General features: G+C 70.3%; 63 protein-coding genes and 3 pseudogenes (1 of these 66 only partly in view). 8 read left to right on the top strand and 58 right to left on the bottom strand.

Annotation, left to right across the window (positions count from 1 at the left end; translation table 11 throughout):
• Positions 1-1,778: the 3' portion of a glycoside hydrolase family 3 N-terminal domain-containing protein gene (locus ACFVZH_RS21110; RefSeq protein WP_384899045.1), read on the top strand. Its footprint begins 1,315 nt before the window's first position; only the last 1,778 of its 3,093 coding nucleotides appear in the window; the start codon falls outside the window, past its left edge; its stop codon occupies positions 1,776-1,778.
• 216 nt (positions 1,779-1,994) lie between these two features.
• Here ACFVZH_RS21110 and ACFVZH_RS21105 read toward each other — a convergent pair whose 3' ends face one another.
• On the bottom strand, positions 1,995-3,047 hold the full coding sequence (locus ACFVZH_RS21105) for a helix-turn-helix domain-containing protein (protein ID WP_384899162.1): 1,053 nt from the start codon (positions 3,045-3,047) through the stop codon (positions 1,995-1,997).
• Positions 3,048-3,321: 274 nt separating this feature from the next.
• Between ACFVZH_RS21105 and ACFVZH_RS21100 the strand changes: the two genes are divergently transcribed.
• Positions 3,322-7,002: a S8 family peptidase gene (locus ACFVZH_RS21100; protein ID WP_384899044.1), complete on the top strand. Its 3,681-nt coding sequence runs from the start codon at positions 3,322-3,324 to the stop codon at positions 7,000-7,002.
• Between the two features lie 164 nt (positions 7,003-7,166).
• Here ACFVZH_RS21100 and ACFVZH_RS21095 read toward each other — a convergent pair whose 3' ends face one another.
• The gene (locus tag ACFVZH_RS21095) at positions 7,167-8,318 is read right to left on the bottom strand and encodes a Rieske 2Fe-2S domain-containing protein (protein ID WP_384899042.1); all 1,152 of its coding nucleotides are present in this window, start codon (positions 8,316-8,318) and stop codon (positions 7,167-7,169) included.
• 136 nt (positions 8,319-8,454) lie between these two features.
• Positions 8,455-9,342: a LysR family transcriptional regulator gene (locus tag ACFVZH_RS21090; RefSeq protein ID WP_384899040.1), complete on the bottom strand. Its 888-nt coding sequence runs from the start codon at positions 9,340-9,342 to the stop codon at positions 8,455-8,457.
• A gap of 139 nt (positions 9,343-9,481) precedes the next feature.
• On the opposite strand from ACFVZH_RS21090, the gene mgrA reads away from it, so the two are divergent.
• A complete protein-coding gene (gene mgrA, locus ACFVZH_RS21085; protein ID WP_384899038.1) occupies positions 9,482-10,474 on the top strand; it encodes an L-glyceraldehyde 3-phosphate reductase in 993 nt (330 codons plus the stop codon).
• Positions 10,475-10,724: 250 nt separating this feature from the next.
• Here mgrA and ACFVZH_RS21080 read toward each other — a convergent pair whose 3' ends face one another.
• From ACFVZH_RS21080 to ACFVZH_RS21070, 3 genes are all read right to left on the bottom strand, one after another.
• On the bottom strand, positions 10,725-11,486 hold the full coding sequence (locus ACFVZH_RS21080) for a hypothetical protein (RefSeq protein ID WP_384899036.1): 762 nt from the start codon (positions 11,484-11,486) through the stop codon (positions 10,725-10,727).
• A 111-nt stretch (positions 11,487-11,597) separates the two neighbouring features.
• On the bottom strand, positions 11,598-11,978 hold the full coding sequence (locus tag ACFVZH_RS21075; protein ID WP_384899034.1) for an FKBP-type peptidyl-prolyl cis-trans isomerase: 381 nt from the start codon (positions 11,976-11,978) through the stop codon (positions 11,598-11,600).
• A gap of 199 nt (positions 11,979-12,177) precedes the next feature.
• A complete protein-coding gene (locus tag ACFVZH_RS21070; RefSeq protein WP_384899160.1) occupies positions 12,178-13,293 on the bottom strand; it encodes a serine hydrolase domain-containing protein in 1,116 nt (371 codons plus the stop codon).
• A gap of 162 nt (positions 13,294-13,455) precedes the next feature.
• On the opposite strand from ACFVZH_RS21070, the gene ACFVZH_RS21065 reads away from it, so the two are divergent.
• Complete coding sequence (locus ACFVZH_RS21065; protein WP_384899032.1) at positions 13,456-14,337, top strand: GyrI-like domain-containing protein; 882 nt, start codon at positions 13,456-13,458, stop codon at positions 14,335-14,337.
• A 329-nt stretch (positions 14,338-14,666) separates the two neighbouring features.
• Here the strand turns inward: ACFVZH_RS21065 and ACFVZH_RS21060 are convergent, their stop codons facing one another.
• From ACFVZH_RS21060 to ACFVZH_RS21040, 5 genes and pseudogenes are all read right to left on the bottom strand, one after another.
• Complete coding sequence (locus ACFVZH_RS21060; protein ID WP_384899158.1) at positions 14,667-15,902, bottom strand: cation:proton antiporter; 1,236 nt, start codon at positions 15,900-15,902, stop codon at positions 14,667-14,669.
• Between the two features lie 111 nt (positions 15,903-16,013).
• Positions 16,014-16,770 (bottom strand): annotated as a pseudogene (locus ACFVZH_RS21055) (nucleotidyltransferase); the annotation flags it as partial.
• Between the two features lie 200 nt (positions 16,771-16,970).
• A pseudogene (locus ACFVZH_RS21050) lies at positions 16,971-17,075 on the bottom strand (AAA family ATPase); the annotation flags it as partial.
• Positions 17,076-17,172: 97 nt separating this feature from the next.
• Entirely contained in the window at positions 17,173-18,405 is a 1,233-nt protein-coding gene (locus ACFVZH_RS21045; RefSeq protein ID WP_384899156.1) for a ThuA domain-containing protein, read from the bottom strand.
• A 41-nt stretch (positions 18,406-18,446) separates the two neighbouring features.
• A pseudogene (locus ACFVZH_RS21040) lies at positions 18,447-18,776 on the bottom strand (coagulation factor 5/8 type domain-containing protein); the annotation flags it as partial.
• Between the two features lie 509 nt (positions 18,777-19,285).
• Here ACFVZH_RS21040 and ACFVZH_RS21035 point away from each other — a divergent pair.
• Entirely contained in the window at positions 19,286-19,909 is a 624-nt protein-coding gene (locus tag ACFVZH_RS21035; RefSeq protein ID WP_384899030.1) for a GntR family transcriptional regulator, read from the top strand.
• A 183-nt stretch (positions 19,910-20,092) separates the two neighbouring features.
• Positions 20,093-20,281, top strand: a complete 189-nt coding sequence (locus ACFVZH_RS21030) for a hypothetical protein (protein ID WP_384899028.1) — start codon at positions 20,093-20,095, stop codon at positions 20,279-20,281.
• Here the strand turns inward: ACFVZH_RS21030 and ACFVZH_RS21025 are convergent, their stop codons facing one another.
• The 11 genes from ACFVZH_RS21025 to ACFVZH_RS20975 form a co-directional block, all read right to left on the bottom strand.
• A complete protein-coding gene (locus tag ACFVZH_RS21025) occupies positions 20,282-20,662 on the bottom strand; it encodes a DUF6221 family protein (protein ID WP_384899026.1) in 381 nt (126 codons plus the stop codon). It lies immediately after the preceding gene.
• Between the two features lie 456 nt (positions 20,663-21,118).
• Positions 21,119-21,265: a hypothetical protein gene (locus ACFVZH_RS21020; RefSeq protein ID WP_384899025.1), complete on the bottom strand. Its 147-nt coding sequence runs from the start codon at positions 21,263-21,265 to the stop codon at positions 21,119-21,121.
• A gap of 11 nt (positions 21,266-21,276) precedes the next feature.
• A complete protein-coding gene (locus tag ACFVZH_RS21015) occupies positions 21,277-21,495 on the bottom strand; it encodes a hypothetical protein (protein ID WP_384892146.1) in 219 nt (72 codons plus the stop codon).
• Positions 21,496-21,639: 144 nt separating this feature from the next.
• Positions 21,640-22,062 carry a hypothetical protein gene (locus tag ACFVZH_RS21010; protein WP_384899024.1) on the bottom strand — a complete coding sequence of 141 codons (423 nt, stop codon included), beginning with the start codon at positions 22,060-22,062 and terminating at the stop codon, positions 21,640-21,642.
• A complete protein-coding gene (locus ACFVZH_RS21005) occupies positions 22,063-22,446 on the bottom strand; it encodes a hypothetical protein (RefSeq protein ID WP_384899022.1) in 384 nt (127 codons plus the stop codon).
• Between the two features lie 13 nt (positions 22,447-22,459).
• Complete coding sequence (locus tag ACFVZH_RS21000) at positions 22,460-23,305, bottom strand: N-acetylmuramoyl-L-alanine amidase (RefSeq protein WP_384899021.1); 846 nt, start codon at positions 23,303-23,305, stop codon at positions 22,460-22,462.
• A 20-nt stretch (positions 23,306-23,325) separates the two neighbouring features.
• Positions 23,326-24,060, bottom strand: a complete 735-nt coding sequence (locus tag ACFVZH_RS20995; RefSeq protein ID WP_384899019.1) for a hypothetical protein — start codon at positions 24,058-24,060, stop codon at positions 23,326-23,328.
• Positions 24,060-25,187 (bottom strand): hypothetical protein, encoded by a 1,128-nt coding sequence (locus ACFVZH_RS20990; RefSeq protein ID WP_384899017.1) that lies wholly within the window; start codon positions 25,185-25,187, stop codon positions 24,060-24,062. The genes ACFVZH_RS20995 and ACFVZH_RS20990 overlap by 1 nt, the downstream gene beginning before the upstream one ends.
• Positions 25,184-26,353 (bottom strand): hypothetical protein, encoded by a 1,170-nt coding sequence (locus tag ACFVZH_RS20985; protein ID WP_384899015.1) that lies wholly within the window; start codon positions 26,351-26,353, stop codon positions 25,184-25,186. The genes ACFVZH_RS20990 and ACFVZH_RS20985 overlap by 4 nt, the downstream gene beginning before the upstream one ends.
• Positions 26,354-26,368: 15 nt before the next feature.
• The gene (locus tag ACFVZH_RS20980; protein WP_384899013.1) at positions 26,369-27,238 is read right to left on the bottom strand and encodes a phage distal tail protein; all 870 of its coding nucleotides are present in this window, start codon (positions 27,236-27,238) and stop codon (positions 26,369-26,371) included.
• Between the two features lie 16 nt (positions 27,239-27,254).
• Positions 27,255-31,268: a phage tail tape measure protein gene (locus ACFVZH_RS20975; protein ID WP_384899012.1), complete on the bottom strand. Its 4,014-nt coding sequence runs from the start codon at positions 31,266-31,268 to the stop codon at positions 27,255-27,257.
• Here ACFVZH_RS20975 and ACFVZH_RS20970 point away from each other — a divergent pair.
• Complete coding sequence (locus ACFVZH_RS20970) at positions 31,267-31,566, top strand: hypothetical protein (protein ID WP_384899010.1); 300 nt, start codon at positions 31,267-31,269, stop codon at positions 31,564-31,566. The genes ACFVZH_RS20975 and ACFVZH_RS20970 overlap by 2 nt on opposite strands.
• Before the next feature lie 122 nt (positions 31,567-31,688).
• On the opposite strand, the gene ACFVZH_RS20965 is transcribed toward ACFVZH_RS20970, so the two are convergent.
• The 16 genes from ACFVZH_RS20965 to ACFVZH_RS20890 form a co-directional block, all read right to left on the bottom strand.
• Complete coding sequence (locus ACFVZH_RS20965) at positions 31,689-31,973, bottom strand: hypothetical protein (protein WP_384899008.1); 285 nt, start codon at positions 31,971-31,973, stop codon at positions 31,689-31,691.
• Positions 31,974-31,993: 20 nt separating this feature from the next.
• Positions 31,994-32,512, bottom strand: coding sequence for a hypothetical protein (locus tag ACFVZH_RS20960; RefSeq protein WP_384899007.1), 519 nt, complete (start codon positions 32,510-32,512; stop codon positions 31,994-31,996).
• Entirely contained in the window at positions 32,512-32,991 is a 480-nt protein-coding gene (locus ACFVZH_RS20955; RefSeq protein ID WP_384899006.1) for a hypothetical protein, read from the bottom strand. The genes ACFVZH_RS20960 and ACFVZH_RS20955 overlap by 1 nt, the downstream gene beginning before the upstream one ends.
• Before the next feature lie 67 nt (positions 32,992-33,058).
• Positions 33,059-33,388 (bottom strand): hypothetical protein, encoded by a 330-nt coding sequence (locus ACFVZH_RS20950; protein ID WP_384899004.1) that lies wholly within the window; start codon positions 33,386-33,388, stop codon positions 33,059-33,061.
• Positions 33,389-33,397: 9 nt separating this feature from the next.
• Positions 33,398-33,805 carry a hypothetical protein gene (locus ACFVZH_RS20945; RefSeq protein ID WP_384899003.1) on the bottom strand — a complete coding sequence of 136 codons (408 nt, stop codon included), beginning with the start codon at positions 33,803-33,805 and terminating at the stop codon, positions 33,398-33,400.
• Positions 33,805-34,194 (bottom strand): hypothetical protein, encoded by a 390-nt coding sequence (locus ACFVZH_RS20940; RefSeq protein ID WP_384899001.1) that lies wholly within the window; start codon positions 34,192-34,194, stop codon positions 33,805-33,807. The genes ACFVZH_RS20945 and ACFVZH_RS20940 overlap by 1 nt, the downstream gene beginning before the upstream one ends.
• Positions 34,191-34,598, bottom strand: a complete 408-nt coding sequence (locus ACFVZH_RS20935) for a DUF6093 family protein (protein WP_384898999.1) — start codon at positions 34,596-34,598, stop codon at positions 34,191-34,193. Before ACFVZH_RS20935 ends, ACFVZH_RS20940 begins: the two co-directional genes overlap by 4 nt.
• Positions 34,595-35,230 carry a hypothetical protein gene (locus tag ACFVZH_RS20930; RefSeq protein ID WP_384898998.1) on the bottom strand — a complete coding sequence of 212 codons (636 nt, stop codon included), beginning with the start codon at positions 35,228-35,230 and terminating at the stop codon, positions 34,595-34,597. Before ACFVZH_RS20930 ends, ACFVZH_RS20935 begins: the two co-directional genes overlap by 4 nt.
• Positions 35,231-35,242: 12 nt before the next feature.
• Positions 35,243-35,635 carry a hypothetical protein gene (locus tag ACFVZH_RS20925; protein WP_384898996.1) on the bottom strand — a complete coding sequence of 131 codons (393 nt, stop codon included), beginning with the start codon at positions 35,633-35,635 and terminating at the stop codon, positions 35,243-35,245.
• A 55-nt stretch (positions 35,636-35,690) separates the two neighbouring features.
• Positions 35,691-36,995 (bottom strand): hypothetical protein, encoded by a 1,305-nt coding sequence (locus ACFVZH_RS20920; RefSeq protein ID WP_384898994.1) that lies wholly within the window; start codon positions 36,993-36,995, stop codon positions 35,691-35,693.
• Positions 36,996-36,997: 2 nt separating this feature from the next.
• A complete protein-coding gene (locus ACFVZH_RS20915; RefSeq protein ID WP_384898992.1) occupies positions 36,998-37,186 on the bottom strand; it encodes a ribosomal-processing cysteine protease Prp in 189 nt (62 codons plus the stop codon).
• Positions 37,183-37,872: a hypothetical protein gene (locus tag ACFVZH_RS20910; protein ID WP_384898990.1), complete on the bottom strand. Its 690-nt coding sequence runs from the start codon at positions 37,870-37,872 to the stop codon at positions 37,183-37,185. The genes ACFVZH_RS20915 and ACFVZH_RS20910 overlap by 4 nt, the downstream gene beginning before the upstream one ends.
• 59 nt (positions 37,873-37,931) lie before the next feature.
• Positions 37,932-38,957 (bottom strand): hypothetical protein, encoded by a 1,026-nt coding sequence (locus tag ACFVZH_RS20905; RefSeq protein WP_384898988.1) that lies wholly within the window; start codon positions 38,955-38,957, stop codon positions 37,932-37,934.
• On the bottom strand, positions 38,957-40,363 hold the full coding sequence (locus ACFVZH_RS20900; protein ID WP_384898986.1) for a phage portal protein: 1,407 nt from the start codon (positions 40,361-40,363) through the stop codon (positions 38,957-38,959). The genes ACFVZH_RS20905 and ACFVZH_RS20900 overlap by 1 nt, the downstream gene beginning before the upstream one ends.
• Positions 40,364-40,371: 8 nt before the next feature.
• Entirely contained in the window at positions 40,372-41,988 is a 1,617-nt protein-coding gene (locus ACFVZH_RS20895; RefSeq protein WP_384898985.1) for a hypothetical protein, read from the bottom strand.
• Entirely contained in the window at positions 41,978-42,448 is a 471-nt protein-coding gene (locus ACFVZH_RS20890) for a hypothetical protein (protein ID WP_384898983.1), read from the bottom strand. The genes ACFVZH_RS20895 and ACFVZH_RS20890 overlap by 11 nt, the downstream gene beginning before the upstream one ends.
• 662 nt (positions 42,449-43,110) lie before the next feature.
• Here ACFVZH_RS20890 and ACFVZH_RS20885 point away from each other — a divergent pair.
• Positions 43,111-43,326, top strand: coding sequence for a hypothetical protein (locus ACFVZH_RS20885; RefSeq protein ID WP_384898981.1), 216 nt, complete (start codon positions 43,111-43,113; stop codon positions 43,324-43,326).
• A gap of 8 nt (positions 43,327-43,334) precedes the next feature.
• On the opposite strand, the gene ACFVZH_RS20880 is transcribed toward ACFVZH_RS20885, so the two are convergent.
• The 20 genes from ACFVZH_RS20880 to ACFVZH_RS20785 all read right to left on the bottom strand — a co-directional run bounded on the left by ACFVZH_RS20880 (position 43,335) and on the right by ACFVZH_RS20785 (position 53,626).
• Positions 43,335-43,619 (bottom strand): hypothetical protein, encoded by a 285-nt coding sequence (locus ACFVZH_RS20880; RefSeq protein WP_384898979.1) that lies wholly within the window; start codon positions 43,617-43,619, stop codon positions 43,335-43,337.
• A 9-nt stretch (positions 43,620-43,628) separates the two neighbouring features.
• Positions 43,629-44,612: a hypothetical protein gene (locus ACFVZH_RS20875; protein ID WP_384898977.1), complete on the bottom strand. Its 984-nt coding sequence runs from the start codon at positions 44,610-44,612 to the stop codon at positions 43,629-43,631.
• 36 nt (positions 44,613-44,648) lie between these two features.
• On the bottom strand, positions 44,649-45,095 hold the full coding sequence (locus ACFVZH_RS20870) for a hypothetical protein (protein WP_384898975.1): 447 nt from the start codon (positions 45,093-45,095) through the stop codon (positions 44,649-44,651).
• A gap of 21 nt (positions 45,096-45,116) precedes the next feature.
• A complete protein-coding gene (locus ACFVZH_RS20865) occupies positions 45,117-45,341 on the bottom strand; it encodes a helix-turn-helix domain-containing protein (protein WP_384898973.1) in 225 nt (74 codons plus the stop codon).
• 142 nt (positions 45,342-45,483) lie between these two features.
• The gene (locus ACFVZH_RS20860; RefSeq protein ID WP_384898971.1) at positions 45,484-45,717 is read right to left on the bottom strand and encodes a hypothetical protein; all 234 of its coding nucleotides are present in this window, start codon (positions 45,715-45,717) and stop codon (positions 45,484-45,486) included.
• 19 nt (positions 45,718-45,736) lie between these two features.
• On the bottom strand, positions 45,737-46,306 hold the full coding sequence (locus tag ACFVZH_RS20855) for a hypothetical protein (protein WP_384898969.1): 570 nt from the start codon (positions 46,304-46,306) through the stop codon (positions 45,737-45,739).
• A gap of 30 nt (positions 46,307-46,336) precedes the next feature.
• Positions 46,337-46,717 (bottom strand): hypothetical protein, encoded by a 381-nt coding sequence (locus tag ACFVZH_RS20850; protein WP_384898968.1) that lies wholly within the window; start codon positions 46,715-46,717, stop codon positions 46,337-46,339.
• 17 nt (positions 46,718-46,734) lie between these two features.
• Positions 46,735-46,983, bottom strand: a complete 249-nt coding sequence (locus ACFVZH_RS20845; protein WP_384898966.1) for a hypothetical protein — start codon at positions 46,981-46,983, stop codon at positions 46,735-46,737.
• 210 nt (positions 46,984-47,193) lie between these two features.
• Positions 47,194-49,224 carry a hypothetical protein gene (locus tag ACFVZH_RS20840; protein WP_384898964.1) on the bottom strand — a complete coding sequence of 677 codons (2,031 nt, stop codon included), beginning with the start codon at positions 49,222-49,224 and terminating at the stop codon, positions 47,194-47,196.
• 8 nt (positions 49,225-49,232) lie between these two features.
• On the bottom strand, positions 49,233-50,687 hold the full coding sequence (locus tag ACFVZH_RS20835) for a hypothetical protein (RefSeq protein WP_384898962.1): 1,455 nt from the start codon (positions 50,685-50,687) through the stop codon (positions 49,233-49,235).
• 21 nt (positions 50,688-50,708) lie between these two features.
• On the bottom strand, positions 50,709-50,936 hold the full coding sequence (locus ACFVZH_RS20830; RefSeq protein ID WP_384898961.1) for a hypothetical protein: 228 nt from the start codon (positions 50,934-50,936) through the stop codon (positions 50,709-50,711).
• The gene (locus ACFVZH_RS20825) at positions 50,933-51,484 is read right to left on the bottom strand and encodes a DUF6919 domain-containing protein (RefSeq protein WP_384898959.1); all 552 of its coding nucleotides are present in this window, start codon (positions 51,482-51,484) and stop codon (positions 50,933-50,935) included. Before ACFVZH_RS20825 ends, ACFVZH_RS20830 begins: the two co-directional genes overlap by 4 nt.
• On the bottom strand, positions 51,484-51,795 hold the full coding sequence (locus ACFVZH_RS20820) for a hypothetical protein (protein WP_384898957.1): 312 nt from the start codon (positions 51,793-51,795) through the stop codon (positions 51,484-51,486). The genes ACFVZH_RS20825 and ACFVZH_RS20820 overlap by 1 nt, the downstream gene beginning before the upstream one ends.
• 17 nt (positions 51,796-51,812) lie before the next feature.
• Complete coding sequence (locus ACFVZH_RS20815) at positions 51,813-52,331, bottom strand: hypothetical protein (RefSeq protein WP_384898955.1); 519 nt, start codon at positions 52,329-52,331, stop codon at positions 51,813-51,815.
• Positions 52,331-52,498, bottom strand: coding sequence for a hypothetical protein (locus ACFVZH_RS20810; RefSeq protein WP_384898954.1), 168 nt, complete (start codon positions 52,496-52,498; stop codon positions 52,331-52,333). Before ACFVZH_RS20810 ends, ACFVZH_RS20815 begins: the two co-directional genes overlap by 1 nt.
• On the bottom strand, positions 52,495-52,686 hold the full coding sequence (locus ACFVZH_RS20805) for a hypothetical protein (protein ID WP_384898952.1): 192 nt from the start codon (positions 52,684-52,686) through the stop codon (positions 52,495-52,497). The genes ACFVZH_RS20810 and ACFVZH_RS20805 overlap by 4 nt, the downstream gene beginning before the upstream one ends.
• An 11-nt stretch (positions 52,687-52,697) precedes the next feature.
• Positions 52,698-52,919: a hypothetical protein gene (locus ACFVZH_RS20800; RefSeq protein WP_384898950.1), complete on the bottom strand. Its 222-nt coding sequence runs from the start codon at positions 52,917-52,919 to the stop codon at positions 52,698-52,700.
• 97 nt (positions 52,920-53,016) lie between these two features.
• The gene (locus ACFVZH_RS20795; RefSeq protein ID WP_384898949.1) at positions 53,017-53,145 is read right to left on the bottom strand and encodes a hypothetical protein; all 129 of its coding nucleotides are present in this window, start codon (positions 53,143-53,145) and stop codon (positions 53,017-53,019) included.
• Between the two features lie 5 nt (positions 53,146-53,150).
• Complete coding sequence (locus ACFVZH_RS20790; RefSeq protein WP_384898947.1) at positions 53,151-53,312, bottom strand: hypothetical protein; 162 nt, start codon at positions 53,310-53,312, stop codon at positions 53,151-53,153.
• On the bottom strand, positions 53,309-53,626 hold the full coding sequence (locus ACFVZH_RS20785) for a hypothetical protein (protein ID WP_384898945.1): 318 nt from the start codon (positions 53,624-53,626) through the stop codon (positions 53,309-53,311). The genes ACFVZH_RS20790 and ACFVZH_RS20785 overlap by 4 nt, the downstream gene beginning before the upstream one ends.
• Positions 53,627-53,777 lie beyond the last annotated feature (151 nt).

The raw sequence follows: 53,777 nt of genomic DNA, 5'->3' as shown, positions 1-53,777 counted from the left end.
TGGACGCCGTCCACGGGCACAACAACGTCGTCGGTTCGACGATCATGCCGCACAACATCGGCATCGGCGCCGGACGCGACCCCGGCCTCGCCGCCCGGACCGGCGCCGTCACCGCGAAGGAGGTCCGGGCCACCGGCGTCCCCTGGGACTTCGCCCCCTGCCTGTGCGTGACCCGGGACGAACGCTGGGGCCGCTCGTACGAGGCATTCGGCGAGGACCCGGCGCTCGTCAACGCCATGGAGACCGTGATCGACGGGATGCAGGGCGCGCGTGACGGACGGGACCTCGACCGGAACGACAAGGTACTCGCCACCGCCAAGCACTTCGTGGGCGACGGCGGCACCGCCTTCGGCTCGTCGACGACCGGCTCGTACACGATCGACCAGGGCGTCACCCGCGTCACCCGCGAGGAGCTGGAAGCCGTCCACCTCGCGCCGTTCGCCGAAGCCGTGAAGCACGGGGTGGGCACGGTCATGCCCTCGTACTCCTCGCTCGACGTCCTCGGCGACGAGCAGGGACCCGTGAAGATGCACGCGAACGCCGAGATGATCAACGGGGTCCTGAAGGACCGGATGGGCTTCGAAGGCTTCGTCATCAGCGACTGGCAGGCCATCGACCAGATCCCCGGCGACTACCCGAGCGACGTCCGGACCTCGGTCAACGCCGGCCTGGACATGATCATGGTGCCGACGAACTACCAGGACTTCACACGGACACTGGTCGCCGAGACGGAAGCGGGCCGCATCCCCACCGCACGGATCGACGACGCCGTCGCCCGCATCCTCACCCAGAAGTTCCGCCTCGGCCTCTTCGAGAAGCCGTACGCGGACACCACCCACCTGGCGTCCGTCGGTTCGCCGGAGCACCGCGCGGTGGCACGGGAAGCCGCGGCCGCCTCGCAGGTACTGCTGAAGAACGACGGCGGGGTGCTGCCCCTCAAGCCGACGCAGAACGTGTACGTGGCCGGCTCCAACGCGGACGACCTCGGCAACCAGGCCGGCGGATGGACCGTCACCTGGCAGGGCGCATCCGGCCGGACGACGACGGGCACCACGATCCTGGAGGCCATGCGGAAGTCCGCCGAACCCGGCACCACGCTCACCTACTCCAAGGACGCCTCCGCGCCCACCACGGGACACGACGTCGGCGTCGTCGTGGTGGGGGAGAAGCCGTACGCCGAAGGCATCGGCGACGTCGGCAACGGGCACGACCTGGAACTCGGCGAGGCCGACAAGGCCGCCGTCGACCGGGTCTGCGCCGCGATGCCCTGCGCGGTCCTCGTCGTCTCGGGCCGTCCCCAGCTCATCGGCGACCGGCTGCCCGCGATCGACGCCCTCGTGGCGTCGTGGCTGCCCGGCACCGAGGGCGACGGCGTGGCCGACGTCCTGTACGGACGACGGCCCTTCACCGGACAACTCCCCGTGAGCTGGCCGAAGTCGGAAAGCCAGCTGCCGCTGAACGTGGGCGACACACGCTACGACCCGCAGTTCCCGTACGGCTGGGGCCTCACCACCCTCCGCGGCACCCCGCAGGGCGGCGAGCCGGCACTCCGGGCCATCGGGCTCGCCGCCCGCGGCCTCCAGGCGGCCGGTCTCGGGAACACCGCCGCGGCCCGGCAGCTCGTCGGCCGAGCCCGGCTGATCGTCCAGCATCGCATCGGGCAGAACCTCTCGGAGCCGGTGGCGAAGCCGTTCGCCGAGGCGGACCACCTGCTCCTCAGCGGTGATCCGGCGGGCGCCGTCGCCAAGCTGACCGTGGCCTTCCGCGCGGCGGGCTGACCGACGGACACGGTCCCGCCGGTCGCAGGGGCGGCGGGACCGTGAAGGGCCGGGGGGGAGGGGAGTGGCCGGGGCGGGGCCAGGTTCCGGGTCCGCTTGCCGGATACCCCGGTCTCGCCCCGTGCATCGCGCCTCGCCCCGTCACCGCGCCTCGCCCCGTGCACCTCGTCTCGCGCCGGCGGCGCGCGCGAGGCACCGGGGCGGGCCGCGTCGTCCCTACGCCAGCCAGCCCCGCTGCGCGGCCTGCCACACCAGTTGGGTCCTGGTCAGGGCCCCGGCGCGCTGCATCAGGACCTGGATGCGGCGCTGTACCGTGCGCTGACTCACCCACAGCTGGGAGGCGATGGCCTTGTCGGCGACCCCGGCGACGATCAGGGAGAGCAGGTACCGCTCGTCGTCGGCGAGGTGGACCGCCGGGCGCGGGCTGCCGTCGAAGTCGGCCAGTTCGCCGGAGTCCGTGACGTGCAGCGGGGTCGCCGCCACCCACTGGCTCTCGAAGAGGGCGATCAGCGCGTCGAGCAGACTGCTGCTGTGGACCACGGCGGCCGTCGGCTCGCCCACCCGGTCGGCCGGGCCCGTCGCCCTCCCCTCGTCGTCGCGGCCCTCTCCGCTGTCGTACACGAGGGGGCAGATGGCCGTCGAGTTGTCGGCGATCACCAACCGCACCGGCAGTGTTCCGACGGCCCGTGCCTGCTCGCCCGCGCGGATGCTCCGGGCAACGTTGTCGACCATCCCGGGCCCTTCCAGGAGCTCGCGCTCGTAGATGGTCTTGTACCGCACCCCCCGGGCGAGCAGCTCCCACTCCTCGTCGTTCTCCGCCGCCGCCAGGGCGACCGGACGGGCTTTGCAGAGCCAGCGCATCTCTCCGGCCGCGTACGCCATGTGCCGCAGCCGCTGCCGGATCACGCTCGCCCCGGTGATCACCTCGACGAGCTGTCCGGCGTCGTGCCGGCGCCCGCCCGCCCGGTACTCCTCGGCGAGTTGTTCCACGCCCCGCCGTGCCCATTCGAGCGCTTCGTGCCCGCGCAGCAGCAGAGGGCGGAGGGCCGCGTCGGGAGCCATCGGCACATACCGCTCGGGGCCGCCCTCAGGGGGCTCGGCGGCCCGCCCCACCAGGCCCTTGTCGTGGAGGGACGCCAGCAGCCGCTCGGCCCGGGGGACATCGAAGCCCAACTGCGCGGCGATTCCTGCGGCGTCGGCCTCCCGCACCCCGACGAGGAAGCGGTACACCCGCTCCTCCGCGGCCCCGACCCCCGCCGCCTCCAGCATGTGCCTCTCACCCACGACGCCTTCACCCCAACCCTGTTGACGTGCCGCCCCCGCCCTCGGCGTGATCATGATCAAACCACAACAGGTCCGTGGGAAACGAGGGTTGCATTACCATGCGGCCCTCTCCTCGGGCACGTGCCAGGCGCAAGGTGGCGGCGAGTGGACATGTCGCTTCCTCGTCAGCCGCGACCCGTAGCGAAAGTGATCGTTCCTGTTGACTCTTGTTTCCGCCGGACACGGATCCCCTTCCGCCGGCGGAAGGAGTGCCTTCAGCATGCGCAGCAGACGGAGAACCGCACTGCTCGGCCTCGCCCTGGCAGTCACGATGACCGCCGGCGGCCTGGCGTACGCCGCCCCCGTCCCGACCACCGGACAGGACGCGGTGACGGCCTCGCCCCGGGACGCCGTCCGCACCGCGACGGTCACCCTGGTGACCGGCGACAAGGTGACGGTGGCCACCCGGGCGGGCAGGACCCTCGCCGTCGACGTCACCCCGTACCGGGGCACCGCCGCAGGACTGCGGACGTACACCGTCGGCACCGACGTGTACGTGATCCCCCGGGACGCCGAGGCGCTGATCCACAACGGCCAGGTCGACAAACGCCTGTTCAACGTCACACAGCTCGTCGCCCAGGGCTTCGACGACGCCCACCGCGCGACGACCCCGCTGATCGTGCGCTACGACTCCGCCGGCACCACCGCCCCCGGCGGGGCCCGCCTCTCCCGCAAGCTCCCCGGCGTACGCGGCGCGGCCGTCACCGCCGACAAGGCCAAGGGCGACACCTTCTGGGAGGCCGTCGACGACGACAGCGCCCGCGCCGGAACCCCCAAGGCCCGCCTGTCCGGCGGCGTCCAGCGCCTCTGGCTGGACGGCAGGGTCAAGGCGCTCCTGGAGAAGAGCGTCCCGCAGATCGGCGCCCCGGAGGCATGGGCCGCCGGATACGACGGCACCGGCGTCAAGGTCGCGGTGCTCGACACCGGCGTCGACGCCACGCACCCCGACCTCGCCGACCGCATCGTCGAGAGCCGCAGCTTCGTCCCCGGCGAGACCGCGCGCGACGGCCACGGCCACGGCACCCACGTCGCCTCCACGATCCTCGGCAGCGGCGCCGGCTCCGACGGCAGGTACCGGGGCGTGGCCCCCGGCGCCAAGCTGATCGTGGGCAAGGTCCTCGACGACGGCGGCTCCGGCTCGGAGTCCGGCATCATCGAGGGCATGGACTGGGCCGCGCACTCCGGCGCGAAGGTCGTCTCCATGAGCCTGGGCGGCCAGGAGGGCGCCGACGGCACCGACCCCATGTCGCTCGCGGTCAACGAACTCACCGCGAAGACGGGCGTCCTGTTCACCATCGCCGCGGGCAACAGCGGCCCCGGCGACAAGACGGTCGGCTCGCCCGGCGCCGCCGCAGCCGCCCTGACGGTCGGCGCCGTGGACTCCGCCGACACCATCGCCAGCTTCTCCAGCCGGGGCCCGCGCGGCGACGGCGGCCTCAAGCCGGAGATCACCGCACCGGGCGTCCGGATCGTCGCGGCCCGCGCGGCCGGCACGACGATGGGCACGCCCGTCGGCGACCTCTACACCACCGCGAGCGGAACCTCCATGGCGACGCCGCACGTGGCGGGCGCGGCGGCGATCCTCGCCCAGCGCCACCCCGACTGGTCGCCCGCCCGCCTGAAGAGCGGGCTCATCAGCACCGCGAAGACCACCGCCGACACCTCCGTGTACGCCCAGGGCGCCGGCCGAGTCGACGTGGCGCGCGCGGTCCGCCAGCCGGTGTCGGCCGGCGGCACGGTCGACTTCGGGCTGCGTGGCTGGGACGACTCGGCCACGGTGGAGAAGAAGGTCGAGTACGTCAACGACGGCGACACCCCGGTCACCCTGGCGCTCTCGCTGGAGAACGCGGGCGAGACGCTGCCGGCCGGCACGCTCGCCCTGGGCGCCGACTCGGTGACCGTCCCCGCGCACGGCACCGCAGAGGTCGCCGTCACCCTCGACAGCCGCAGCGTCACCACCGGCTCGCACGGCGCGCACGTCACCGCGCGTGCCACCGACGGGACGACGGTGGTGACCGCGATCGGCTTCGGCCGGGACGTCCAGCGCTTCGACGTCACGCTGAAGGTCCTGGACCGCGACGGCAAGCCGACCGGCGGCATCGCCGCGGTCACCGACACCACCCTGGACAAGGCGGTGCTCCCGGAGACCTACCCGGTCGGCGAGGACGGGACCGTCGTGGTGCGGGTGCCGCGCGGTGAGCACTCCTTCATCGCGGAGATCTTCCACTACAGCCCCGACTGGAGCCTGCTCCACGAGTACACGTACGCCGCCCAGCCCGGCACGCTCGTCGACTCCGACCGGACTCTCACCTTCGACGGCTCCAAGGCGAGCCGGGTCAGCATGACCACGCCCCGTCCGTCGGAGACGAACCGCCTCCGGGTCGGCATAGCCTCCCGTCCGTCCTCGCAGGTCCTCGTCCACGACCGCGAGACCTGGCTGGGCGGGGAGACCGCGGTCTACTCCGTGCCGTCGGCCACCACCGACGCCGCCCTCTTCGAGTCGCGCGTCGCCTGGGCGCTCGGGGCCCCGGCGCTCTCGGCCCGGCTCGCCGGACACGGCAGCCGTGCCGTGGACGTCTCCTACTTCCAGGGCTGGACGGGCTCCGCACGCTTCGACGGCACCCGGACCCTGCGGGTGGCCAAGCCCGGTGAGGACGTCAGGGGCAAGCTCGCGCTGGTCAAGCGGGACTCCGGCACCACCACGTACGCGCAGGTCGACGCGGCGGCCGACGCCGGAGCGCTGGCCGTACTCGTCTACAACGACACCCCCGGCGGCTGGCTGGCGGGCAACTGGAGCCCGAAGGAGACCCGCATCCCCGCGATGACGGCCTCCGGCACCGAGGGCGAGCGCCTGCTGGCCCTGCCCGGCGCCCGGATCACCTTCACCGGCACGGCGGTCAGCCCGTACGCCTACGAGCTGCTCAAGTACCACAACGGCGGCATCCCCGCCGACCAGCGCTACCGCGTCCGAGCCGGTGAACTGGCCACGGTCGACTCCCGGTTCCACGGCACGACCGCCGGAGCCGAGGCCGGATACAGCCGGCTGATGCACTCGCCGATGCAGCCGGTGGCGAACTTCTCCTTCGGGCGGATGACGCTCCAGCGGACCCTGACCGAGTACGTCACCCCGGGCCTGCGGACCTACGAGGCCATGAAGCTCGGCCCCGTGTGGACGGCGGGCGGCTCCTGGCAGTTGACGGCCGCCACGAAGTTCACCCCCGGCCAGCAGGTCCGCCGCGACTGGAACAAGGCCGTCGTCCGCACCGCGCTGCCGAGCGGCCTGGACGGCGCGGCCATCCGTGAGGGCGGCGTCGGCGTGGTCACCGCCGCAGGGCTGCTCGACAGCGGCTTCGGGCAGTGGGCCGTCCTGCGCAACGGCACCGACAAGGAGCTGACCACGGTCTACCGGGACGGCGTGCTGCTGGGCACCGCGCCCGCCGTCGCCGTCGCCTTCCCGGTGGTCCCGGAGCGCGCCGAGTACCGCGTGGTCACCGACGTACAGCGGCCGGAGGCCGGCTGGAACACGTCCACCCAGGTGCGCACCGACTGGCGCTTCCACTCCGCGCAGGGCGAAGGGCGGACGCTGCTGCCCGTCCTGTCGGTCGACTACCACCTCGGTACCGACCTGGCCAACAGCGCCCGGACCACGTCCAGGACGACCGTCGGCCTCGGCGTACGGCACCCCAAGGGCCTCTCCGGCCCGGCGATCACGAGTGTCAAGCTGTGGGCCTCGTACGACGACGGCGCCACCTGGAGGCAGGTCCGCCTGGACGGCCGCCTGAACGGCGCCATCGACAACCCGGCGACCGCGGGCTTCGTCTCCCTGCGGGTCACCGCCACCGACGCCGACGGCAACTCCGTCGACCAGACGGTGACGCGGGCCTACCAGGTCCGCCGCTGACGGAGCTGTAGACCAAGGGCCGGGGCACCCGCGTGCGGGTGTCCCGGCCTTCCGCGTCCGCCGGACGGATCACGGTCCCCATCAGCGGAGCCGGACCGGTGTCGGCTCGGGCAACCTGATCCAGGTACCCGTCCACGTCCCGGTCAACGCCTGCGGCAACACCGTCAGCGGTCGTCGGCGCACAGGTCCGCGTCCGGGCAGCTCGCCGAGGCGGCCGGGTGGGGGAGTGGGGTGCCGTTGGCGCGCAGCACCTTCCGCACGTCGAGGATGAGCGGGAACACCTCCTGGTTCCAGTCCGCCCCCTGCTCGTCCCAGGCCCGCTGCTCGGCCTCGACGGCCATCCTGTCCTGGGCGAACACGCGCTCGGTGAAGCGCCGGATGAGGGGCCAGGCCAGGTGGAGGGCGCCGGGGATCGGCGGCTTCGCGATCATGAGCAGCCCGAAGACACGGCTGACGCGCTGCTCGATGTCCTCCGGCACATAGGCGACCCACAGGGAGAAGGCGGCCGTCTCCGATGACTCGGGGACCGTCTGCAGGGTCTGGTACGGGTACTCGGTGCGAATGGTGACGACGTCGGGAGTGGAAGCGCCCCCCACGCCCTCGGCGGACAGCAGGCCCGCTCCCCGGTCCTTCCGGCCGCCGGAGGGGACGAAGAGATACCTGGCCTCCACGGAGCGCGGGCCCGTGTCGAACCCCAGCAGCTCCGGCTGGATCCGGCCCAGGACGCCCCTGTGCAGGAACTGGTGGTTCATGTCGAGCAGGTTCTCGTGCAGGAACGAGTAGTGGCAGCGGACCGTACGCGTGAACATCATGGTCCGGTGCCGGGCCGAGTCCGCCTCGGGGAGCACGGGCAGGGGCCTGTCCTCCGCTCTGGCCGGGTCGCCCGGGAAGACGAAGACGAGTCCGTACTTCTCCCGCACGGGGTAGGAGCGCACCCCGCGGGGCGGCCGCGGTGCGCCCTTGGGCAGGTACGGGATCTGCGAGATGCGCCCGTTCCCCCGGTAGGCCCACGCGTGGTAGCAGCAACGCAGGATCTCGCCCTCCACCACCCCGAGGCTGAGCGGCACCTGCCGGTGGGCGCAGCGGTCCTCCAGGGCGTAGACGGTCCCGCTGCCACCCCGGTAGAGCGCGATGGGCCGACCCGCGAAGGAAGCCGCCCGGACCTTGCCCCTGCGTACGGCCGTGGACCGGGCCACGGGGTACCAGAAGTCCGGATCGATCCCCACGCGCCGCAGATCGCCCTCGCGAGTCCCGCGGTCGTCGCCCTCCGGACCGTACCGGCCCCCAGCGTCTGTGGCCTGAACCTCCTCGGACATGCGCATCCCTCTCGCTCAGGGCGTTTCGTCCCACGGGCAAACCAGGACCAGCCCAACATGGTCCGCCCGAGTACGCGATTCGTCGGCCGCCTCGCCGCTCCCGTACGCCTCACCCGGACGGCCCCGTGTGCCCGGATCAGAGGGCGGTTCCGCGCTCCAGCAGGTTCATCAGCGCGCGGGCCGCCGGACTGGTGGCCTGCGGTGGTGGCAGCAGGGCCACCGTCTCGTAGACCGCCTCGCCGGTGCCCGCGAGAGGGATGGCGTGCAGCGAGTTCCGCTTGTGCCGGAAATGCCGGGGCACGGCGGCGACACCGAGGTCCTCCTCCACCAAATCCAGGAGGCTGTGCACGTCGTTCACCTCCAGGCTCACGGTGCGCGGCACGCCCGCGGAGGCGAAGGTCGCGTCCGTCGCCCGGCGCGGTCCCCAGCCGGGGTGGAAGTCGACGAACACCTCCCCGGCGAGGTCCCGAAGCGCGAGGGCCGGCCCGGCCGCGGCGAGCGGATGCCCGGGGTGGCACAGAAGCGTCATCGGCTCGGCTGCCAGCGGCACCGAGCGCAGTTGGTCGGAGTCCGCCCGAGTGCGGTAGGCGAACGCCAGGTCGAGGCGCCCGGCGGCGACGTCCTCGGCCAGGGCGAGCCCACCTTCCTGACGGAGCCGTATCTCCACGTCCGGGTGCCGCCGCCTGAACGCGGCCAGCAGCCCCGCCACGTGCACCCCCGCGACGCACTGCTCGGTCCCCAGGGAGAGCGTGCCGCGCACCACGCCCTGCACGGCCGCCACCGCCTCGTGCGCGGCCCGTACTTGCGCCAGGATGCGCTCCGCCTCCACCAGCAGCGCCCGCCCGGCCTCCGTCAGCGTCACCCGGCGGGTACTCCGTACGAACAGCGGCGCCCGCAGATCCCGCTCCAGGGCCCGGATCGACGCCGAGAGACCTGACTGGGAGACCATCAGCCGCTCCGCGGCCCGCGTGAAGTGCCGGTCCTCGGCGACGGCGACGAAGTGCTGAAGATGCCGCAGTTCCATGATTCAGAACCCTACGCGCTGAATCCCATCGGATTCTCCTGTTGGATTCATGCCCACAGGCCAGGGGAGATTGGTCACGGCACGACAACCCCCGCCCCACCCCGACCCTCGGGTGCCGTCCCCACGCCATGGAGTCGCGTTGTACACCGCACATTCCGATCGTTATGCCGACATGCCCTACCGGCGCACCGGGCGCAGCGGCCTGAAGCTTCCCGCCCTCTCCCTGGGGCTGTGGCACAACTTCGGCCCGGACCGTCCCGCGGAGACCCAGCGCGCCATCCTGCGCCGCGCCTTCGACCTCGGAATCACCCACTTCGACCTGGCGAACAACTACGGCCCGCCGCCCGGCGCGGCGGAGTCCGCCCTCGGCGACTTCCTGCGGACGGACTTCGCGCCCTACCGCGACGAACTGGTCGTCTCCACCAAGGCCGGATACCTGATGTGGCCCGGGCCGTACGGCGAGTGGGGCTCCCGCAAGTCCCTGCTGTCGTCGCTCGACGCCTCCCTGAAGCGGATGGGCCTCGACCACGTCGACATCTTCTACTCGCACCGCTTCGACCCGGACACGCCCCTGGAGGAGACCATGGGCGCCCTGCACTCCGCGGTCCAGCAGGGCAAGGCGCTCTACGTCGGCGTCTCCAACTACTCGGCCGAGCAGACCCGCGAGGCCGCCCGCATCCTCGGCGAGCTCGGCACACCGCTCACCATCCACCAGCCGCGCTACTCGATGCTCGACCGACGCCCCGAGGACGAGGGCCTGCTCGACGCCCTCGACGACCTCCAGGTCGGTTCCATCGCCTACTCCCCGCTGGAACAGGGCCTGCTCACCGGACGCTACCTCGACGGCATCCCCGAGGACTCCCGGGCCGCCGGCGACAGCCCCTTCCTCAACCGCGACGCCGTCACCGAGGACCTGGTGACCCGGTTGCGCGCCCTGAACGACCTCGCCGCGTCCCGTGGCCAGACCCTGGCCCAGCTCGCCCTCGCCTGGGTACTGCGCGGCGGCCGCGTCACCTCCGCCCTGGTCGGGGCGAGCAGCGCACGACAGATCGAGGACAGCGTGTCCGCCCTCCGCAACCTCGACTTCGACAAGGAGGAACTGACCCTCGTCGACGCGCTCGCCCGCCCCTGAGCCGCGAGAGCCGTCCCGCAACCGCGTCGGACCGACCGGCGTCCGTTACGCGGGCGAGACCACGGGCGTCCGTGACGCGTGTGCAGCCACGGGCGCCTGTGACTCGTGCGACGCCACCGCCGTCCGTGACACGTGGGTAGTCACCGGCGCCTGTGACACCACGCCCCCGTCCCGGGGTGCCCCAAGGCCGGCCGCACGCGTTGCGGGCTGTTCCCGGGACGGCAGGCGGTGTTGGCGGTGCCGGCGGTGCTCAGATTCCGGCCGTGACTGCTTCCACAGGCTCTGCGGCCGCCGCCCCCGGGGCAGTGGCGGCAGAGGCATCGGGGACGGGCCAGGTGTAGAGGACGACGCCCTGCCGGCTGTCCTTCTCGAGGCCGTCCTTCGCCACCAGCTTCTCCAGGGCATTGCGGACCACCTGCTGCGAGGTGGCGCGCTCGGGACGGGCGGCCTCCAGCTCGGCGTAGATCTCGCTGACCTTCTTCGGCTCACCGGGCTGCCGGGCAAGAAGCCCAACGAGGAGCTCGCCGAGCGTCGGAACCGTAAGCTTCACGGACTCCACCCCGCCCGTCGCGCTCTTCTTCGCCCCGCCTGCCGAGGTCTTCCGGTCAGTCGTCTTCGGACCCGCCGGCTGCTGAACCGTGGTCTTCTTCACCCCGGCCGCAGCGGTCTTCCCGCCCGTCTTCTCCGGGGCCGTCTTCCCCGACCGCCTGGCCGCCGTCTTCCTGACCGCCGCCTTCTTCGCGGGCAGCAATCCCCGGGCCTCACGCGGCTGCGGCACCGCCGCCTCCACCGCCTCCCGCGCCGACGCGCCGGTGTTCACCGGCCCGGCGTCCTTCTCCGGCGCGATCACCGGCATGGACTCCAGCGTCGCCGTGAGCCACTTCTCCTCCGCCTTCAGCCGTTCCAGACGGGCGACGACCTCCGCCTGCTCGGCGCGGTTGACCGCGAGATCGGCGGCCAGCTGTTCCGCGTACTTCGTCTGGATAGGGGTAGTGACCGGCTCGTTGCCCATGACAGTCCACGCTCCTTATGGGGGACGGACGTTGTGGCCGGATGCTACTTGCCACAGTCCTGAATCCGCCGCTGGTTCCCCACTCCACCACCCGGCGGGGGTATGCCCGCCTCAGGCTGCGACGGAGAGCAGGTCGACCACGAAGACCAGCGTCGACCCCGCCGGGATGGCCGGCGAGGGCGACTGATTGCCGTAGCCGAGTCGCGGAGGAACGATGATCTCCCGCCGACCACCGACCCTCATCCCCCTGATCCCACGGTCCCAGCCCTTGATGACCCGGCCACCCCCCACGGCGAACTTGAACGGCTCACCTCGGTCCCAAGAAGCATCGAACTCCCTCCCGGATTCGAAGGTGACCCCGACGTAATGAACCCGGACGACGTTGCCCGGTTTCGCCTCGGCCCCGTCGCCGACGACGAGGTCCCGGACAGTCAGCTCGGTAGGAGCGTCACCCTCCGGCCGGTCGATCTCGGGCTTCGTCAGTTCACTCATCGCAACCTCGTCACTCTCCGTCGGACGGCCTCGCACGGACCGCCCGGGCGCATGGTCACTCCATGCCGCAGATGATCACGCTACCGAGAATGCCGATCTCCCGGAGTGCGCGAAACCCGACGGTGCGCGGCGCTCGGCCAGCGGAACCGAGAGCGGGAGCGGGGCAGCCCGTGCGGGCCCGGACCGCCTATGACCGCTGTCAGCGCAGTCCGCTGTAGGCGGCCATCACGATCTCCAGGCCGCGGTTGTCCTCCTGCCGGTCCCGGTCGATCATCCGGTTCATGACGTAGGCCACCGTCATGCGTGAGTCGGGATCGCTCGCAACCAGCGAACCGCCCCAGCCGCCCCAGCCGAAGGTGTTGCCGAACCTGCCGTAGCCCACCGTCCAGGACATCGGCGTCCGCAGGACGCGATCGTCGCCGCGGAACACCTCCTGCCAAGCGGGCTCGCAACCCTCGGGGGACAGCAGCCGTACGCCGCCGACCGAGCCCCGGTTGGACAGTACCGACTGGACGCGGGCGACAGACCGGGCGTTCCCGAAGCCGTTCACGGCAGGGATCTGCGCCCGACGCCAGGCCACGGAGTTGGTGTCCTTGACCCGGATCGCGGCACCGGCGTTCTCCCGGCGAACACCATCCGGTCCGAGCGGCGCGTCGGCGGCGTACTCGTCAGTCAGTGACGGCGGCGGGATCAGCGGTGCGACGCGGTGGTCATGCGCGGCGGAGAGCCCGATGTGGAAGTCCGCGCCCAGCGGGTGGGCCACCTCATCGGCGAAGAACTCGCCGAGGCTGCGGCCGGTGATACGGCGGACGATCTCGCCAACAAGGAACCCGAAGGTCAGCGCGTGATAGCCGGCGGCCGTTCCCGGTTCCCATTCGGGTGCCTGTGCAGCCAGCCCCGCCGTCACGCTCTCCCAGTCGTAGAGCTCCTCGACCGCCGTCAGCCCCGACAGGTCAGGCAGTCCCGCGGTGTGCGAGAGCACGTGCCGTACCCGTACGCGCTCCTTGCCTGCCGCGGCGAACTCGGGCCAGTAGTCGGCGACCGGCGCGGACAGATCGAGCCGGCCCCGGTCGGCGAGGATCAACGCACACAAGGCGGTCATGTTCTTGGTCGTCGAGTTCACGCCGACGAGGGTGTCGCGGTCCCAGGGGACGGAACGGTCCGCATCGGCATACCCGCCCCAGATGTCGACCACCGGCTCGCCCTCCACATAGACGGTCGCCGAGGCGCCCACGTCGTCCTTGTCGAGCGAAGCCGCAAGCACCTCACGGACGGCGGCAAACCGTGGCTCGCAAAAGCCCCTGATATCAGTCATACACATAAGCCTCAGGTAGCGCCCGGGCTCCCGCCCGACAAAACCAGTGCGGGAATTGTCGGGCGGGACTGTGGCTGGGGCTCGGTGTCGACCGCTGCGGCTGGCTGGCAGGGTGAACGTTCCCGCCACGGAGGCGCAGGAGAACAGGAAGGAAGGATACGCGTGCTGGAACGGATGAATCAGGCGTTGGACCACCTGGAGGGATGCCTCGACCGGGAGATCGACATGGCCGAGGTGGCCGGGATCGCCGCGGTGTCGGAGTACCACTTCAGGCGGTTGTTCTCGGCGCTCGCCGGAATGCCGCTCCCGGTCTACGTGCGGCGACGGCGGATGACGCTCGCCGGGGCCGAGGTGCTGGCCGGGGAGCTGACACTGCTCGATGTCGCGGTGCGGTACGGGTACGGATCGGGCGAGGCGTTCGCCCGGGCATTCCGGTCGGTGCACGGCATCGGGCCGGGCGAGGCCCGTCGCACGGGCGCGGTGCTCACGGCGCAGCCGCGCATGTCCTTCCGTGTCGTCGTCGAGGGGAGTACGCCCATGCGGTACCGGATCGTGGAGAAGGAGCCGTTTCGGGTCGTCGGCAGGAAGGCCCGGGTCCCGCTCGTGCACGAGGGCGTCAACGCGGCCGCCGCGGCGCACTTGGAGAACCTGGACCAGCAGGCGATCGTACGGATGAAGGAGTTGGCCGGCCGGGAGCCGGAGGGGATCCTGTCGGCGGTGGTGCACCTGACGGACAGCCGGGAGGACGGCGCCGAGGTGGACTACTGGATCGGCGTGGCGACCGGTCTCGAAACAGCCGCTGAGGAGCTCGACGCCCTCGATGTGCCGGCCGGGACCTGGGCGGTCTTCGACAACCACGGGCCCTATCCGGGCGCCCTTCAGGACCTGTGGCGCGACGTGTTCACGCAGTGGTTCCCCTCGAACCCGTACACGAGCCGGCCGGCCCCGGAGCTCCTGCTGACACGGCCGGTGGAGATCGGCACGGAGACCGACTCCCAGCTGTGGATCCCGGTCGAACGGGCGAGCGGTAGCCCCGGTGAGTGACCACCGGCACCTGGACGTCGGCCTCCGCACGGAAGCCCCCCGCCCCGATGCCCCGCAGGGCCGGCCGCTTCGACAGGTGATCAGCCGGTCAGTGGCCGCCATTCCCGCACACGGTAGGGCGTGGCAGAGCCTGCTCGATCCGGCTCCCTCGGCGGCATGGTCAAGCAGACCCGAGGACACGTGCTCGCCACCGTGCGGAGCAGGTCAGGGACTCGTGGCGCCCGTGTCAGGGCGGGGACTCGGCGCAGCCGGTGATTCCCTGCTGCTCGCCATAAGGGCGATACCCGACCGAGCCAGGTCGCCGTGGTGGCCGTCTGCCCCGTTGACGGTCATTCCACGCCGCGGAGCTCCTGCGACGCGCGTTGTCGACGGCCGTAGAGGCGGCCGACCGGTTCGGTGCTCAGGCCGTGCAGCACGATGCTGACCATGACGGTGATCACCATCACGCGGGCGATGAAGTCACCGCCACCGGTGGCGGGCAGATTGATCGCGGCGAGAAGGCCGAAGACCATCGTGGTCACTCCTCTGGGTCCCATCCACCCGAGGAACAGCCTGTCGGACAGGGACAGATCCGTACCGATCAGCGCGAGCATCACGGGCACCATGCGCACCAGGGTGACGGCGAGGACGGCGTAGAGGACGACGGAGAGGTGGAAACCGTCCCAGAACTCGTCGTTGACCATCTGGCCGAAGAGGAACCACAGGGCGAGGGTCAGCAGGGTGGACAGGTCGTCGGTCATCTGGACGGAGTCCTGCGGGAGATGGCGCAGCGCCGGTGCGATGCAGACACCGGCCACGAACGAGGCGACGAAGCCGTTGCCGCCCCATGTCGTGGACAGGGTGTACGCGGCGATGGGCACGCTCAGCACCGCGAGCCTCGTCGCGGTCGGCAGCGTCCAACCCTTCGCCCAGGACTGGCGCAGTACCTGTCCGGCCACCCAGCCGACGAGCGAACCCGCTGCGACGGCCCAGCCCGCCGCGGCGACCGCGTCGAGGAGGGCATCGGCGTAGTCGCCGCCGGCCGTGCGGGACTCGGCGGCGGCGCCGGCGAGGCAGAGCAGGAAGACCGGTGAGGTGATGCCGTCGTTCAGGCCGCCCTCGACGCTGAGTACCTCCCGAAGCCGAGCCGGGACACGTCTGTCCCGCACCACGGCTGAGGCGGGCGCCAGATCGAGAGGGGCGACGACGGTCGCCAGGACCGCGAGGACCCATCCGGGCTGTTCGGGGAAGAAGGCGAGTGCGGTCAGGAAGGCGGCGCCCAGGGTCAGCGGCAGTGCGGCGCCCACGAGGCGGGCGACGACTTTCCTCTCCCGGCGGATCACGCCGGCCGGCACCTCGGTCGCGTCGACGAAGAGCAGCAGGGCGACGACGACCTCCACCGCGCGCTCGAAGCTGTCCCGGTCTCCGAAGTCGAAGACGAGTGGCGGATCCGAACCGCTGGTGAGGGCGATGCCCGCCAGCATCATGGCGATCGGCGCGGTGACGCTCCATCGTGCGAGCCGGTACGACAGCACGCACCAGGTGAACAGAATGCCCGCGATGACGGTGACGGCAGACAAGACCATCCGCGCTTTCGGAGGGGTGCTCGGACAGACGCAGCGTAAGGCGCGGTCGCCGTCGACACGCGTCAGCACGCCGACGGCGGTTCTGCTCGCCCTCCGTGGCTGCGTAGGCGGGAACGGGCATCGGTTGTCGATGAGTATCCCGAGCACCGCCGGGTCGGGTGACGGTGCACGGCCGATGGACGCGGCGACACGCATCTGCTCGACGCGCTCGGGGTAGTAGCGGCCGAAGAGCTCTGCGGACTGGTCGAGGTCGCTGGTCCAGCCGCCCCATCGGGGCATGATCAGGGTGAATCCTGTGCGGACGATGCGACGGCCGACGAGACGGCTGAGGGTCCGGCGGTCGGCGTCCGTGGTGGCTTCGCCTGCTTTGGCACGCCAGCGTGGAAGCACGCGGGCGAGGGCACCGTTGGTCTCCCGCGCGAGTAGGGCTGTGGGGCGGTAGCGGGGCAGTTGTTCTGCGAGGTCAGGGCCCAGCAACGGGGTGCAGAGGCAGGCGATGAAGAATCCGCCATCGTGACGTTCGAGGTCGCTGAGTAGAACGCGCGTGCTGGTCAGCAGGATCCCGACGCCATCGATCTGCGGGAATGCACGGTCGAGTACGGCCTCGATCGCTTGGGCGTCAGCGCGGTCGGCTTCGGTGGGCTCGTCGTGGAGGGCGAGCTGGAGGGTCGAGGTCGGAGACTCCGGGGGTGGCGGTGCCACGGGGGATGCTGCCGTAGAGGTAGGCGCTGTGCAGGCGCGTTCCGCCGAACGTCTCGGTGATATGAGCGCGGGCGGCATCGACGACGGGGACGAACGCTGCCGGCACTCGGTCCAGTGCGCCTTCGTGTGCGATCGTTCCGTCGCGGTCCAGCCCTCGTTCCTTCATGGGGCCACTGTTCCTTGTGCCGCTGTGTGCTGCCGAGCGGATTTCCGAGGCGCTGTGGCGTCCGCGAACTGCACCGCCCACGCATCCGCCAGTGGGCGGTGCAGGACCTGCCCGCCAGGATCGATGGACGTGTGGCCACCCAGAACTGGGATCGGGAATGGCAGCTTCTCAGCCTGCGGAGGCTTCGTTTTCGGTGGCGCGGCGCGGGTGGAGGACAGGCGGTAGGAGTCGGTGCCGGTCTCGATGATGTCGCCGCCGAAGGTGAGGCGGTCGACGATGGCCACGCAAAGGCGCGGGTCGGTGAACATCGAGCCAGGCGTGGGTCGGCCCCCGCATCAGTGTCCAGTTCCGCCCTCGGGGCGTGCGCTGGGATCTGACGCGGGGGCCGACGGTGTCGGGCCGCTACGGAGCCGCGGTCGGGCGGAAGCTCTGTGACGGGGAGCCGTCGCAGGCGCGTTGGACGAGCTGTGCTCCGGTCGTGGAGGATGCGCCGGCGGTGAGGCACTTGCCGCTGTGGCGGGCGACGAAGTGGTAGCGACCGGACGGTTCGCCCACCGGCAGCCACTGCTGGTTGGTGCCGCCCCCGTAGGCCCACAGTTGGAGCGGCGCGCCGTCGGCCGTGGACCGTTCGGTGACGTCGACGACCTGCTGCGGGGCGTTGCGGACCCCGATGCGGCTGTAGCCGTCGGTGGTGGGGGTGAAGCGGAACTGCTGGGCCTGGGTGCCGTTGCAGGTGTACTGCTGGACGGCGGTGCCGTTGGCCGTAGCGGCTGCCCGGGCGTCGACGCACAGGCCGTTCGACTCGGCGGCGAGGGAGTACCAGGAGTCCCCGGGGAACGTGCCGGGCGGGGTGGTACCGACGCCGGCGAGCCACCTGAGGCCGTCCAGGAGGAGACGGTTCTGGGTGGGGCTGGCGAAGGTCGAGGAGAGCCGTGTGTCGGTGGTGTAGTTCATGGCGTTGTGGCCGAAGTTGGCGTACAGCATGCGGTACTGCGTGTTGGTCCAGACGAGCGGGTAGTCACCGCTGTACCAGGACTGGTTCGGGTCGGTGCCGAGCGGGAAGCTGACCGGGTCGACCGAGGCGAGCACCTTGATCGACGGGTTGGACCGCAGGTTGTTCGACCAGCTGTACCACTCGCTGACGGCGGAGGTCCACGTCGTGGGCAGTCCGGCCGCGGCCGGGTGGGAGCCGTTCTCCGTGCGGACGACGGCGGTGGTCGGCCCCCAGGTGTTGGAGCGGAAGTTCCCGCTGCCCAGGAACTGGTTGTAGTACCAGTTCCAGCCGCTGGCGTTGGTCGTGAAGGCCGAGACGTGGAAGCCGAGCCACCCGCCGCCGGCACGCATGTAGCGTTCGAACCCGGCGCGCTGGGCGGCGCTCTGCGGGGCGTCGTCGAGGAAGAGGACGACGTCGTACGCGTCGACGCCGCCGTTGGCGAGGAGGTTCCAGTCGGTGGTGGCCGTGTAGGAGAAGTTCTGGGCCGCGGCGGTCCGGGGGAACCAGTCGTTGGCCTCCTTCACGAAGTCGATGTGGGCCGCGTCCCAGGTGCCGTTGTAGAACGCGATCACGCGGAAGTCCGGTGCGGTGGGGGCCGCTTGGGCAGGCGCGGTGGCCCCGAGGCCGAGCAGGAGGGCCATCAGGCCCAGGAGCCGGAGCGGAAGCCGGAGCAGGAGTCGGTTCACGGGTGGCTCACCAGGTTCGCGACGTTGGTGGAGGAGTTCGACGGGCCGCCACGGTCGTTGACGACGTGCCGGATCGTGCCGGTGCCGCCAAGTGAGACGGTGACCATGTTCCGGAAGCGGACGTCGGGTCGGTCGGGCGCCTCGATGGCGTGCTCGGCGGTGACACCGGGATTGACGTTGAAGTAGCAGTAGCTGCCGAGTCCGTACGCCTGGTGGCTGGTCACGGAGTCGGCGACCTTGTAGGCGGCGTAGCCCTGGGTGGTGCCGTTCATCCAGGCCGCCTGGTTGGGAGGGTCGTACGGCATCTCGTTCTGGTAGAAGTACGAGCCTTTCTGAGGGGCTTCCGTTTCACCTGCGTCAGCAGCTACTGATGTTGCTCTGACCTGCATGAATGGGGGAGTGGTGCGTCACTGGTTGGTCAGTGACCGTCGCTCGTCGGACAAGATCGTCTCCCAGTTGTTTCCCACTTGCTCTCCATGCGCAGACCAGGGCCGGACCGCTCAACACCCTCGAAGGCGTCCACAGCGATCCGACCCTGGCCTATGGCCAACGAATGCCTCGTACAGGAATCACGCCCTGAGGGACACTCGCCGGTACGGCCACCCGCCATACGGGGGCGGGTGACCGTGTGGGGCCGCCTCCCGATCGCACGCGGGGTACAGGCGAACTGGAGGCGGTCCCGTCGGCGGCCACGGAACCTGAACCCGCAGCGCCGAACTCTTGCTCGCTCTTCAGTTACCTCATGGCACCCAGGGTGCACACCCTTGATATATCAAGCAAGCGGTACGGCTCGTAGCCTTCGACCCTCAGTAGTGATCATGATCAGAGGGTCGCCATGTCAGCCGACGCGCGCTATCGCCGCATCGCCGCCGACATCCACGCCCGCATCAAGGCCGGCGAGTGGATGCCAGGAGACCCGCTCCCGTCCCGATCCGCCATGGCCGCCCAGTATCAGGTCCACGAGCAGACCGTGCGGCTGGCCTATGTACTCCTCCGCCAGGCTGGAATTCTCGACGGAGAGCAGCGCCGCGGCGTGTATGTGGCGCACCCTCCTGCCATGCGCACTCTCACGAACCCAGACGCCCCGTGGCCCTACGGCACCGAGACCACAGACGCCACGTCGTGCCGGGCGACGGAAGAGCTTGCCGCGCGGCTCGACGTCCCAGCCGGCGTCACCCTGCATCGACGGATCGTCGAGTGCATGGACCCTGGCGGCCGGTCGGCCATGCTCGTCACGTCCTGGTGGCGCGGCCGACGGCGACCACATGCGTCCTATGTCGTGGAGGTCGGCGTCCGACCCATCACGGAGGCCGAGGCGAGGTCTCTCGGCATGCTGGTGGATGCGGCGGCATACAGGCTCATGAGGACGAGGCTGGACGGCTCTGGGCGCCCTGTGGAGACCGCTGATCTCGTCCTCCCTATGGACCGATGGCTCATCCGCCTAGGCGGCACGAAGTAGCACATCAGCGGGGGTGCCCAGCAGTGCAGGGCCTGACGCACATTACGCAGCATGCCCCATGAGTCACACGTCCGGGAACGGGTGTGCGAGCAAAATTCACACGGAGCGTTTACCTGACAACGCATTTAGTTACGCACAGCAATACTCGGAGCGATGTCAGCCCCGCCTCGTAGGCTTGCGCCCATGACGATGCCCGAGCAGTCGCCGGCCCGGCCCAGCGCCGACGCCATCAATGCGGAGATCCGCGCGCTGTGGGTCGACGGCGTCCTGCCGGTCGAGGCGCGTGCCGAGTATGCGCGGCTCGTCGTTGCCTGGGCCGAGGCGGTGCAGGTCGAGCGGCAGGCTCCCCGCCTCGCGCTGGAAGCAGCCTAGCTACGACCGCCACGCGTCCTGGTAGTCAGGGTGGTCGGCATACGGCAGGGCAAGCCCCGGCAGGATGACGCGCCGGTACTCCGAGAGGATCGACTCCACACCGGTGACGACCAAGACGTCTGCGGCCATGGCCTCGTAGCAGCTCAGCAGCTCACGTTTGGCGTCGACCTCGGCCAGCACCCGCGCCGGGTCGTGGCGGGCGATGTGCTCGCCGTAGGCGCGGCGCGGCAGCACGTTGGCCAGCTCGTTGCCGTTGCCCAGGTCACGGATCTGCCACACGGAGGCGTCGTACTCCCAGGCCAGGAAAGCGGGATGAGGCGCCCGCGCGATCTGCTCGTCTTCGTCGAGGCGGGCGCGGAGGAACGCGATCAAGTCTTCCATGAGCTCTCCAGGAAAGCGTCCCGCCCCGGTGCATCACGCCGGGGCGGGTCCGGTAGCCGCGTCAGCCAGTAGGCGCGGTCGGGATGCGAGCAGGGTACGCCCAGCCGCTGACAGGTGAGCGCGCGGCTTCCGGCATGGCTCGGCCCCGCCCACAGGGCGTGCGTGGTCTTAGCCTCCCAGCTCTCGCTCATCGAAGAACGCCGAGTCGGTACAACGCAGGTTCAGGCAGACGATCTGCTCTTCGCCGCCTGGCTCTTGATACCGACGTAGGCCCCAGGTGCGGCAGGTCGGGCAGTCGTGCTCGGGGTATGGCGTCGTGTACTTCAAGAACTCACGGAAGGGGCTTGAGGTCATGGCACCTCTCCTTCGGTATGGAGCCTCTCGGCCACTCTGTATGCGGAGGTCGCCAACCGTACACAGCAGAACGCCCCCACCGCCGAAGCGGTGGGGGCAGGTTCAGTCGGTCAGTGGTTCGCCAGGCGGGTCCGCCGGCTCGGGCTCGGGCTGCGGTTCGAGGACGCCCATGTCGACGAGGGTCTCGCCGTCGGCCGCGGCCAGGTCGGCTACCGGCTGGATGGGCTGGTCGTCAGGAAGTGCCGTCATAGGAATCCAGGTCACATGTCGTGGTTGATGAACTCGCGGGCCCGCTCGGGAATTGGCTTGGCCACCGGGGGCTCCATTCCTGCAGCGCGGACCCAGGCGGTCAGGCCGCGGACCCGGTCTATGAGGTAGCTGATCGCGACGCCGGCGCCTTCCAGGCGCTGGTCCTGCCGGTCTGAAGACTGCTCCAGCTCCTCGATCCGCTGGCCCTGCCGGTCGATCTCTTTCCGCATGGCGTCCGTGACGACGGTGAAGTCGTCGCGTCGGTGATCCCGTCGGGTCCGTCGTGCCGCCCGGCCGCTCCATACAGCAGCGCCAGCAGAGGCAACTCCCACAACGCAGCTGGACACCGCGGTCCATGTCTCGGCGCTCATGGGCTACTCCAGTTTCTTGGGGCGCGGAGGCTCACGCCAGCCCGCCACCACGATCACCGGCACTGCGGCTACCGCCCAGATCAGCGCCGTCACCCACCCCCTAGTTGTGTCACCGAGAGGCCACCACGACACGAGGTAGGAGACCATCCACGGGACGACGATTACCAGGAGGGCGGGGAAGCCAAGCCAGTCCCGCCCTTCCGGCAGCACAGACGCCGCCACGGCCACCAGCCCGCAGGCAATCCAGAAGCCGGCCCAGGCGTCGAGAGGCATCGCGTTGAGCAGCAGCCGGATGCCGCGAGTGTCCGGCAGAGGCTCGACGAGCTGCCCGAATCCGTACAGCGCCCACAGCATGCCGAAGGACGCGAGGAAAGCGCCGCGGCGGCCGAGGATCCGGGACAGCCGCCGGGCTACGCGGCGCGGCACCTACACCCCAGCCGGGCCGGCCGCCTTGACCGGGCTGCTCTGCTCGATCCGGGTAGAGGACAGCGGCGCCGTGACCTGCGTGCGTTCCCACAGGGCCAGGAACGCGGCGATCGCAGCCATCACCATGCCCTGCTTCTCCGCAGACCAGTCCAGGCCGAAGCCGACGAACAGCGCCATGCCGGACTGCGCCAGCTGCATCAGAGCCGCGCCGAGCGCACCATCGCGGGCGACGATCGCGATCCACACACCGACCGCCCCGGCCAGGACGGCGTTGATGAGCGTCTGCTGCGTGGCGGAGACGTCGAGGCCGAAGGCGGCGACGAGCTTGAGCGCGGCAGCGGCGAAGCCCAGAAGCAGCGCCGGTTCGCGTCCGAATATTCTCACTTGGTTCTCCTGGTCAGTCGGCGAGGCGGGCAGCGAGCTTGTCTGCGACGAGCTCGGCGATCTGCTCCGCGAGGGTGGGGTGGGCCGCGACCTGGGCGGCGATGGCCGTGATGTCGGCGGGGGTGAGCGTGGGCTGCGGCAGCTGGTCGACCTTCGCGGCGAGCGCGGCGATGGCCGCGTTCTGCCGGCCGTGGACGTAGTCCATGTACCGCATCACGGCGCCCGTGCGGATGGGGCTGCCGCCCTCGACGGGGTTCGGCTCCGTCCGGTTCCAGACCGCACTGACGACCTTCGTGACGTCCTCGTCGGACAGGGGCATGTCTTCCTCCGTGCCGTTGGCCCGGGCGACGATGCCCGGGAAGACGATCTCTCTGAACTGCTTGACGCGGGCGGCGCCGGGGCAGGCCGTGCCGCTGACCGCCCACTCGGGATGCAGCCCGTGGTAGCCGTAACCCGGGTCGTCCCAGGTGCGGCAGATCCGCAGCGGGATGCCGTGTTGGCGGTGCAGCCAGACGCCGAGGTTGATCAGGGCTTCGACCTGTTCGTCGGTCCACGGGTCCGTGTGCTGCAGATTCGATGCCGTCTCGATGGAGACCGCGCCCGTGCCGTCCGGCCGTCGGTTGGCCAGGTAGTTGGCGTCTGCGCGGGTCTCGGTGCCGAGGTACTGGCCGAGGTCGCCGGCGTAGCCGAGCCCGAACGTGCTGTCGAGGTTGGTCGAGTCCCGCCAGTACTCGTACATGCGGCGCGCGGTCCACGGCGCCGCGATGCTGTGCAGGATGAACTGCGTGGGACGGATGGCTGGCTGGGAGTCGGACTCCGGCTGCAGCTCCATCCGGGTGGCGCCTGGGTACCAGGCCATGTGCCCTCCAGTGGTGGAGATCAGGTCTCTGAAGCGGTGTACGCCTCGGATCCCCACACGCCGATACAGACGGCGCTGCAAGTGCCGGCCCCGGCGGTGCGTTGGGCCTCGAGGCGGATGGTGATCTGGTCGCCGTACTCGACGACGCCCAAGTCGGCTGCTGTCGCCCGGTACTGGATCAGCGTGTCGCCGCCGCTGACAGTCGCGATGGGGCCGAGGGTGGAGACAGCGCCGTCCGTGCCGACCGTGCCGGTGAAACGCAGCTGGGCCGTGCTGGCCACGGGGGCGGACAGCATGGCCTGTAGATGCAGGACCCGGTGCTGTGCGAGCCATAGGCCCATGTGGGTCGTCGCCCAGGCGCCGGCGGTGAAGGCGACGCTGGCGTGCATGGGGACGGGGATCCAGGGCCGTCCGAGCCAGTCGTCGGCGTAGGGGTCGTCTGAGAGGATGCGCTGGCCACTGCGGGTGAGGATCGCGCTCGTGTCGCTCTCGTCGGGGCCCTGGGCGGACAGGGCGAGTCCGACGGTTCCGTCGTCGCGCCGCATCGCTACCTGGTAGCGCTCGCTCACCGGGTCCTGGCCAGCGGTGAGCAGGCCCGTCCCGCTTGGCGTCTTGACGGTCAGCTGGCCGCTGCCAAAGGTGGTGGTCTCTGCCCGCCGGCTGGCCATCAGCTCACGCATCTGGCGCTTGAGCGCAGCGATTTCGCGCATGAGCACGTCGGGACCTGGGGGCAGCATGTCGACAGGGGTCGGCATCAGATCGTCTCCTCCTCGACGAGGATCGGGCTGATCCGGTCCCCGCTGGGATCCAGGTCCCAGGACCAGGCTCGGCCGACCCTCACGGCGCCAGCGGGGTGCCGGGGCGACTCGGCGATCTCGATGGTGATGTCGTCGCCGAGTGACCAGTCGGTACCGAGGCGGGGAGCCCGGGAGGCGGTCGCCTCGAGGGTCCACACGCTGGCGCCCGTGCCCATCAGGCTGCGTGCGCGGGTCGCGTGCGCGGTGAGTTCGTCGGGGTCGGTGATGCCGCTGGATGGTGTCCAGCGGTACTCAGTTCGCGGCCAGCCTGCCGCCTCAAGCTCGGTGGCGATCTGTGGGGCGCTGGTCAGACGCGATTCGCCCTCGCCGTCTCCGCGGGCGATGGCGACGGTGGCACCCTTGCCGGTCTCGTAGGACCCGTTCTGGCGGTACGCGGCGATGCAGCCTGGGAAATCAAAAACCGATTCAGGGTCGCCGCTCTGGCTGCCGATCCGTGACCGTACCCGGACCGAAAGGTCGATGGCTGTGTGGGCGGCGTCGGCCCAGATGGGGTCGATGGTCCATTCGGGGCCGCCGTCCATGCCCATAACCTGCTGCGTTGCGGAAAGGACGGTTCGGTCGTCGCCGTCTCGGGAGATCCAGTCCATGGTGACGCCGGTGGCGACTGCGTCCATGACGAACGGGGGGCCCTGGCTCAGCGGGGCCGTCATCAGGCTGGTGATGACGGTGGCCTGGTCCTGGCCGATGAGGGTGAGGTCGCCGACGAAGCGCCGGTCGAGGTACCCCTCGAAGGTGATGGCCTGCAGGTCGACGGTCTGGGAGCTGCCGCCGTCCCTGGTCAGAACCCATCCCGCCCATAGGGGGGTATCGGTAGCCGGGTCGACAGCGAGGAGCATGGACCGGCCCTCTTGGGTTGCCGCTTCCCAGTCCGCGGGCGCGCTGGGAAGGAACAGGCCGAACGACGACGTGGTGGGCGCGCCGAGCCGCCGGCCGATGGTCTGCGTGGTGAGGCCCGGCAGCTCTTCGACGATGCCGCCGGTGGTGGCGTCGCACGCGTACCAGACCAGCTCGTAGGGGCGGGGGTCCTGGGGGCTCCCGCACATGCTGTCCGAAGTGATCGTCATGACGTGTTGGCGGTGAGGCGAGTGATGCCAAAGTTGCAGATGAGGCCGTTCACGGTGCTGCCCGTGTTCTGATTGAGGAAGACCTCGACGTACTGGCCGCCGGCAGTCGCGATCACCCGGCCGCCGATGATCGCGGACGCGTTGCCGACGGAGCCACGGCCGATGTTCACGCGGCCGTCGACGACCGCTGCGCCGTTGACCCGGACCTCGCCACGGCCGTCGGCCGAGCCGAGGGCGCCCGGCCAGACGATGACCCCGTCGAGGAGGTAGGTCCCGGGTACCGGCATGACGAGCCTGGTCGGGTTGCCGGCGGACCACATGCCCGTTCGGTTCGACGAGCGGAGCCCTGTCCAGGTGACCGCGAAGTACGTTGAGGCGTGCGAGGCCAGAGAGGCCGACGCGTTGTAGACGCTGCCGGTCGGCTGTTCGGTTGTTGTCCAGGCCGAGCCGTCCCATCGGTCCGGGGACAGCGTGGTCGTGTTGTCGCGGTACTGGCCGGTGTACGTGCCGGTCGTGTATCCGGACGGTGCGATGCCGCGGGTTGCGGACGACCAGGGGCGCCACGCGGTGCCGTCCCAGCGTTCGAGGGCGCCGGTAGAGGAGTTGTCGCGGTACTGGCCGGTGTAGTAGCCGGACGCGAGCGCCGTGTCGGGCAGGATCCCGCCCGGGGCCACGGTGACCGGACGGACCGCGGTCGACACCGACGGCGAGCCGCCGCCCGATGCAGGGACGGAGATTGTCGCCAGCGGGATGTAGATCTGCGTGCCCGCCGGAGTCGGGGCGACCGGGCTGGCCGCCGCGGTGCCCGCAAGGTAGACGGCCTCGGCCTTGCGCAGGCCGGACGCGTCGACGTCGGTGTCCCAGACCCGCAGGTACACCAAGTCGATGCGCGCCAGGGTCGCGTGGGCGGCGGCCACGGAGCCGGGGCTCGTCGAGGCAGGCATCGCTGCCCGGTAGACGCCTTGCCCGGACCGGTACAGCGTGGCCACGCCGGCGCTGACGTTGATGGTGGAGCCGGCCAGGCTGGTGGTGAGGCCGGTGTCGCCGGGGCGGACGCCGGGCCGGGAGCCCATGGCGGTGCCGTCGGACATGACGATCGGCGAGTCGGACTGGCGGAGCTCAAGGCCGGTGTAGGTGAGGGAGTCCTCCCACACGGGGTCAGCCATCGGTCCTCCTCAGGTTCAGAGCCATGCGGACCGCCACTCCGCGGTGATCATGGCTGCGGCGTCGTAGACCGTGGACTGGAACTGGATGGTGGCCGTGCCGCCGCAGGGAATGAGGGGCCAGCCGAGAGGCACGGACAGGTACCGGCGGCGCGAGGCCGTGCCGTCGAGGACGACCGTCCTCGTGTTGCAGTTGATGACCAGCACCTCGCCGGCCTGGAGGTCCTGCGAGTAGCTGAGGCTCTGGACGCTGCCGTCGGGCTGCTGCACCAGGATCAGTGGCGCCGTGACCGGGCCGGCGATCGTGAAGACGGGCGGGCAGTCGATCGTCCCCACGTTCTCGGCGTTGATCGTGCCAGTCACCGACGACGCCGACAGGGTGATCGGTGGCGTCAGAGGCGGCGACGGGCCGCCCGTCGTGACAGGAAGGCCCGTCGTCTGGGACTGCAGGACGGTGGCGTACCGGCGTGGGTCCGCGGCCGTGACCAGCAGGGAGAACTCGGCGACCTTGTCGCTGAGCGGCCGGATCAGCGGCTTGCCGGACCGTCGGACTGTGACCTGCTTGGGGATCGTCTCGTACACGGTGAGCGTGGTCGCGGACAGGGCGGCGGCCGCCCGTAGCTGCTCCATCGCCCCATCGAGGGCGATGAGGTCCGGCGCCACCACCTTCCCGGCAAGGGTGATGGGGCGCTCGCTCAGATACACCGGGGCGGCCCAGGCGCCGTGGTCGTACTCGCGGACCTGGTACTCGGCCCGCACCTCGCTGCCGTCCCAGCCCTCCATCTCCTGCAGGTGCCAGGCCACCCCGGCAGCGTCCACCCTTCCCAGGGAGACGCTGCCGAGGTCGACGCGGCGTCCGTCGAGATCCGTGTCCGGGGTGTAGCCCACAGCCCACCTGCCTCTCTCAGCCGACGAAAGCCAGGTGGCGGGCGATGTCCGCAGCCTGCGCGGCGGAGGACTGCTTCGCCCCGTGCAGGTGGACCTCGTAGTGCTTCGTGATGTGCTGGACAACCGGCGCGGCCGCACCGCCGCCGCCACTCCACTGGGACGCTGGACGGGCGTCGTAGCCCATGCGACGGGCAGTCGACATCAGCAGCGACCGCGAGCGACCTGAGCCGTTGATCGGAATCCACGCCTCGACGTCGCCCGCCTCGGCGGCCAGGACGGTCGCCGGCGCGGTGAGAATGCCTCCCCTCGCCATCGCCTTCGAGGGCCCCTGGCCAGCGAGTTGCTCCAGGAAGTGCTTCCGGTTCGCCTCAGGCAGGCCCTTGATCTGGCCCATGATGCGGGGCGCCAGATCCTTGATGGACCCGACGTCGAGGCCCGCCGCGATGAGCTCGGCGAACCCGCGGTTCGTTCCGCCGCGGAGGACGGACAGCAGCGTGAGTGCCGCCGTCAGATCCTCGCCGGACAGAGACGAGCCCGCCACCTTCGCCGCGGCGTTCGCCGCCACGACGGCAGCAGCGCCGCCGGTGACAGCCTGCCGCGCCAGGGCCGCCGCTTCCTCGCCGCCCAGGCCGGCGAGGGCCTGGGCGAGGTCGCCGTACCCGCGCGCGGCGAGGGTCTGCAGGTCGGAAGAGAACTGCGCGTTGACCTTGTTTGCCCCGGACACCTGGCTGGTGAAATCCGCCAGGCTGGCGGACGCCACGCCGGCCGTCGCCTTCAGCTTGGCGACGATGTCCTTGAACTGCTTGTCGCTGGCGTGGGCCAGCTTGCCGACAAGCGCGTAGCCGTCCTCGCCCATCTGCTCGAGGATGTCCCGGACCTGAGTGCCGCCACGGGCCTGGATGCGACCCAGATCGCGACGCCACGCGGCCGTCTGCTTCAGCGATTCGCCGAGCAGCTTGCCGTAGCTGCCCAGACTGAAGCCCTTCGGGGTCGCGGCTCCCTTCGCCAGGCCCAGCGCCTTGTCCAGATTGAAGACCTGGCCCCGGGCGGAGGTGACCGCAGCGGCAGCCTTCGCCGAGGCGAGCCGGGCATCCCGCAGCTTCTTCTCTGCGGCAAGCAGCTGGTTCGCGGTGTGCTTCTTGGTCGAGCGAACGCGCTGCAGGTTCGCCTCCGCGTCACGCAGAGCCCGCGCCTTGTCCTTGCTGGTCGCCATCGCCTTGTTGAGAGTCGACCAGGCTGCGGCCAGGCGCTTCACGAGGTCGTCGTACTGGCCCTTGATGTCCCCCGGCGTCCGGAGCATCGGTGCCTGGGTCGGCGTGTACGACACCGGTCCACCGGAGGCGAACCTGCCGGCGTTCAGAGCGTCGAAGAGGTGGGCCCCGTACTTGCGCACGGATGCGGCCTTGATGACGTACTCGTCGCGCGAGAGCCACGTGGGGACACTGTCCGACGTCGGCGTTCCCGGCCCGAAGACCATCCCGCCGAACGGCATCCACTGCACGTCACCGCCGCCCGCGTACCCGCGGATACGTCCGCCGTCCGCCTCGCGGTTCGCCCGGCCGCCCGAAGGCGGGTACGGGCTGCCGGTCGCGCGGTAATGGGTGGTGATGTCGATGACCCTGCCGTCGAGGACGTCGACCCGGGCCTTGAGGGCGTCCAGGGATGAGATCGCCGTGCCGGTTGGCGCGGTGATCTTGACCTGGCCCTTCGGGAGACGCTCCACCTTGTAGCCGAGGGCCTGCAGCTCGGCGATCGCCGGGCCGGTCGGCGCCTTGATCGTGAGCGTCTTACCTGGCGGCAACGCCACCAATCGCGCATACAGCGCCTGGATTTCGCCCGTGGCAGTCGTCGCCCCAGGTGCGGACACGTTGGTAGAGGCGTTAGCCGGCAGCTTGGCGTAGGCGCCGAGCAGCCCGTCGATCGCCTCCTTGGAGAAGTGGGCCTGCTCCATCTGCTTCCGCAGCAGGGCGATGTCCGCCGCGAGCACCGCGTTTCCCGCCTCGATGGACCCCTTCTGCTGGGCGACCGCCTCGGCGTGGCTGATAGCGCCCTGCGCGGCGTCGAGGAAAGCGGACTTGACCTGCCTGCCCTTCTCGGTGGTGATGTCGAGGGTGAGGCCGTTCTCCTTCGCCGCCTCGGTGAGATCGGTCAGTGCCGAGCGGAAGCCGATCTCCTTCTCGGCTGCGGTGATCGCGACCCCATTGAGGGTCTTCAGGGCATCGGAGAGTTTCTCCGCCTCGGTGCGCGTGTCCGCCATCTGGTCGGCGGTCATGCCCGTTGCGTCGGCGAGGTCCTTCTGTGAGCCGGCAGACAGCTTGTTCTGGGTGTCCAGCGCGGTCAGGGCCTCCCCGTACTGCGGCAGCAGCGTGCGGAGCTTGGCCGTGCTTGTCCCCTGCTTTTCGGCTTCGGCCGCCATCTGTGCGAAGGCCGCAGCTGCTTCCTTCGTGGCGCCGCCCTGCACCAGGCCAGCGAGTGCCTCGTCGAGGGCCTTGACCTTGTCGCGGGCAGCGATCAGGTCACCGAAGCCGTCCGGGCCAAAGGCGTCCAGCTCGGAGAAGAAGTCACTGACGCGGTCGAGGTTGCCAGGGTGCGCGATACGCGCCACGGCCTCCCCGAAGCCGTCGAGGTTGTCGCCGAAAGCCTTCGTCAGCTCGCCCGACGCCTTGCCCTTCTGGGCCAGGTCGACCAGTGCGTTGGAGAGGCGGGTCGCGTTCGGAGGGGCTTCACGGAGTCCCTCCGTGAGCTTGTTGACGCCGTAGCTGACTGCGGCGATACCCATCACGACCAGGCTCAGGCGGCCCAGCGCGAGCATCGCAGTCCGGACCCGCGCCGCCGTCACGCCGAGCGCGACCAGCTCGGTGCGGACGGCCATGATGCGGGGCAGCATCAGCAGAAGGCTCGACCCGACCAGGCCGAGCACGCCGAGCAGGCCCGCCATGACAGTCAGCGACTTCTGGGCGCTCGGCGACAGCTGGGAGTACCAGCCAACCACTGCGTTCAGCGCCTGTGCCATCTCGCGGAGTACGGCGTTCGCGCCTGATCCGGACTGGATGAGGGCCGTCTCGAGGCTGCCCTTGAGGCGCTCGAGGTCACCGGCCAGGTTGTCGGTCATGGTGGCCGCGACGCGGGTGGCGTACCCGGTGTCATTGACCGCCCCGACCCACTGGTCGACGCCCTTGGAGCCGGCTTCGTAGAGGATCGTTGCAGCTCGCACCGCGTCCGATCCGAAGATCGTCGCCATCGCCGCGTTCCGGGCCTCCGGCGTGAGCTTCGAGAAGCTGCGGGCCATGTTGCCCGCCAGGGCCGTCAGGCCGATGAACTGCCCGTTGGCGTCATACGCTTTGAGGCCGATCTGCTCCATCGTCGCAGCGGCTTCCTTGCTCTGCGGAACCAGCCGCTGCAGCATCACCTTGAGCGAGGTACCGGCATCGGAGCCGGTCAGAGCGTTCTGCGCGAAGAGGCTGAGGGTGCCGACGGTCTGCTCCAGCGACAAGCCAGTCTGCGACGACAAGAGTGCGGCCTGCCTGAACGCCATACCCATGTCGTGGACGTTCGTGGCCGACTTGCCGGCGCCCGCCGAGATGACATCAGCAATGTGGCCGACGTCCTGGCCGCGCAGCTTGAAGGCGTTCATCGCCTGGGCGCTGATGATGGCGGACTCGCCGAGCTCCAGCTGGCCGGACGCCGCGAGGTCGAGCGCTCCGCGCAGTGCGCCCCCGACAATGTCCGCTGTCGAAATGCCTGCCCTGGCGAGCTCGGCTTCGGCGTTCGCGGCCTGCGAGGCCGAGTACACCGTCGCCTGCCCTGCCTCCAGCGCCGCCTTCTCCAGCTGCTTCATGTCGGCGGCCGAACCGCCTGTCACGGCGCGGACCTCCGACATCGCCTTCTCGAAGCGGGCCGCCGCAGCAGCCGCCAGAGCGAACACCGCGACCAGGCCCAGCGACGCAGTCTGCACCCCCTTGAGGGTCTTCTTCGCGTTGTTGGCCACGCCGAGCACCGCCGCGCCGGCAGCGAAGGCGGCCAGACGCATGGCACCGAACGCACTGGACACCGCTGCCGCAGACGCCGACATTGCTGCGGAGATCCGTGCCGAGGCAGCCGACCACCGGGCCGACGCACGCGCAGCAGCCGCCGACGCGAACGTGCCGACGCGGGTATACGCCGCCGACGCCCGGGCGGACAGGCCCGGGATCGACGACAGCGACGACCGGAAGGCAGCCGAAGAGCGGGACGCCATCGACGACATGGCCGCGCCCACACGGCTGGCAGTCGCAGTGGCAGAGCGGCCCATCGCCGACATCGACGCTGACGACCGCGCCGAAGCCTGACGCATCGACGACGACATCGACGCCGCGGTCGACGACGTCGTCGCGGCCGCGGCACGCATCGCGCTGATGTACGGGGTGGCGGTGCCGGTCAGGAGGACGCGGACAGTACGGACAGCCACGGCTTACCCCCGTTTCGTGACAGAGACGTGCAGGCCGCGGGTGCTCCCGCCGGACTCCTGGAGGGCATGAAGTGCCGTCGCGCCTGTCGAGCAGGCGTGGCAGCGCAGCAGCTCCGCCTCGTAGGCGAACTCGTGCTCTTTGCTGGAGGCTTCGGACCATGGCTGGCCGCAGTCGGGGCATGAGTCGCGCTCGACCTGAGCCAGCGCCAGGGCCCAGGCCCGGTCCTCATCGAGCCACATGGGCTCGCCCGGGGCGACGACGCGCCCCATGAAGATGCTGCGCGGCACGCCCCAGGCTCGTGCGGTCTCTACTTCCCGCCGGTGAGGGCTTCCAGGATCCCGGAGCCGCTCAGCGAGAAAGGGATGCCTGGAGCCTCGTTGTTCACGTCGAAGGCGCACTGGAACAGCTCGCCGCGCTGCCCCTCGTTGAGGATCTCGAAGAGCTCGCTGACCTGCTCGGGGAGCATGGTCGGATCCACGGCGCAGGCCGCGATGAGGGCCTTGGGGAAGGTCTCCGGATCCCAGCCGTGCCCCTTCTCCTTGCCGGGGTGCGCTGCGAGGAGATCCGACCACTCCTTGTCGCCGAGCGACTGGAAGCGGAACTCGGTGTAGGACTTGCGGACCTTGTCGCGGGCCGCAGTCACCTTCTTCGCCAGCGCCACGCGAGGGTCCGTGGCGGCCAGGCTGTCCGGCGACCAGGCGTCGCCGGCCTCGGAAAGCTGCCGCTCCAGCGCCTCCAGGTCCGCGACCAGGTCGCCGGCGAGGCACAGGTGAACGGACTTCTGGCGACGCTTGGCCTTCTTGAGGATCTCGGAGATGTCGGGCATCAGGCCACCGTCGCAGCGGTCGCCGGCGCCGACGTCACCTTCATCGGCGAGACGAACTTCATCACCTCGTTGGCGGCGGGCGACACGTTCTGCGGCTCGCCGCAGGTGATCGGGTAGACCTCCGCCTTCTGGGAGGCGGCCCAGGCGGTGGCGTAGGCGACGCCGCGGCGCACCACGAGGTAGCCGGAGACGCCGTACTTCAGGGTCGTGTACGGCAGGTCCTCGGGGCCGGTGTCGCCGCGCTTGAAGGTCACCTCGACGTCGAAGCCCACGCGGCCGACGGTCTTGGTGTCGAAGGTGCTGGCCAGCGAGGACGTGTCGACGTCCGCCGTGGAGGGGTCGAGCTTCAGCCCGTCGGGGGTGATGCGCTGCGTGTAGTCCGATCCGGCGTTCAGCTCGGTCGTCGTCGGGGCGTTGACGTTGGAGATGGACGGGACCCAGTAGACCCGGGTCTTGCCATCGTTGATCAGGTCAGCCATGGGGCGGCCCTCCTCGGGGCATGAAAAAAGCCCCAGACGGGGCCGGACGAGAGGTGCTGGAGCGGGGTCAGATGACGAGGTTCGCGACGGTGACGCTCGTCGTAGCCGAGTAGGTGACGGCGCACGTGCCGTCCGAGGCTCCGGCGAACAGGTCGCTGGTGATCGGGCCGATCATCTTGTCTCCCGTGGTCGCGGGGACGGTGACCACCACGTCGGCGACTAGCTGGCCACGAACCCGGGCCGTCGAGGTCAGCGTGACCGTCATGGACGAGCCGTTGGTGTTCTTGACGTGCAGGAAGCTGCGCTCGCCGCACGTCACCGTGGTGGAGGCAACAGCGGCCGAGTACGACGGGGTGAGGCCGCTCAGAGCGACGGCCTGCTGAGCGAGCAGAGGCATGACGATCTCCTAGGACGTGGACTGCAGGATGTACTGGACAGGGAGAAAGAAGAGCGGCGGGCTGACGTCGTCATCGCGCTGAACCGGAGGCCCGCCCAGCTCCTCCGGCCGCCACGCTGTCCGGCCCGCCACCACCAGGGGCGCATGGAGAGCCATCCGGGCCCGCTGAGCAGCCCAGCGCGCCTTCTCCGCCGTCGGGGCCACGCAGGTCAGCTGGAAGCCGAGCAGGAAGTCCGTGCGCTCGTCCGCCAGGGACTCGCTCATAGACCGGCCCGGGTCGGCGTACAGCACCACGTAGACACCATTCGACGGGATCGACGCGGCGGGCGGGGCCACGCCGTCCCCGACGGCCAGGCCAGCCGCGGTCAGTGCCGCCGTGACGGCATCCAGGTGCGGCTTGATGTCCGGGGCGGCCACTATGCGGGCCCCAGACGCTCGGCCAGCTCGGTGACGTGGGCTTCGAATGCCGGGCCCTCGGCGGTCAACGCCCGGCCGCCGTCGTTGTGCGGCGGGTTTTTCGATGAGCCGTACTCAAGTAGGTTGCCGAGAGCACCCTGCCGCTTGCCCTTGTCCGGACCGATCTCCGCTGTTGCTCCGCCTGGGATCGGCGTCACGTCGTAGCCGACGCTGTACGGGTAGCGGCGCGCGTGCCGGCCGGACGACGCGATCGCGTTGGAACGCCAGGCGTTCTTCACGGTGAGTGCTCCACGGGTCACGATCGCCACCATCTGCGGCTCGGCCTCGGCGAGGCTCTCCTCCAGAACTTCCGCGAGCTGGACGAGTTCGCGGACGTTGAACTCGGTCATGACCTGTCCTCCGCAGAAATCCTCCACGCTGTGGCCGTGGAACTGAATTCGATGCCGGTCACCCACAGCCGCAGACCCACCATGCGGGCGTCCGGGGACGCGCTCACCTCGACAAGGTCGCCGACAGCCGGCCTCTCGCTCACGTCAGTGCCCCAAGGCAGGGACACCGTGTACTCGCGGAGGGTGACGTTGACCTCGCCGGCTTCGACCTCCTCACCTCGAGAGCGTGCGACGGGCTTCACGCGTGCCGGTCCCGAGTAGAGCGCCAGCGGCGCGGACGAGCCGTCTGTGCCCGTGTCCCAGTCGAAGGCTGCGGTCCCTGGCCGATACAGCCTGACCGTCTCTCGCTGCAGCCCCTCGGCGGCCAGGCGGCCGGCGGTGAGAGCAGCTTCGAGGGCGCTCACGACGGCGCCACCGAGAACGCGGCCCGCCGGTACGGGCGAAGGTCTTCCTTGTGGGACCGGCTGAGCCGGGCGCCGCCGATCGTCTCGGAGGCGAAGGTCCGGGAGTGGCGGTAATCGTCAATTGCGACCTCATCGGCCCGCAGGTTGCCCGGGTTCGACAGGTTCATGGTGGCCAGGTCCAGAACCACATCGACAATGTCGTCCGGAACCTCCTCGTATCCGTGCGAGTAGGTCACCCGAACCTTCGGCGCCCACACGCCCTGCGCCCGGTTCCACGGCCAGCCCATCAGGCGGGTCGACGCCTGCCACGGGTACCCGCGGGTCAGTTCATTGCCGAGACGGGAGTAGTCGCGGTCCTCGAGCGCAGTCCACTCCGTGCCACCGATGTCGATGACCTCAACGACCGTCAGCGGGTGGCTGCCGCTGACGACGAGCGGGTACTGCGGCAGTCGCAGCACACGTTCCCCGCCGGGGAGTTCGACGGTGTCGCCAGCCACGAAAGTGATGTCCTGACGGGTGTACTTCCTCACCCGGGCCGACGCGCGCCGCAGAGCCATGTCCATGGCAGCGTCCGTGCCGGTAGCGCCAGCGGCGACGAGGTCGGCCGCCGTGGCGAGAGGCGGAAGAGTCACGACGGCCTCCTCTCACTCCTCGCCGGCGCCGGCGATTCGCTCCAGCTGCTTGACCAGAGTCGAGCGCGGCTTGTCCTTGGCGTTCTCGGCCGCCAGGGCTTCCTCGGCGCGGTTGGGGTCGTCGCCGACCCAGCCGAGGACGTCCGGGGCCGTCGCGTCGATGTCGAGCTCGTCGCCGTCGGCGCCTTCCTCCTCCGGGTCTTCCTCCTCCGCCGGATCCTCCGAGTCGGCAGACTCCTCGGAGGAGGGGCGCCATGCCTTGGCGGCTTCGTCCAGAGGCTCGACGGCGGAGCCGGTCTCCAGAAGATGAAGGGCGAGGCCGCCCTTGACCTCCTCGTCGGCAGTCAGGGCGACAATGCCGTAGTTGTAGTAGATGGAGCCCGTCTCGAGCACCTTCACGCGCATGGGATCTCCTTGATACGGGCCGGGGCGGAGCAATCCGCCCCGGTGGCCGCTTCGGTCAGGCGTGCTCGAGGACCACGGCGCGCTTGAAGAGGGCAGCGTCGCCGCTGCCAGCCAGGCTGTCGGACGGGACGCCGTAGTCGCCGACCCACGACCACGAGGTCGACAGGACCTGCTGCAAGCGGTCCTGCGGCGGGCGGACGATGCGCGCGACCTGGACGCCCGGGGCGACGTCGACCATCGCGATGTCCGGGACGTCCTCCACGCCGGTGCCCGCGAGCAGGTCGCCCATGCCCTCGAACGGGGCCGCAACCAGAACGCCGGCACCGAGAACGATCGGCCGGTGCACGGTGACCGTGCCGGCGGAGCCGCCGAGGAGCGTCGGGCACTCGTTGTTGCGGACCCAGTCGATGCCGCCGAACCGGCCGATGGACAGGTCGGTGTAGATCGGGGAGTCGACACGGCCCTGCAGCGCCTGCTTGAAGTCGCTGTCAGAGAACAGCTGGGCCTCGGTGTCCGGGTCGATGTGGGCGACGTAGTAGCCGTTCACCGTCGGCACGTTCATCTTGCGCAGGCGGGTGACCGCGGACCGGAACATCGCGAACGTGGCGACGTTCGCGCCGGTCAGGTCGTAGGCGGTGTCGCCGGTCGGCCGAACGGTGGTCGGCGCGTTGGCGGCGACGACGTAGTCGCCTGCGGTGTCCGCGCGGGCGGTGCCGAGGGTCAGCGTGTTGGTACCGGTGTTGACGCCGGTCACCGTGTTGGCGACACCCTCGATGGTGACGGTGAGCGGGGTCGAAGCAGACACCGCGGTCGGGACGCCGTTGACGAGGACGTGAGTGAAGCCGGCGACCGAGTTGACGATCATCGAGGTGTCCGAGCCGGCGGTCGTGGTGCCCCACGTCCGGCCGCCCGCGTAGGCGGCGTACAGCTTGTTCCGGGCGATCTGATTGAGCGACTGGCCGGCGTTGATGCCCAGGTTCTCGACATCCGCCATGAACTTGCTCGCCAGAGCCATCGCGCTGTTGAGCATGTTCGTGTCGGAGGCATTGCCGTACTGGTCCATCGTCACGGACCACTGCTCGATGCCGTAGGTCGCGGCCGAGGTGTCCGAGCCGGTGATCGCCGTGGTGACCGGCGCCAGCAGGCCCTTACGGGTGAAGGTCTTGGTGTCACCGAGGGCGCCCTGCCAGGGCTCGGGGTCCGCGATGGCCGGGAAGATGAACTCGGGCCGCAGAGCCTCCTGGAAGACCCTGTCGAGCAGGCCGTTCTGCATCATCGCGCGGATCGCGGCGGGGACGTTCGACCGCACGTCGTGACGGCCGAGCTTGAACCACGGCCTGGCCGCAGTCGGTGTGGTCATGTCTACTCCTGTGTGATCTCGACGGACACGAGGTCCGGGTGGTGCCGCGCGACCTCCTCGAGGCCGAGCAGCGCGGTTTGGGTGATGGCCGACACGGCGGCGCAGACCCGCCCGTCTTCCGCGTGCTCCTCGTGACCGTCCACCTCGATCGAGGTGCGGCCGTCGCCCAGTTGGGCACGGACGTGGATCACGCGCGAAGCCGGAAGCCGGGTACGACCTTCGAGAGCTCCGCTTCGAGGTCGGCGCGGGACGCCGTCCGGAAGTCGGTCGCAGGCGCCTCCGGGCGCGCTCCCTGGCCGGGGTCGGGCTTGGGGGCGGGGGGCTTCGGCGCTTCCGGAGTCGCCCGCCGCAGGTGCGGCTTCCGCTCCAGCAGGGCCTCGAGGTCCGCCGCGATGGTCTCGGTGTCGATGTCGCCGGCGTCGTCGGCGTAGGACGTCAGGTCGAGGAACGCGGCCGCGTCCTCCGGGTCGGCGAAGGCGGACGCTGCGGCCTTCACCTCTGCGAGGACAGCGCGCCTGGTGGCCTTTACGGCCTGCTCCGCCAGCCGCTGCGCCTTGTCGGTGGCCTTGTCGAGCTCGGTCTTGTCGCGGTCCTCGAACTCCGCCACCCTGCGGGCGAGGTCGTCGGCCCGCTTCTTCTCCGCGGCGGCAGCCCGGCGGGCCTCCGCCTTCTCGGCCTTCATGCGGTCGAGGGCCTGCTTGCCCTTGTCTCCGAGCTGGTCGGCGCCGTCCGGGTCCGGATCGGCCGGGTCGGGTGCCGGGTCCGCCTCAGGGGCGGGCGTCGGCGGGTCAGCCGGGTCCGGGTCGTCGTGGCGGGTCAGCCGGAACCAGTCCACGCCATGGGCGGCGGACAGCCAGCTGTCTCGGGTGTTCTGCATGGGTACTCCCGTTGCGGGACGAAGGCCGGCGCCTTGCGCGTCAAGCCAGTTAAAGAGCCTCAGCCGATGTAGCCGAAGCGCCGCAGCATCCGGATGGCCGCATCACGGTCGCCAGCGGACAGCCTGTAGATCTCCTCAGGAAGGAGACGGGGGGTGCGGAGACGGAAGCCGCGACCGGATGCGGGGACGCGTCCACGCGCTATGGCTTCGGCCCGCTCGGACCGGTAGAAGGCGCCCCGACGCGTCGTGCCCTCGCGAGTCGCAGCAACCCGCTGCCCATAGGTGGTCGTGGTGTACATGCCTCGGCGGGCGTTCACCACGCTGCCGATACTGGCCCCGTCACGGATCGCCTGGGCGCCGGCAATCGTGAAAATCCGGTTCTGCTCGGCCGTCGACAGGCTCCGGAAGTACGCCTTCGAGTCGAAGGCGCCCGGGTGATGCCGTCCACGCTTGATCAGCCTGGCGGGCATGTGCACGCAGTCGCAGCGCGGATGCCTCTGGAAGCCAGAGTTCCAGCCGTACTCCTTGCCGGCGAGGATGATGCAGCGCGCACAGGCCGGAGGGTTGACCACCCGGATGTACCCGTTGATCGTCCTGCTGGCCGTGATGGAAACGCCCGTCGCCTGCCTGCCTGCGTCCGCGACCTCCGACGCCGCCATCTTCAGCAGCTGCGTCAGGCCGCGGAGCATCGCCTCCGTGTCATCGAGCCCGGCGCCGATCGCCTCCTTGGTGGTGATGACCGGCAGGTACAGCAGTGAATCCAGAGGACGTCCGTCTGCCGCGCGGCCAGAGAAGCCGGACACCAGCACCCGGCCAGCCGGGTCTACTCGGCCTCCGTCGGCTGCGGCGACCGCGGCCACGTACTCGTCAGAGCCGCTTGCCGCAGCCGCCTGCCCCAGCGCCACCGCCCGCACGATCTGCGGACCCACCATGGACTCCCACGAGCCGGTCAGGTCCCGGCGGTCCAGCTCATTCCAGAGAGCCTGCACGCGGTCGGAGGTCCGGCGCTGCTGGCGGGCCTGCGCCACGTAATACGCCTGGGCCAGCTCCGCTGCGGTCATCCGGGACTCGGTCGGCGTGGCCATCAGTCGAGTGCCAGCTCATCCGGCTTGGGCGCCGGTTCCGGTGGCGCCTTCGGCCCGATGTCCAGGGCGGCAAGGTCGCCGGCGAGGATGCGGGCCATGGCGTCCTGGGCGGCCTCGCGGTCCTGCTCCTCCATGCGGTTGATCTGGGCTTGCGAGTAGCCCATGTCCTCGCGGGTCTGGCGGAGCGGCACGACCTTTGCCGTGAACAGCTTTACCGCCGCGTCGGCCTTCTGCGCGATCGTCGGCGTCGAGGCGTCTCGCCAGATCGTCTCCAGCGCGCGGGCGTCAGCGTCCCAGTTGCCGTCCCGGACGCGCAGGACGTTCCTCATGACGCGCTCCCACGTATCGCCGAAGCCACGCTGCTTGCGCTCAGACCGCTTGACCAGCCTCGTCTCTGCGGAGCGGATCGCGTCCGCGGAGGCCGGGTTGTCGGTGGCGTAGCCGAGGAAGTGCGGCGGGAGTCCGGCGAGGCTGGCCACGAGGGTGGCGAGCTGCTTGATCGTCTCGTGGAAGTTCGACAGCGACGCCTCGGGGAACTGAATGACGTCGGCGCCGTCGTTCTTGCGGTCCTTCTCCGTCGCCCACATGCGGCCGATGATCCGCGAGAAGGCGCTGACCTTGCGGCCGTTGGCGTCGACAAAGTCCTCCTCGCCGAAACCGAAGGCCACCCGGCGGGGCGTGGCGTGGTACTCCTCGGAGACCATCATGTCCGTCGCCGACTTGCAGGCCGCGTCCGAGATCGGGATGACGTCGGCGAGGTCGGAGACGCCGTTCTGGCACTTCAGGCGCGGCCGGTTGGCGAGCACTTCCACGAGCGTCGAGCCGATGTTGTGGTCATCCCGCTCACGGTCAGGGTTCGGGATCCACTGGCCCTTCTCCTTCATCCACCACGAGTTCGCGTTCAGAAGGCGCAGGGCCGCATGCTCGACGTCGCCTTCCTGCCAGCGCTTCACCACAGCCCGCAGCTCGCGGGTCTGGGGGTCGTGGTCGCCGTACACGTCGAGCGCGGACTCGACCGTCACCAGCGGGGTGTCGGCGTCGTCCTTCCGGGAGCCGGTGAAGACGTAGGCCCGGCCCATCAGCAGGGCCTCCAGGTGGCCCTGCTGTGACTGCCCGTCGAGATCGTTAGCCTGCCAGATCCGCCACAGCTCCTCATCCGACTCGGGCTCGGCCGGGTAGCGGAACCCCTCCACGTCGAGCCGCTCTTCGACGCTGTCGACGACCAGGCGTGGCCAGTTGATGACGACCTGCCGCACCGTCTCCTGCAGCTCAGCCTGCAGCTCGGGAGCCATGTACGACAGGGGCTGCTTACCCTCGTAGTACATGCTGAACTTCTTCAGCTCGGCCAGCTCCGCGTCGTGGCACTTGATCAGGTGGATGAGCCACTCCAGCTCCGTGCGCTCCACGGCTCACCTCACCTCATGATCAGCATCTTGGATTTCCTCTTCGGCTTGGCCTGGCCAGCAGCAATCGCGTCGCCGGCAGCCTCATGGGCGAGGATGCTGGGCATCGCGGCGTCGATTTTCTGGGCCGGGCTCGCCTTGCTCAGGACGTACCGGCCGCCCGTGCGGGCCGCCTTCCGGGCGTTCCTCACGTGGACCGCTGTGATGGGGCAGCCGTCGTGCCTGAACTCGGTGCCCGCCTTGCTGACGTCCGTCAGGAGCCGCTCGGCCGCCGCATGCATCTGAACGGTGCGGTACGTGTACCAGCGGACCACGCGCTTCTCGCCGTGCTTCTCCGCCCACGCGTCCATCTCGGACTCCCAGTACGGCGGGTCCCCGTAGAAGCGGACCACGTTGAAGCGGGCGAAGACCTCGTCGACAGCCGCCGACACCTCCAGGCGAGGAACCTGGCCGCCGAAGTCCGCCGGGTTCCAGATGGTCGGCATGTCGTCCGGCCCGTAGGTCGGGGTGAACTGGTAACCGTCCAGCGTCTCCAGCCGCAAGGCCGTGTGGTCGTCGACGTCGGAACCGTCGAAGCCAGCCACGACCGGGGTGCCGTCCGGGACCTCCCGAACCGCCGCCAGAGCGTCCCAGGCGTCACCGTTCATCCACGAGCCCTTGCCGTAGACGACACGGTTCCCGAAGAACCGCTCCGCCTGCTCCGGGTCGGTCTCCATCAGCTCAACAGCCTCGGCCTCGATGGCATCCAGGTCGACGTGCGTGGAGCCCGAGTACACATAGCGGTGGATCTTCCGCCGGTCCGTCTTGTTCGTGTACTTCAGCGACGCCGGCGGCGTGCGGTGGAAGCGAAAGATGTCCTTGACCTTGGACTCTGCCGTGCGCTGAGCCACCGACATCTCCGACGGCGACCACGCGTTCGTCGTCTCCATCGTCCGGCCACCCATGCCCGCGGCACCGCGGCGCTGTGTATCGGCGACCCGGTCCATCTTGTTCGCCACCGTCCACAGCTGCGTCTCGTCCTGGAGGACGAACGTCACCGGGTTACCGAGACGGGACTGCGCGCTTGAGGTGACGACGTCGATGCGACCGTCATTCGGCAAGCGGATGAACTGCTCGCCCACCCGCATCAGCTCGCCAAGGAGGCCATAGCGGATCATCGACTGAAGCGGGCGGTAGACGTTGTCCGTCTGCTCCTCCGAGAACGCCGTGATCTGCACCAGCGGCGTCGGCCACGGAATGCCCATCGGCTCGCCAGGCTCGTACTCGTAGCCCCAACCGCAGCCACAGCCGTGATCCCGACAGTCATACGCTTCGCCGCCCTCGGCCCAGCCGTTGAAGACCGCCGGCCCGACTCCCTCAAGAGCGCAGATCGATGCCGTCCACGGCCCCTTGCCGGTCTTCTGTGGAGCGACGCACTGAGAGCGCCGGTAGTGGAACGCCGGCGCCAACTGGCCCAGCGTCGCCGCCGGCTTCACCCGGTAGAAGTTCGCCGTGCACCACAGCTGCCAGTCGTACATCTGGAACGGCTCGCCCTTACGGAAGCCGTCGGGGACGACGCAGTGCCGCTCGATCCAGTCGCACGCCACCCACAGAGTGGGGAAGTCGACGACGAACTCGTCAGGCCCCATCGCTCGGAACGACCTTCAGCCGCGACCGCGACGACCGGGCGGCCGGAGCCTGCCGGCCTCGGCCAACGGGCTTAGCGGGCGCCGCCTCCTCGGCGGTGATCCTCCATCGGTTCGCCCTCATGCCGGGAGTCGTCAGGCCCAGAGAGTCGGCCATCTGACGCACCAGTGTCGACAGGTTCACGAAGGAGCCGCGCTCCTCGGCCTCCACCAGACGGCGGACGTAGAGGGCTACTTCGAGCTGCTGGCCGTAGCGCTCCCACATCAGAGCCTGCGGCTTGACCCACAGGGCCGTCCACAGCTCGGTCTCACGCTCGGTCTGATCCGTCAGCGGCCACTGGGGCGTTGCGCCCTCGCGACCTTCCGCCGGAAGAACCGTCCATTCGCCGGCATCCCGCTCCCGCCGCAGCGCGGTGGGGTCGGGCGCCGGCCCTGAGCGAGCTCTCGCTCCGCCCTTCGGCATAGTGATCACCTCTGACTGGCCGCGTTGCGCGGCGGGTTGCCGTCACCTTGCGTGACGACAGGCATGATCATCCTCAGAGCTCTGAACCCGGCAAACCGGGCGCGGACCTCCCCGGCGGTCCGTCGCACCTGGCCGGCGGGGGCCTCCCCCCTGGGTCGGCCAGGCCGGTCGTCACGGTGGGTCACGTCACTCGTCGGCCGGCGGCCTCGCCAGCCGCGCCGTCAGACCCTGGCCGGACCACTGGCCGCTCACGCGTTCCACCCACCAGGCTGCTCCCTCGCTGTGGAGCGGCTATGGCATGGCCCGCACAGCCCACGCCCATGCCGCGGGTCGTTGGGGTCGAGGCCCTGCTCGACCAGCTCGCGCCGGCTGAGCGGGTGGTGGTCGGCGTGGACCGAGGGAGCCTGGCCGCACAGCACGCACGTCCGGTCTCGGGCCAGCACGGCCGGCCTGAACGTCGTCTCATGCCCGCGCCCATAGCCTCGCTGCCTGGCCGTGCCGCGCTTGGCGTCGGCCTGCTGCCGGTGGTCTGGGCAGCGGCCGCCCTGGTCGGTGTACTCGGGGCACCCGGGCGTCGAGCACACGCGCCATCCTGCTCGTCTGGCCACGGCGGTCACCTCCATCGGCGTAGCGTGTCGTCCTCTACGAGCGAGGGAGTGCGGATGGCCGAGCAGCAGAAGCCGGACTGGGCACGGGGGTTGGCTGCTGTCGGCCTTGCCCTGCTGGTCATCGGTGCGATCGCCCGCTTCGCCGTGCTGCCGATGGTCGTCGGTGGCCTCATCCTGCTGTGCGTGGGCGTCGCCACATCTGGCCGAGGGAAGTCGGATCCCGCGCCTGAGCGCGACCCGGACCGACCCTGGCGCCGCAAGGCGGACTGAGCCGGAGCTCAGTCGACGTAGAAGCGCGAGCTGGTCAGCACCGGCTTCTCGGGTGGCGCGGTGATCTCGACCCACGTGCGGTAAGCGCCAGGGCCGAGCTGCACGACGCCGCCGGGGCCAACGAGGATGGTGGCGTGCGGGGTGCCGTCGACAGTGACCCATCCAGCGTCGTGCCAGTCGCCGGCTTCCGGACGGTCGCCGTCGGGGAGGACGGCAACGCGGACGCCGAAGCCCGTGGGGTCGTCGGCCGTGGTGATGGGCGTGAGGAGTGCTTCGAGGCTGCTGCGGTCCACCGGGCCCCCTTACGTCCGTGGCGTGCCGGCGGTCCAAGCGGGCGCCCGGAGTCTCCCTGCCGCCCACGTCCCGTGCGGCGTTCCGGCGGTGACGTGGTCGATGCCGTCGGCACCGGAGCCAGCAGCGAGCGGTCTCGCGGCGTCGGCTTCTATGGCCGGAGCGAGGGCGGCGGTCTTGGCTCCCGTCAGCGGCCGGGCTGTCTCGCTGGCGCCGGCTGTGCCGAGGGCTTGGCTGATCGCGACCGTGAGGGGCTGAGCGGTCTCTGCCTGCGTCGCTGCTAGCAGTGGTGCGGTCCGTGCCCCGGCGAGGGGCTGTGTGGCGTCGGCCTCAACGGCCGTGCCGAGCAGGGCCGTCTTGGCGCCTGCCAGGGCCTGCGCAGCCTCTGCGGCTGCCGCGGGGCCGAGCGTGGTCGTCTTGCCGCCGGTCAGCGGCTGAGCGCCGTCCATCTCCGCGGCAACGCCGAGGGGTGCGCCGGCGGTCACGTCCGCGGCGGCGAAGTCGTCGAAGCGGATCGCCCCGGCCGACGTGGTGCGGATGCCGACGCTCGTGCCGCTCGCGACGGCCGTGTCCGTGACAGAGACGCGCTCGACGCCGTTGATGTAGCCCTTGATCGTCGATCCGACCGCCTGGACCTTCGCAACGTCACCTGGGGCCGCGGCTGCCGTGTAGCTGCCGATGGCCGTGAACGTCGAGCTGACGACGCTGAACAAGGTCCACTCGCTGCCGTCGTTGCGCCACAGGTACCCGGAGCTGAAGCCCGCGTTGCCCCGGCACCAGACGCCGTGGCTGGCGGCCGTGGTGGCGGCGATCGTGACCTGCGCAGAGTGGTCGCTGCTGTCCATCGCAGCGGCAGCGCGCAGGATGATCGTGCCGCCGTCGTTGCCCGGGGAGAGCTGGCCGGACACGATCGACCAGTCGCCGGACACCTCCACCCATGAGGCGCCCAGGTTGCTGGAGTCGGCCCGGTTGAAGTCGTCAGCGAAGCTGGCCACGGCGACCTCCCGCTCCCCTCGGTAAGCCTGCGGGCGTCACGCGGTAGAGCTCGCGCGGAAGAAGTCGCTGACAGTCAGCGAGAAGGTGCTGCCGTCGGGGGTGAGCGTGACGTCGTGCTTGGTCAGCGGGATCAGGTCGGCGTCCGTACCCGTCGTTGTGTCGGGGTCGTAGCAGATGACGACCGCGCCGACCGCGTTGCCGGTGGCGGAGGTCCAGGTGATGTCCGCGCAGTCGACGGCGACCCGGTCGAGGGTGTCGTCGACGGTGACGGTGACGCCCGTCAACGTCTTCCTGCCCATCGTCGTCTGCTCGTTGGACGCGCCGGCGAGGAGGGTGGCGAGGTCGTCGTAGTCGCGCATCGTCGCGTCGGCGACCAGGCCGGCGGACTCCAGCGGTACGGCGATCAGAGCGTCGCTGGCGGCCGGGAGAGCAGCCAGTGCGGCTACCTTCCCCAGTGCAGTGTTGAAAACGATGTTTCCCACCGTCGGCTCCTCTCGGGAGAGTTAGGCGGCCTGCGCGCTTGTGGGCATCGGCGGCGTCTCGCCAGGGGTGATGAGTTCCCTCGTCCATTCGTCGCGAACTGCCTTGTTGAGGCAGGAGACGTCGTAGAGGGCCTTCCTGCCAGACCCGACCTTGGGCAGCCGCCCTTCGGAGGCCCACCGCCAGATGGTGCCCACGGGCCGGCCCGCGTAGTAAGCCGCGTCTTCGGCAGCAACAAGCCAGGGCATGGCACCTCCTGAAACGCGAAAGGCCGCCTCTAGGGCGGCCTCAAGAGCGCAGAAGTTCTATTTGAGCAGATCATCGCTTCGGGGCTGGTCGTTGTCAAGGCTGGCCTGCTTGACACGCTTTGGCGCCTCTAATGGCGTCCGTTCATTCAGCGACGCCCAGGTTCTTGAGGTCGGGGTGGTACCGCAGCATCAGGGCGGCCTGGTTGTCGAGGGAGACCTTCCTGGGGTCTGGAGGCTCGATCGGCTTGAACCCTTGCTCATACTCGCAGCCGACGGCCAGGCAAGCGTGATCATCGCCAGCGGGCCAGTAGAGCAGCGGTGTTCCGTGATGCGGGCACCTGCAGTAGGTGCTGCACTTGTGCGGTGGCGAGGCCATGAGTCCCATCATCCCCGCTCTACGCATTGATGGCTTCGCGGATGAGCGTGTGCACTTCGTCGAGGGTGCGTTCACCGCGGTCGTTCCAGGCGTGGAATGCCTCGTCGATTCCCCGCCGCCGCAGGACGTTCTGCAGCCTCTCGCCAGCGGCCAGGGCGGTCTCCTCGTCCCCATATCCGAGCCGGAACAGAACGGCCTGCGCGCCGAGGATGCACCGCCCTCCGCTGCGGGACCGGAGTCCGCCGCGGTGCCATCCGTACTGCTGGATGACGAGCGCGGTGAGCTCAAGGTGCTGGGTGACGGTGATCTGCCGTCCTGCGCCGTGGAGTCGGCGGGCGGGGGTGAGTGCGAGGGCCCAGTCGGGGATGATCCGCCACAGTCGCCGCGGGGCAGTGAGGGCCGGGGCGTCCTCGCCGCCAGCCGGGGTGGGCGTGGCGAGGGCTTCGGCAACGAGTTCGGCGGTGGTCTTGGTGACGAGCGGGTGGGCGGTCTTGGGGGCCTGGTCGGCGAGGTAGCGCTCGATGTCGGCGATGAGGCTGGCCGCGTCGACTGTCAGCACGGCAAAGCGGGTGGCGGTGGACGCGGCCATGGCGGGGACTCCTTCGAGTGTCGGGTGAGGTCAGCGGCGGGCGAGGTTGCGGTAGCGGCTGGCGAGGGTGGAGGCGGTGCGTTCGGCGGCGTCCTCCCACGCCGAGCCCCTCCAGTCGCCGTGGTTGTTCTTGACTGCGACGTTGGGGATGCCGACGGGGCGCTCGGTGTAGATCTCGCGCTCCCGGGCGAGGACGTCGACGACGCTTTCGATGCCGCCGTGGGAGGTGGCCTGGACCATGGGCTGGCCGGTGAGGCGGGTCTTCTTGTCGGTGACGATGTACTCGCGGTACGTCTGGGCGGGCCCCCAGCAACCGGCGTGCTGGTTGACGATGAACAGGCTGTCGCCGGGCTTGATGTCGCGGAGGAGGGCCTTCTGGTCGCCGCGGGTGGCTCGATAGCTGTACTTCATGTCGTGGTCCTTTCGGGTCAGTTCTGGGTCGGGGGCTGGGTGAAGATGACGCTGCAGCGGGACAGGAGCTGGGAGAGGGTGATGACTCCGGGGCCGGTGGTGGCTTCGGCGGGGCGGACCATGTGGGCGCCGTTGAGGGCGCTGGTCTCGTTGGTGACGACGAACTCGCTGCCGCCGATGGCGTAGAGCAGGTCGCCGGGCTGGGCGTCGCGGGCGAGGTCTGCCGCGTCGGCCCGGGTGGACTTGTAGAAGGTCTTGAGGGGCACGGCCTGTCTCTTTTCAGGATCGGGATGTTCCTCGCATATGGGGCGTGATGGAGCCTGGTACGCCCTGTGACGCTGCAGGTCAGCGTCTTGCGAGGGGGTGTGACGGGGGTGTGACGCGTCACGGGCCGGGAGGGTCCGTCACGCCCCCATCACGGGGGGCGTCACGGCTGTGACCTGCGGCGTCACGCCCCGACTGGCGCGGGTTGGTGTCTAGTTCGGGGCGGTTTCGCCGGTCAGCTCGATGAAGGTGGCGAGGTAGTAGCCGCGGCCTCCGCGCCACTGCTTGGTCTTCATGTCGACGTCCGGGTTGATCTGGGCGGCCTGCTTGCGGAGGGCGTCCTGGAAGCGGGCGAGGGCCTTGCTCGACTCCTCGTCCTCCTGCGGGGCCCACGTCTCGGACGCGGAGGAGACGTAGTCGTAGATCTCCTCGCTGGTCATGCGCTCGGGGTCGTCATTGGCGGTGAATGCGAGCCGGGCAAGCTCGACGGCCTCCGGGAGGGCGGCGCTCGGCTTGACGGTGTGGAGGTCGTCGAAGGAGACGCCGGCGGTCTCCAGGGAGATGGCGTCGATCCAGGGGCGGCTGGCGGCGGCCCGGGCGGCTGCGCGCGCTTTGCCTTCGTCGCGGCTCATGGCGATGAACTTGTGGATGAGGGGGTCGGCGGAGCCGCCGCCCATGATGTACGCCTTGCCGGCGTCTGCCGGGTCCTCGCCCTGGGCGGGGTGCAGCCGGTCGGGTCGCCAGCCGTTGGCGCCGGCGCCAGCGCCAAGTACCTGCACAATGTCCTGGTGCCGGGAGGGGCCGACGATCTTCAGGGCGATGCTGTCGGCGATGGCGGCGCCGATGGAGTCCTTCGTGGCCTCCTGCGCGGCGAGGCCGATCTGTACGCGGGCTTTGCGGCCGACGCGGAGGATGGCGACGACGAGCGCTTTGGCCTTCTGGGACAGCTGCGGGTACTCGTCGATGAGGGCGACGATCGCGGGGTACTCGCGGGACGGAATCCAGTTGTCGTCCATGCCGAGCTTGCCGAGGAGGGTGGCGCGGGCCTTGGCGACCTTCAGCAGCTTCTCAAGGACGGCCTCGATGAGGTGCATCTGGTCGGCGCCGACCACGCGCACGCCGACGGCTTCGGCGAGCGGTTCGAGGCCGTTGCCGCCGGGGTCGAGGTCGATGACGACGACGTCGTCGCAGGCGGTGAGGATGTCGCCGATGGACCGCATGGTGACGGACTTTCCGCCGCCGGAGGAGGCGATGACGATGAAGTGGAGGCCGAGGAACGACATCTCGGTGTGCTGCCCGTCCATGCGGAGGGCGAGGAGGGCCTTGTCGCGGAGGCGGAGGCTGTTGGGCGCCCGGTCGGGCAGGGCGGGCATCCGCACGAACGGGTCGCCTTCGACGAGGCGGAGGGTGGCGCGGGCGCGGCTGGTGCGGAGCGGCTGGCACAGGAGGCCGTCGACGGGCAGGTCGAGGGGTGTCTCCAGGTCGCCGGCCTTGGCGATGAGGTCGGCCGGGGTGCCCTTCTTGAGGCGGACGTTGATCTCCCAGCCCCAGTCGTAGCGGCGGCCGGCTTCGACTTCGGCGACTGCGATGCCTTCGGAGACGAGGGCTCGGCGGACGCATTCGGCGGCTTCGGTGCGGCTGGTGGCGTCGGCGATCGGGAACGGCTCGCCCTCGGCGGAGAGGATCTCGATACGGCCGGGGTCCTCTTCGGCCGCGACGATGTGGGGCTGGCCGCGCCAGGCACCGTAGGCGATGGTGGCGATGCCGAGGAGGAGGCTGGTCCATACGCCGCCGGTGGCGATGGTGATGCCGCTGGCGATGCCGGTGGCGCCCATCCCGACGCCGGTCTTGGCGCCGTACACGAGCCGGTGGTGCTTGTAGTCGGCGCGGATCCGGTTGATGTTGCGGGTGGCGGCCTGTTCGGCTTCGGCGTTGCCGTTGGCGGCCTTGCGGGCGGCGCGGGCGGTGCGGATCATCTGCGGGTAGTCGTCGCGGTAGCCGTCGATCCAGCGGGCGGCGAGACGTCCGTAGCCGCGGGCGGCCCAGCCGAGGTACAGCCAGTTGGTGGCGGCGTGCTTGCGGGCGATCCGTGCCTGTTCCCCCGCGGACAGGATCCATGCGGGCCGGGTGGCGACGGCGCCGCCCTGGTGCTCGACGACCGTGCCCTCGACGGGCTGGGGCGCGTCGTCCTTGACGACGGTGAGCGTGGGCCGCTCGGACGGGGCGTGGGCTGCGGTGGTCATGGCGGGCCTCAGCTCTGCTCGGACTGGACGGCGTCGCGGATGCGCTTGGAGTAGGTGTCGGAGCGGCCGATGAGCTTCGCGACGGCGGGGGTCGAGAACTTCTCGGGATCCGCGTCGTGCAGCTGCCGGGCGGCCGCCAAGTCCGAGTCCTTCAGGGGCTCCGAGGCGTCCTTGCGGCCTGACCGCGAAGGGCCCTCCTCCTCAATTCCCCCATGGGTTCCGGGGCCCTGCGCCGGGCCTCCGGACGGCCGCTTCGGCTTGCCCTTTGCGGGGGCCCCGCCGCCCTCTGAGCCGCCTCCGAAGATGTCCGCAAGGAGCCCCTCGACTGCGAGGTGTCCGGCGGTGTCGAGGTGCTCTGCGACGACCTGGTCGACGTACTCGCGGGCGGCGAGTTCGGACGCAAGGGTCTCGATGGTCTGGCCGAGCGGGAGGCCCTTCACGGACCTCCAGGCGTCGGCCCACAGGTCGCTCGGCTTGACGTTGGCGGCCGAGTTGAGGACGAAGATCTGGTAGCGGTCCCAGACGTCCGGGTGGGCGGCGGCGCGGCGGGCTTCGTCCCAGGCGCGGTCCCGACTGATGGTGCCGAGGGGGGCCGCGGCAAGGATCCGCTCGTACTGCTCCCAGGCTTCCGGGTACTGGGCGCGGCGCTGCTCGTCCTGGCTGGCGAGGGCGGCGTCGGCGGCCGCCTTGTCGGCGACAGCCTTCGCTTCGTGGGCGGCACGGCGGTCGTTCTCGATCTGCCGCTTGGAGTCGGCCTCGATCTGCTTGGCGGCACGCTCGGCCTCAGCCTGATTCGCCGCGGCCTCGGCAGTCTTGCGTTCGTTGCGGGTGGCCTTGGCGTGCTTGGCGCGGTCGCCGAACTTGTGGATCGTCCACACGCCGGGGCCGGCGAGGGAGGCGAGGCCGCCGACGAGACCGAACACGAGGCCGATCTCGGGGTGCGTCGCGCCGTCGGTGACGTTGATCGCGGCTGCGATGGACGCGAAGACGGCGGTGGCGGTCAGGTAGGGCCAGGCGACCCGGCGGTTCGCGATGGCGGCTTCGACGAGGCGAAGCGTCACCCAGGCCGCGGACTCCAGCATGACCGGCAGGGCCGCGTTCCACGGCCGCTCCGGGTCCCAGAAGGCGCGGATCTGCAGGGGCAGGGCGACGAGGAAGCAGACGATCGCGAAGCACTTGACGGCCTTGGCGGCCTGCGTGTCGAGCTTCTTCCCCGCGAGGCTGCGACGGCGCTCCGACTGTTCGGCCGCGAGAGCGGCGGCCTGCTGCTTCTCCTGCTGCTCGCGGGCGGCAAGGGCGGCGCGCTCGATCTCCTCGGCCTTGGCCTTGGCGGCCGCGAGCTTGGGGGCGTCGAGGGCTTCGCGCCGGCGGCGGTCGGCGTCGGCGTCGGCCGCGGCGCTCTGGGCCTCGATCCGGGTCCTGTCCGCGTTCGCGGACTGCTCGGTGAACGACGTGCCGCTCACGGTGATCATTCCCTTCGGGGGTTAGGCGGGGGTGCGCTGCGGCGGGATGGTGCCGGGCTTGATGAGGCGGGCGGTGAGGGTGGCGGGCTCGGCGCTGATGGCGAGGGCGGAGGCGACCGCGAGGACGACGAGGAGGACTCGCAGCCAGGCGGGGACCTGCAGGCCGAAGATCCAGGCGAAGCAGCCGAAGAAGGCGAACGCGTTGAGCGTCTTCGCGAACTGGCGCCAGTCGATGCTGACCCCGTTCACCGGACCGCTCCGATCAGCGCGGGCCACAGGCGGTCGTCGCGGCCCCAGGTCGGGTCGTAGACGGCGAGGTGAACGCCGTGGGCGCGGAGGTCGCGGAACGCTCGGCGGCCGATGCCGTCCCATTCGCGGGCGAGCAGGTTCCGCGGGTACTTGGTCGTGATGCCGGCGGTCGGCTGGCCGTCGCGGTCGGTGAACGGGACCGGTGCCGCGGGCTTCCGGCTGGCGCGGATCACGCCCATCCCGGCGGCGTCGGCGGCTCGCAGGACCTGCTTCAGGAGCGGGCCGCGGTCGTCGATGTAGCCCTCGACGTAAGCCTTCTGCCGCCAGTGAGCGCCGTCGTAGCCGGGACCTTCCATGCCGGGCTGGCTGTCGACGGTGACGAATCCGGCGCGGTTCAGGATGGCCAAGGTGGGGACCAGGTGCGCGGTCTCGGCGTCGGGCCGGCTGTCGAGGTAGCCGGGCCGGGCAGGGATGCGGCCCTCCAGCCAGTCGGCCATGTTGTGGCCGAGGTCTCCGATCGACTGGGCTTTACGCCACGCGCTGGCCATCAGCGCCACACCCACGGCTGGTTGGCGGACGCGGCACGGAGGGCGGACTGGCCGAACTGAGTCGCGAGGCCCTTCCAGTCGTCGTCACGCGGCAGGAGAGGCGCCAGGTCGATCAGGGTGGCGCCGATGTCGGCCGCCGTCCGGGGCTCGATGGAGAAGAACGCCTCGCCCTTGCGGCGGGACAGGAGCGGCTTCAGCGTGCGTCGCTGACGCCAACTGGCGGCCTTCTCCAGCCGGTCGAAGAGCTCTTCCATGGTGGTGTACGAGTAGGTGGTGCCCGGCGTACCGCCGTGCGAGATGTTCCAGCCCATGACGGGCTCCCTTCAGGTCAGTGGAAGTGGCGGAGCTGCCGTTCGAACCGCTCGTAGCGGGCGGCTTCGCGTTCGTGGGCGGCGACCTGTTGGTTCAGGCGCCGCGCTTCACGCTTGGCGAGCTGGTCGATCCCGTAGTTGTTGCGCAGGCCGGCGAGGACGGCGTCGCGGATGCCGGGTCGCCGGAGCTGGGCGGCGTGGACGTGCTCGTGGATGAGGGTGCGGTCGATCTCGCGGCTGGTTCGGCAGGACTCGATGTCGATGACCATGACTGCGCCGCGGGAGGAGACGGTGGTGAAGCCCCAGTTGTCGTAGCCGTCGCTGAGGAGGGGCCGGGTGCCGGTGCCGATGGCCTGCTGCTCGGCAGTGATGACGGCCTCGGCGAAGTGGCGGCGGTCCGTGACGAGGATGTCGACGTGACCGGTGCCCTCGCGGAGCTCTCGGATCACGATCCCAGAGCAGTTGTCGGCGACCGCCTCGACTCGGGCGAAGCCGGGCTGGTACTTGGCGCCGAGCTTGTACGGGGTGATTCCCATCAGGACCCCTCGGGGGTGTCGAGGACGTGCTGGCGGTAGCGGATGGCGGCGACGAGGGCGTCGTCGCAGTCCTGGCTTCCGCCGTGCCGGTCTGCTTCGGCTTTGCCGACCTGGGTGGCGGCGACGATCTCGTCGGCGGCGGCGAGGGCCTGGTCGCGGGCGATCACTGGATGTCCCAGACGAGGCCGCGGCCGTCGACGATCAGGGCGGTCCTGCAGTTGCTGCACCGGAGCGTCTGCAGGTCTCCGTGCTTCTGCTTCGTGTCCATGTCCTCGGCGCAGCAGTGCGGGGTGATCCCGAGGCCGAGGTGGTCGCCGATGGTGAGCTCGAATCCGTCGATCGTGGGGGTGCCCATGGCGTCCTCCTTCAGGCCGCGGCGGGCTGGTGGTCGTGGGTGTCGAGCTCGGCGACGAGCGACGAGGCGCCGGGGTTGGCCCGGTCGTACCGGACGGCCTCCCAGCGGGCGGCGGTCGCCTCGGACTCGGTGCGGGCGGTGACGTAGCTGGTGGTGATCTGGAGGCGGGCGTCGTGCTCGGCCCAGGCCAGCTCGGACTCCAGCGGCATCTTGATCAGGGTCAACGTGGGCATGGCGAATCTCCTCGTGGCAGAGGTGCGGATGTGGGAAGGGAGTGCCGGGGCCGGTCGGCAGGGGGATGAACCGCCGGCCCCGGCGGCTTAGGGGGATCTAGCGCTGGGCCTCGGCCGCGAGGCGGGCCAGGCGGGCGGCCTCCGCGTCGGCGGCGGCCTGCATGGCGGCTTCGACCCGCTGCTGGGCGAGAGCGTCAGCGGCCTGCTGCTCGGCGATGTCGGACACGACAATCACCGGGCCGGCTGGGTGCGGACGTGGGTGGCGAGGTCGTGGGCCTTCTTGTCGTTCTCCGACATCTCGACCACGAACGGGCCTCGGCCGAACTTCTTGCCGACCGCGATACGGCGACGCTGCGGGACGACCGTGGCGGCCTCAACCGCGGGGGCGCTCATCGCGAGCCGCCGAACGTGCGGACCTCAAGCGAGGCGGGGAGCGGCTTCAGGTCGGTGCCGATGAGCCGGCCGACGAGGGCGCGGGCCATCGTGTCGCGGTACTGGGCGCTACGCCCCTTCGGCAGGACCACCTGGATCGGGCCGGTCTGCGGCCGGAGGGCGACACCCTCGAAGCTGTCGTACTGGGCCGGCGCGTCGATGATCTCGGCGCCGACCTCGGCCAGCAGCTCCGGCAGCGGGGCCGAGAGGAGGCGGGCGGTGGTGAGGGGGGAGGAGCTGTTCTCGCAGGTGCGAGCAGATACAGTGGTGCTCACGGTTGTACTCCCTTGTTGCGAAGGGGTGCGGCCTAGGCCCCGCTTTGGTGTTCCCGCACCTCAGCGGGGCTGCTTCGTTTCCGAAGCGACCTCGTGGCCACTAAGCTAGGCCCATTGGTGGCCACAACGCAAGCGGGTGCGGGAAGATTTT

The organism is Streptomyces sp. NPDC059534 (assembly GCF_042743475.1).
Lineage (GTDB): Bacteria > Actinomycetota > Actinomycetes > Streptomycetales > Streptomycetaceae > Streptomyces.
Note: the sequence above shows the minus strand (reverse complement) of the source record. Positions and strands in the feature narration are given on the sequence as shown.

Excerpts from the sequence above, each read along its gene's own strand:
- ACFVZH_RS21015 (WP_384892146.1), bottom strand. The coding sequence starts at position 21,495 with ATGCGGAAAGAGATCGACCGGCAGGGCCAGCGGATCGAGGAGCTGGAG.
- ACFVZH_RS20990 (WP_384899017.1), bottom strand. The coding sequence starts at position 25,187 with ATGACGATCACTTCGGACAGCATGTGCGGGAGCCCCCAGGACCCCCGC.
- ACFVZH_RS20920 (WP_384898994.1), bottom strand. The coding sequence starts at position 36,995 with ATGACCACACCGACTGCGGCCAGGCCGTGGTTCAAGCTCGGCCGTCAC.
- ACFVZH_RS20820 (WP_384898957.1), bottom strand. The coding sequence starts at position 51,795 with ATGGGCTGGAACATCTCGCACGGCGGTACGCCGGGCACCACCTACTCG.
- ACFVZH_RS20950 (WP_384899004.1), bottom strand. The coding sequence starts at position 33,388 with ATGCCTCTGCTCGCTCAGCAGGCCGTCGCTCTGAGCGGCCTCACCCCG.
- ACFVZH_RS20975 (WP_384899012.1), bottom strand. The coding sequence starts at position 31,268 with ATGCGTCTGGCCGCCTTCGCTGCCGGCGCGGCGGTGCTCGGCGTGGCC.
- ACFVZH_RS20865 (WP_384898973.1), bottom strand. The coding sequence starts at position 45,341 with ATGCCCTGGCTTGTTGCTGCCGAAGACGCGGCTTACTACGCGGGCCGG.
- ACFVZH_RS21025 (WP_384899026.1), bottom strand. The coding sequence starts at position 20,662 with ATGGAAGACTTGATCGCGTTCCTCCGCGCCCGCCTCGACGAAGACGAG.
- ACFVZH_RS20840 (WP_384898964.1), bottom strand. The coding sequence starts at position 49,224 with ATGACCACCGCAGCCCACGCCCCGTCCGAGCGGCCCACGCTCACCGTC.
- ACFVZH_RS20960 (WP_384899007.1), bottom strand. The coding sequence starts at position 32,512 with ATGCCCGACATCTCCGAGATCCTCAAGAAGGCCAAGCGTCGCCAGAAG.
- ACFVZH_RS20805 (WP_384898952.1), bottom strand. The coding sequence starts at position 52,686 with ATGGGCACCCCCACGATCGACGGATTCGAGCTCACCATCGGCGACCAC.
- ACFVZH_RS20970 (WP_384899010.1), top strand. The coding sequence starts at position 31,267 with ATGGCACCGAACGCACTGGACACCGCTGCCGCAGACGCCGACATTGCT.
- ACFVZH_RS21100 (WP_384899044.1), top strand. The coding sequence starts at position 3,322 with ATGCGCAGCAGACGGAGAACCGCACTGCTCGGCCTCGCCCTGGCAGTC.
- ACFVZH_RS20855 (WP_384898969.1), bottom strand. The coding sequence starts at position 46,306 with ATGGCCGCGTCCACCGCCACCCGCTTTGCCGTGCTGACAGTCGACGCG.
- ACFVZH_RS20890 (WP_384898983.1), bottom strand. The coding sequence starts at position 42,448 with ATGCCGAAGGGCGGAGCGAGAGCTCGCTCAGGGCCGGCGCCCGACCCC.
- ACFVZH_RS21070 (WP_384899160.1), bottom strand. The coding sequence starts at position 13,293 with ATGACTGATATCAGGGGCTTTTGCGAGCCACGGTTTGCCGCCGTCCGT.
- ACFVZH_RS20910 (WP_384898990.1), bottom strand. The coding sequence starts at position 37,872 with ATGCAGAACACCCGAGACAGCTGGCTGTCCGCCGCCCATGGCGTGGAC.
- ACFVZH_RS21020 (WP_384899025.1), bottom strand. The coding sequence starts at position 21,265 with ATGACGGCACTTCCTGACGACCAGCCCATCCAGCCGGTAGCCGACCTG.
- ACFVZH_RS21095 (WP_384899042.1), bottom strand. The coding sequence starts at position 8,318 with ATGTCCGAGGAGGTTCAGGCCACAGACGCTGGGGGCCGGTACGGTCCG.
- ACFVZH_RS20995 (WP_384899019.1), bottom strand. The coding sequence starts at position 24,060 with ATGCCGACCCCTGTCGACATGCTGCCCCCAGGTCCCGACGTGCTCATG.
- ACFVZH_RS21030 (WP_384899028.1), top strand. The coding sequence starts at position 20,093 with ATGACGATGCCCGAGCAGTCGCCGGCCCGGCCCAGCGCCGACGCCATC.
- ACFVZH_RS20825 (WP_384898959.1), bottom strand. The coding sequence starts at position 51,484 with ATGGCCAGCGCGTGGCGTAAAGCCCAGTCGATCGGAGACCTCGGCCAC.
- ACFVZH_RS21060 (WP_384899158.1), bottom strand. The coding sequence starts at position 15,902 with ATGGTCTTGTCTGCCGTCACCGTCATCGCGGGCATTCTGTTCACCTGG.
- ACFVZH_RS21000 (WP_384899021.1), bottom strand. The coding sequence starts at position 23,305 with ATGGCCTGGTACCCAGGCGCCACCCGGATGGAGCTGCAGCCGGAGTCC.
- ACFVZH_RS21080 (WP_384899036.1), bottom strand. The coding sequence starts at position 11,486 with ATGGGCAACGAGCCGGTCACTACCCCTATCCAGACGAAGTACGCGGAA.
- ACFVZH_RS20850 (WP_384898968.1), bottom strand. The coding sequence starts at position 46,717 with ATGAAGTACAGCTATCGAGCCACCCGCGGCGACCAGAAGGCCCTCCTC.
- ACFVZH_RS20925 (WP_384898996.1), bottom strand. The coding sequence starts at position 35,635 with ATGCGCGTGAAGGTGCTCGAGACGGGCTCCATCTACTACAACTACGGC.
- ACFVZH_RS20815 (WP_384898955.1), bottom strand. The coding sequence starts at position 52,331 with ATGGGAATCACCCCGTACAAGCTCGGCGCCAAGTACCAGCCCGGCTTC.
- ACFVZH_RS20985 (WP_384899015.1), bottom strand. The coding sequence starts at position 26,353 with ATGGCTGACCCCGTGTGGGAGGACTCCCTCACCTACACCGGCCTTGAG.
- ACFVZH_RS20800 (WP_384898950.1), bottom strand. The coding sequence starts at position 52,919 with ATGCCCACGTTGACCCTGATCAAGATGCCGCTGGAGTCCGAGCTGGCC.
- ACFVZH_RS20940 (WP_384899001.1), bottom strand. The coding sequence starts at position 34,194 with ATGACCGAGTTCAACGTCCGCGAACTCGTCCAGCTCGCGGAAGTTCTG.
- ACFVZH_RS20895 (WP_384898985.1), bottom strand. The coding sequence starts at position 41,988 with ATGGGGCCTGACGAGTTCGTCGTCGACTTCCCCACTCTGTGGGTGGCG.
- ACFVZH_RS20790 (WP_384898947.1), bottom strand. The coding sequence starts at position 53,312 with ATGAGCGCCCCCGCGGTTGAGGCCGCCACGGTCGTCCCGCAGCGTCGC.
- ACFVZH_RS21105 (WP_384899162.1), bottom strand. The coding sequence starts at position 3,047 with ATGCTGGAGGCGGCGGGGGTCGGGGCCGCGGAGGAGCGGGTGTACCGC.
- ACFVZH_RS21045 (WP_384899156.1), bottom strand. The coding sequence starts at position 18,405 with ATGGCCCTCCTGCTCGGCCTCGGGGCCACCGCGCCTGCCCAAGCGGCC.
- ACFVZH_RS20885 (WP_384898981.1), top strand. The coding sequence starts at position 43,111 with ATGGCCGAGCAGCAGAAGCCGGACTGGGCACGGGGGTTGGCTGCTGTC.
- ACFVZH_RS20955 (WP_384899006.1), bottom strand. The coding sequence starts at position 32,991 with ATGGCTGACCTGATCAACGATGGCAAGACCCGGGTCTACTGGGTCCCG.
- ACFVZH_RS21075 (WP_384899034.1), bottom strand. The coding sequence starts at position 11,978 with ATGAGTGAACTGACGAAGCCCGAGATCGACCGGCCGGAGGGTGACGCT.
- ACFVZH_RS20905 (WP_384898988.1), bottom strand. The coding sequence starts at position 38,957 with ATGGCCACGCCGACCGAGTCCCGGATGACCGCAGCGGAGCTGGCCCAG.
- ACFVZH_RS21090 (WP_384899040.1), bottom strand. The coding sequence starts at position 9,342 with ATGGAACTGCGGCATCTTCAGCACTTCGTCGCCGTCGCCGAGGACCGG.
- ACFVZH_RS20860 (WP_384898971.1), bottom strand. The coding sequence starts at position 45,717 with ATGGCCTCGCCACCGCACAAGTGCAGCACCTACTGCAGGTGCCCGCAT.
- ACFVZH_RS21035 (WP_384899030.1), top strand. The coding sequence starts at position 19,286 with ATGTCAGCCGACGCGCGCTATCGCCGCATCGCCGCCGACATCCACGCC.